The 55,443-nt window shown below is 65.7% G+C and carries 52 protein-coding genes, 2 tRNA genes and 1 riboswitch (1 of these 55 only partly in view); of the genes, 20 read left to right on the forward strand and 34 right to left on the reverse strand.

Annotation, left to right across the window (positions count from 1 at the left end):
• The 3 genes from GJ695_RS12885 to GJ695_RS12895 form a co-directional block, all read right to left on the reverse strand.
• The coding region (locus GJ695_RS12885; RefSeq protein ID WP_166455398.1) for a caspase family protein at window positions 1-1,190 on the reverse strand (1,190 nt) is incomplete at its 3' end.
• A complete protein-coding gene (locus GJ695_RS12890) occupies window positions 1,190-1,822 on the reverse strand; it encodes a hypothetical protein (protein ID WP_154365321.1) in 633 nt (210 codons plus the stop codon). The genes GJ695_RS12885 and GJ695_RS12890, both read right to left, overlap by 1 nt.
• On the reverse strand, window positions 1,815-2,438 hold the full coding sequence (locus GJ695_RS12895; RefSeq protein WP_154365323.1) for an RNA polymerase sigma factor: 624 nt from the start codon (window positions 2,436-2,438) through the stop codon (window positions 1,815-1,817). Before GJ695_RS12895 ends, GJ695_RS12890 begins: the two co-directional genes overlap by 8 nt.
• 203 nt (window positions 2,439-2,641) lie before the next feature.
• On the opposite strand from GJ695_RS12895, the gene GJ695_RS12900 reads away from it, so the two are divergent.
• The 3 genes from GJ695_RS12900 to GJ695_RS12910 are packed head-to-tail and all read left to right on the forward strand — an operon-like array spanning window position 2,642 to window position 4,558.
• Window positions 2,642-3,442 (forward strand): hypothetical protein, encoded by an 801-nt coding sequence (locus GJ695_RS12900; RefSeq protein WP_154365324.1) that lies wholly within the window; start codon window positions 2,642-2,644, stop codon window positions 3,440-3,442.
• 29 nt (window positions 3,443-3,471) lie between these two features.
• Window positions 3,472-4,236, forward strand: a complete 765-nt coding sequence (locus GJ695_RS12905; protein ID WP_154365327.1) for a DUF4852 domain-containing protein — start codon at window positions 3,472-3,474, stop codon at window positions 4,234-4,236.
• Between the two features lie 25 nt (window positions 4,237-4,261).
• A complete protein-coding gene (locus tag GJ695_RS12910) occupies window positions 4,262-4,558 on the forward strand; it encodes a hypothetical protein (protein WP_154365328.1) in 297 nt (98 codons plus the stop codon).
• Between the two features lies 1 nt (window position 4,559).
• On the opposite strand, the gene GJ695_RS12915 is transcribed toward GJ695_RS12910, so the two are convergent.
• The 4 genes from GJ695_RS12915 to GJ695_RS12930 form a co-directional block, all read right to left on the reverse strand.
• Window positions 4,560-5,063 (reverse strand): hypothetical protein, encoded by a 504-nt coding sequence (locus tag GJ695_RS12915; RefSeq protein WP_154365330.1) that lies wholly within the window; start codon window positions 5,061-5,063, stop codon window positions 4,560-4,562.
• Window positions 5,064-5,150: 87 nt separating this feature from the next.
• Window positions 5,151-5,726 (reverse strand): TetR/AcrR family transcriptional regulator, encoded by a 576-nt coding sequence (locus GJ695_RS12920; RefSeq protein WP_154365332.1) that lies wholly within the window; start codon window positions 5,724-5,726, stop codon window positions 5,151-5,153.
• 40 nt (window positions 5,727-5,766) lie between these two features.
• Complete coding sequence (locus GJ695_RS12925) at window positions 5,767-6,549, reverse strand: 3-hydroxybutyrate dehydrogenase (RefSeq protein ID WP_154365335.1); 783 nt, start codon at window positions 6,547-6,549, stop codon at window positions 5,767-5,769.
• A 25-nt stretch (window positions 6,550-6,574) separates the two neighbouring features.
• Window positions 6,575-7,141 carry a carboxymuconolactone decarboxylase family protein gene (locus tag GJ695_RS12930; RefSeq protein ID WP_154365337.1) on the reverse strand — a complete coding sequence of 189 codons (567 nt, stop codon included), beginning with the start codon at window positions 7,139-7,141 and terminating at the stop codon, window positions 6,575-6,577.
• Between the two features lie 154 nt (window positions 7,142-7,295).
• Between GJ695_RS12930 and GJ695_RS12935 the strand changes: the two genes are divergently transcribed.
• Window positions 7,296-8,525, forward strand: coding sequence for a DUF2252 domain-containing protein (locus GJ695_RS12935; RefSeq protein WP_154365339.1), 1,230 nt, complete (start codon window positions 7,296-7,298; stop codon window positions 8,523-8,525).
• 393 nt (window positions 8,526-8,918) lie between these two features.
• On the opposite strand, the gene ssb is transcribed toward GJ695_RS12935, so the two are convergent.
• The 15 genes from ssb to GJ695_RS13010 form a co-directional block, all read right to left on the reverse strand.
• Window positions 8,919-9,422 (reverse strand): single-stranded DNA-binding protein, encoded by a 504-nt coding sequence (gene ssb, locus GJ695_RS12940; protein WP_154365341.1) that lies wholly within the window; start codon window positions 9,420-9,422, stop codon window positions 8,919-8,921.
• An 87-nt stretch (window positions 9,423-9,509) separates the two neighbouring features.
• On the reverse strand, window positions 9,510-9,863 hold the full coding sequence (locus GJ695_RS12945) for a (2Fe-2S) ferredoxin domain-containing protein (protein ID WP_154365343.1): 354 nt from the start codon (window positions 9,861-9,863) through the stop codon (window positions 9,510-9,512).
• Window positions 9,860-10,837 carry a precorrin-3B C(17)-methyltransferase gene (cobJ, locus tag GJ695_RS12950; protein ID WP_154357520.1) on the reverse strand — a complete coding sequence of 326 codons (978 nt, stop codon included), beginning with the start codon at window positions 10,835-10,837 and terminating at the stop codon, window positions 9,860-9,862. The genes GJ695_RS12945 and cobJ overlap by 4 nt, the downstream gene beginning before the upstream one ends.
• Window positions 10,834-11,238, reverse strand: a complete 405-nt coding sequence (locus tag GJ695_RS12955; protein WP_154365345.1) for a cobalamin biosynthesis protein — start codon at window positions 11,236-11,238, stop codon at window positions 10,834-10,836. Before GJ695_RS12955 ends, cobJ begins: the two co-directional genes overlap by 4 nt.
• On the reverse strand, window positions 11,235-11,987 hold the full coding sequence (locus tag GJ695_RS12960) for a cobalamin biosynthesis central domain-containing protein (protein WP_154365347.1): 753 nt from the start codon (window positions 11,985-11,987) through the stop codon (window positions 11,235-11,237). The genes GJ695_RS12955 and GJ695_RS12960 overlap by 4 nt, the downstream gene beginning before the upstream one ends.
• Window positions 11,984-12,781: a precorrin-2 C(20)-methyltransferase gene (gene cobI, locus GJ695_RS12965; RefSeq protein ID WP_154365349.1), complete on the reverse strand. Its 798-nt coding sequence runs from the start codon at window positions 12,779-12,781 to the stop codon at window positions 11,984-11,986. Before cobI ends, GJ695_RS12960 begins: the two co-directional genes overlap by 4 nt.
• Entirely contained in the window at window positions 12,774-14,078 is a 1,305-nt protein-coding gene (cbiE, locus tag GJ695_RS12970) for a precorrin-6y C5,15-methyltransferase (decarboxylating) subunit CbiE (protein ID WP_154365351.1), read from the reverse strand. The genes cobI and cbiE overlap by 8 nt, the downstream gene beginning before the upstream one ends.
• Before the next feature lie 2 nt (window positions 14,079-14,080).
• On the reverse strand, window positions 14,081-15,271 hold the full coding sequence (locus GJ695_RS12975) for a cobalt-precorrin-5B (C(1))-methyltransferase (RefSeq protein ID WP_154365353.1): 1,191 nt from the start codon (window positions 15,269-15,271) through the stop codon (window positions 14,081-14,083).
• Window positions 15,268-15,945, reverse strand: coding sequence for a precorrin-8X methylmutase (locus GJ695_RS12980; RefSeq protein ID WP_154365355.1), 678 nt, complete (start codon window positions 15,943-15,945; stop codon window positions 15,268-15,270). The genes GJ695_RS12975 and GJ695_RS12980 overlap by 4 nt, the downstream gene beginning before the upstream one ends.
• A complete protein-coding gene (locus tag GJ695_RS12985; RefSeq protein ID WP_154365357.1) occupies window positions 15,942-16,928 on the reverse strand; it encodes a sirohydrochlorin chelatase in 987 nt (328 codons plus the stop codon). The genes GJ695_RS12980 and GJ695_RS12985 overlap by 4 nt, the downstream gene beginning before the upstream one ends.
• On the reverse strand, window positions 16,925-17,710 hold the full coding sequence (cobM, locus tag GJ695_RS12990) for a precorrin-4 C(11)-methyltransferase (protein WP_154365359.1): 786 nt from the start codon (window positions 17,708-17,710) through the stop codon (window positions 16,925-16,927). The genes GJ695_RS12985 and cobM overlap by 4 nt, the downstream gene beginning before the upstream one ends.
• Window positions 17,707-18,561, reverse strand: coding sequence for an energy-coupling factor ABC transporter ATP-binding protein (locus GJ695_RS12995; protein WP_166455187.1), 855 nt, complete (start codon window positions 18,559-18,561; stop codon window positions 17,707-17,709). The genes cobM and GJ695_RS12995 overlap by 4 nt, the downstream gene beginning before the upstream one ends.
• Complete coding sequence (cbiQ, locus tag GJ695_RS13000; protein WP_166455186.1) at window positions 18,558-19,292, reverse strand: cobalt ECF transporter T component CbiQ; 735 nt, start codon at window positions 19,290-19,292, stop codon at window positions 18,558-18,560. The genes GJ695_RS12995 and cbiQ overlap by 4 nt, the downstream gene beginning before the upstream one ends.
• A complete protein-coding gene (locus GJ695_RS13005; RefSeq protein WP_154365363.1) occupies window positions 19,282-19,734 on the reverse strand; it encodes an energy-coupling factor ABC transporter substrate-binding protein in 453 nt (150 codons plus the stop codon). The genes cbiQ and GJ695_RS13005 overlap by 11 nt, the downstream gene beginning before the upstream one ends.
• Window positions 19,731-20,414 carry an energy-coupling factor ABC transporter permease gene (locus tag GJ695_RS13010; RefSeq protein ID WP_154357510.1) on the reverse strand — a complete coding sequence of 228 codons (684 nt, stop codon included), beginning with the start codon at window positions 20,412-20,414 and terminating at the stop codon, window positions 19,731-19,733. Before GJ695_RS13010 ends, GJ695_RS13005 begins: the two co-directional genes overlap by 4 nt.
• 116 nt (window positions 20,415-20,530) lie before the next feature.
• Window positions 20,531-20,715, reverse strand: a riboswitch (cobalamin riboswitch).
• 84 nt (window positions 20,716-20,799) lie between these two features.
• Here GJ695_RS13010 and cobA point away from each other — a divergent pair.
• The 4 genes from cobA (at window position 20,800) to GJ695_RS13030 (ending at window position 26,287) form a co-directional block, all read left to right on the forward strand.
• Window positions 20,800-21,519 (forward strand): uroporphyrinogen-III C-methyltransferase, encoded by a 720-nt coding sequence (cobA, locus tag GJ695_RS13015; protein ID WP_154365365.1) that lies wholly within the window; start codon window positions 20,800-20,802, stop codon window positions 21,517-21,519.
• A gap of 126 nt (window positions 21,520-21,645) precedes the next feature.
• Window positions 21,646-24,492, forward strand: a complete 2,847-nt coding sequence (uvrA, locus tag GJ695_RS13020; protein WP_154365367.1) for an excinuclease ABC subunit UvrA — start codon at window positions 21,646-21,648, stop codon at window positions 24,490-24,492.
• Between the two features lie 2 nt (window positions 24,493-24,494).
• Window positions 24,495-25,397: an AraC family transcriptional regulator gene (locus tag GJ695_RS13025; RefSeq protein ID WP_154365369.1), complete on the forward strand. Its 903-nt coding sequence runs from the start codon at window positions 24,495-24,497 to the stop codon at window positions 25,395-25,397.
• Window positions 25,394-26,287, forward strand: a complete 894-nt coding sequence (locus GJ695_RS13030) for a hypothetical protein (RefSeq protein WP_154365371.1) — start codon at window positions 25,394-25,396, stop codon at window positions 26,285-26,287. The genes GJ695_RS13025 and GJ695_RS13030 overlap by 4 nt, the downstream gene beginning before the upstream one ends.
• Here GJ695_RS13030 and GJ695_RS13035 read toward each other — a convergent pair.
• The gene (locus GJ695_RS13035) at window positions 26,267-27,220 is read right to left on the reverse strand and encodes a DUF1028 domain-containing protein (protein WP_208023407.1); all 954 of its coding nucleotides are present in this window, start codon (window positions 27,218-27,220) and stop codon (window positions 26,267-26,269) included. The two genes, GJ695_RS13030 and GJ695_RS13035, sit on opposite strands and share 21 nt — an antisense overlap.
• 4 nt (window positions 27,221-27,224) lie before the next feature.
• The gene (locus GJ695_RS13040) at window positions 27,225-29,009 is read right to left on the reverse strand and encodes a DUF885 domain-containing protein (protein ID WP_154365373.1); all 1,785 of its coding nucleotides are present in this window, start codon (window positions 29,007-29,009) and stop codon (window positions 27,225-27,227) included.
• A 191-nt stretch (window positions 29,010-29,200) separates the two neighbouring features.
• On the opposite strand from GJ695_RS13040, the gene GJ695_RS13045 reads away from it, so the two are divergent.
• A complete protein-coding gene (locus tag GJ695_RS13045) occupies window positions 29,201-30,634 on the forward strand; it encodes an aldehyde dehydrogenase family protein (protein ID WP_154365375.1) in 1,434 nt (477 codons plus the stop codon).
• On the opposite strand, the gene GJ695_RS13050 is transcribed toward GJ695_RS13045, so the two are convergent.
• The 3 genes from GJ695_RS13050 to GJ695_RS13060 form a co-directional block, all read right to left on the reverse strand.
• A complete protein-coding gene (locus tag GJ695_RS13050) occupies window positions 30,631-31,248 on the reverse strand; it encodes an HAD hydrolase-like protein (protein WP_154365377.1) in 618 nt (205 codons plus the stop codon). The genes GJ695_RS13045 and GJ695_RS13050 overlap by 4 nt on opposite strands.
• Before the next feature lie 229 nt (window positions 31,249-31,477).
• Window positions 31,478-32,095, reverse strand: a complete 618-nt coding sequence (locus GJ695_RS13055) for a TetR/AcrR family transcriptional regulator (RefSeq protein ID WP_154365379.1) — start codon at window positions 32,093-32,095, stop codon at window positions 31,478-31,480.
• Window positions 32,096-32,183: 88 nt separating this feature from the next.
• Window positions 32,184-34,049 carry a phosphoenolpyruvate carboxykinase (GTP) gene (locus tag GJ695_RS13060; protein ID WP_154365381.1) on the reverse strand — a complete coding sequence of 622 codons (1,866 nt, stop codon included), beginning with the start codon at window positions 34,047-34,049 and terminating at the stop codon, window positions 32,184-32,186.
• 282 nt (window positions 34,050-34,331) lie between these two features.
• Between GJ695_RS13060 and GJ695_RS13065 the strand changes: the two genes are divergently transcribed.
• On the forward strand, window positions 34,332-35,330 hold the full coding sequence (locus GJ695_RS13065; protein WP_154365382.1) for a D-2-hydroxyacid dehydrogenase family protein: 999 nt from the start codon (window positions 34,332-34,334) through the stop codon (window positions 35,328-35,330).
• Here the strand turns inward: GJ695_RS13065 and GJ695_RS13070 are convergent.
• Entirely contained in the window at window positions 35,327-36,094 is a 768-nt protein-coding gene (locus GJ695_RS13070) for an L-asparaginase (RefSeq protein WP_154365384.1), read from the reverse strand. The genes GJ695_RS13065 and GJ695_RS13070 overlap by 4 nt on opposite strands.
• Before the next feature lie 107 nt (window positions 36,095-36,201).
• Between GJ695_RS13070 and GJ695_RS13075 the strand changes: the two genes are divergently transcribed.
• Window positions 36,202-36,687 (forward strand): asparaginase domain-containing protein, encoded by a 486-nt coding sequence (locus GJ695_RS13075; RefSeq protein WP_154365386.1) that lies wholly within the window; start codon window positions 36,202-36,204, stop codon window positions 36,685-36,687.
• Between the two features lie 10 nt (window positions 36,688-36,697).
• On the opposite strand, the gene GJ695_RS13080 is transcribed toward GJ695_RS13075, so the two are convergent.
• The 4 genes from GJ695_RS13080 to dinB all read right to left on the reverse strand — a co-directional run bounded on the left by GJ695_RS13080 (window position 36,698) and on the right by dinB (window position 48,214).
• The gene (locus GJ695_RS13080) at window positions 36,698-39,127 is read right to left on the reverse strand and encodes a hypothetical protein (RefSeq protein WP_154365388.1); all 2,430 of its coding nucleotides are present in this window, start codon (window positions 39,125-39,127) and stop codon (window positions 36,698-36,700) included.
• A gap of 96 nt (window positions 39,128-39,223) precedes the next feature.
• A complete protein-coding gene (locus GJ695_RS13085; RefSeq protein WP_154365390.1) occupies window positions 39,224-45,943 on the reverse strand; it encodes a beta strand repeat-containing protein in 6,720 nt (2,239 codons plus the stop codon).
• A gap of 154 nt (window positions 45,944-46,097) precedes the next feature.
• Window positions 46,098-46,994 (reverse strand): recombination-associated protein RdgC, encoded by an 897-nt coding sequence (locus tag GJ695_RS13090; protein WP_154365392.1) that lies wholly within the window; start codon window positions 46,992-46,994, stop codon window positions 46,098-46,100.
• Between the two features lie 71 nt (window positions 46,995-47,065).
• Window positions 47,066-48,214, reverse strand: coding sequence for a DNA polymerase IV (gene dinB, locus GJ695_RS13095; protein WP_154365394.1), 1,149 nt, complete (start codon window positions 48,212-48,214; stop codon window positions 47,066-47,068).
• Between the two features lie 90 nt (window positions 48,215-48,304).
• On the opposite strand from dinB, the gene GJ695_RS13100 reads away from it, so the two are divergent.
• From GJ695_RS13100 to GJ695_RS13140, 9 genes are all read left to right on the forward strand, one after another.
• Complete coding sequence (locus GJ695_RS13100; RefSeq protein WP_154365396.1) at window positions 48,305-49,150, forward strand: substrate-binding periplasmic protein; 846 nt, start codon at window positions 48,305-48,307, stop codon at window positions 49,148-49,150.
• A 98-nt stretch (window positions 49,151-49,248) separates the two neighbouring features.
• Window positions 49,249-49,324: transfer RNA gene (locus GJ695_RS13105), tRNA-Val, on the forward strand.
• A gap of 23 nt (window positions 49,325-49,347) precedes the next feature.
• Window positions 49,348-49,424: transfer RNA gene (locus GJ695_RS13110), tRNA-Asp, on the forward strand.
• 79 nt (window positions 49,425-49,503) lie between these two features.
• Complete coding sequence (locus tag GJ695_RS13115) at window positions 49,504-50,589, forward strand: hypothetical protein (RefSeq protein WP_154365398.1); 1,086 nt, start codon at window positions 49,504-49,506, stop codon at window positions 50,587-50,589.
• Entirely contained in the window at window positions 50,580-51,185 is a 606-nt protein-coding gene (locus tag GJ695_RS13120; protein WP_154365400.1) for an ABC transporter ATP-binding protein, read from the forward strand. Before GJ695_RS13115 ends, GJ695_RS13120 begins: the two co-directional genes overlap by 10 nt.
• An 81-nt stretch (window positions 51,186-51,266) precedes the next feature.
• Window positions 51,267-51,749 (forward strand): cyclic nucleotide-binding domain-containing protein, encoded by a 483-nt coding sequence (locus GJ695_RS13125; RefSeq protein WP_154365402.1) that lies wholly within the window; start codon window positions 51,267-51,269, stop codon window positions 51,747-51,749.
• Window positions 51,746-52,873, forward strand: coding sequence for an AI-2E family transporter (locus GJ695_RS13130; protein ID WP_154365404.1), 1,128 nt, complete (start codon window positions 51,746-51,748; stop codon window positions 52,871-52,873). The genes GJ695_RS13125 and GJ695_RS13130 overlap by 4 nt, the downstream gene beginning before the upstream one ends.
• Window positions 52,874-52,938: 65 nt before the next feature.
• Entirely contained in the window at window positions 52,939-53,133 is a 195-nt protein-coding gene (locus GJ695_RS13135) for a hypothetical protein (RefSeq protein ID WP_154365406.1), read from the forward strand.
• A gap of 9 nt (window positions 53,134-53,142) precedes the next feature.
• On the forward strand, window positions 53,143-53,628 hold the full coding sequence (locus GJ695_RS13140) for a hypothetical protein (protein ID WP_154365408.1): 486 nt from the start codon (window positions 53,143-53,145) through the stop codon (window positions 53,626-53,628).
• A 52-nt stretch (window positions 53,629-53,680) separates the two neighbouring features.
• Here GJ695_RS13140 and ahpF read toward each other — a convergent pair whose 3' ends face one another.
• Both ahpF and ahpC read right to left on the reverse strand, forming a co-directional pair.
• A complete protein-coding gene (ahpF, locus tag GJ695_RS13145) occupies window positions 53,681-55,279 on the reverse strand; it encodes an alkyl hydroperoxide reductase subunit F (protein WP_154365409.1) in 1,599 nt (532 codons plus the stop codon).
• A 96-nt stretch (window positions 55,280-55,375) separates the two neighbouring features.
• Window positions 55,376-55,443, reverse strand: partial view of an alkyl hydroperoxide reductase subunit C gene (gene ahpC, locus GJ695_RS13150; RefSeq protein ID WP_154365411.1) — the 3' end only. It continues 496 nt past the right edge of the window; only the last 68 of its 564 coding nucleotides appear in the window; the start codon falls outside the window, past its right edge; the stop codon is at window positions 55,376-55,378.

Raw genomic sequence — 55,443 nt, forward strand, 5'->3', positions numbered from 1 at the left:
TGCACGGCCAGCGTTGAGGCGCCGGCCGGCGCCGTTGTCGCTGGCAGGCGTCTGGCCCAGCCGGCAGTGGCGGCCGCATTGTCCGGCGCGGCCAGCCGCGCTTCGCCCCAGCTGACGTCGGTGACCTGCCAGGTGCTGGCGCCGCGTTGCAGCTGGTCGCCCGCTTGCAGGCCGTCGAGACGGCCATACGGCACGTACCAGCCCAGCGCATCCTGTCGCACCGGCCAGAGCAGCGGCGCGCTGGCTGCCGCCCACAGCGTCTGCTCCAGCGCGCCGGCGTACACCGGCGACGGCCGGGCGCTGGCCGGCAACTGCCGTGCATCCAGCGCCTGGCGGTAGTGCTGATTGGTGACGCTGGCCCATGCCAGATAACTGGCCGGATTGTCCTGCAGGCCGGCGATCAAGGCGCGCGTGAAGATGCCGCGTGCCTGGCCGGGATAGTCATTGTTGAGCGCTTCGGCGCTGCGCTGCTGCGGCTCGGCGGCAAAGAAGCCGATGAACAGCGGCCGCTCGCGCGGCGCCGGCGCGCCATCCGTTGGCACCGGCTCGGCGCTCTCGCTCGGCGCGGAACGGCCGCCGAGACTGGGTGGAGGCGGCGACCAGCCCAGCGCGGTGTTGGCCAGTCCGCGCCAGGCCAGACCGGCGTCGCCGCGCGTGCTGCCGGCCGCGTAGCAGCTGTCGAACAATGCCACCACCTGCACCTGATGCGCCGCCAGCGCGTCGATGGCGCGGCCGATGTCGGTGCTGCTGATGCTGCCGGAGAGTTGCCGCGTGCGGGCGTCGATGCGGGCGTCGCGCGCCAGCAGATGCACCTGCTGGCCGAACGGCGTCTGCCATACGCCCGGCTGCCCCGGCATCAGCAGGCCGTGGCCGGACCAGTAGAGGACCAGCACGTCGTCCGGCCGCAACGTCTTGCCGAAGCGCGCCAGCTGGGCCAGGATGGCGCTGCGCGTGGGTGCGGCGGCGCCATCGACACCGTCGGCCAGGCTGACGATATGGCTGGCGGCAAAGCCTTGTGCCAGCAGCGCGGTACGCATGGCCGGGACGTCGTAGCGCGGTCCGTCCAGCCAGGCATTGCGCGGCAGCGCCGGCAAGGCCGAGACGCCGACCAGCAGCGCATACCGTTCGGCCGCCAGCGCGGGAACGCCGATGCCGGCGGCGATGCACAGTGCGATCAGCCGGCGTCGCATCAGCGTGGTGGCGCGGCCGGGATCACGCTGGCGTCGAGCACTGCGGCACTGCCCCGCAGTTGCGCCAGGGCGGCGTTGGCATCGTCGGCCTGCAGCAGATAACTATGGTCGCTTTGCGGACCGGTGACGATGCGGGCATGGGCCTGGAACAGCGCCGCCTCCACCTGCGCCAGGCTGGCCTCGGCGGCGAACAGCACCCGCAGGTTGGCGGCCGGTGCGGCCACGCTCAGTGACGCGTCGCGCCAGGCGACGCCGGTGTCCGGCGCATTGCCCAGCATCCAGCCCTGCACCGCGCACACCGCCACCAGCGTGGCCATGATGGCCGGCGCGAACTGCGGCATCAGGCGCAGATCGAACAGCTTGCGCCACCACGGCGTCGCCGGCGTCGGCTTGGCGGGCGTGGCGGCTGGCGCGGCGGCGATACGGCGGCGCAGCTCATCGAGGCCGGTGTCGCTGTCCATGGCCGCCATCTGCGCGCCCACGGCGGCGCGCACATCGCCCAGCAACGCGGCCTGCGCCTGCCAGGCGGCGTCGCTTTCCAGCAGCTCGGCGATGCGGCGCGCGTCCTCGCCGTCGACGTGGCCGTTGAGGTAGTCGGGCAGGCGTTCGAGCAAGCGCTGTTGTTCATCCATGGCGGCCACCTTCCTGTACAAACCAGCGCTCCATGCACTGGCGCAAATTGAGCCGGCCGTGGAACAGCCGGCTCTTGACGGTCCCTTCGACCGCGCCCTGGATGTGGGCGATCTCGGGAATCGACAAATCCTCCAGCGCCCACAAGGTCAGGCTCTCGCGTTGCAGCGGATTGCGCAACCGCCGCAGGCAGTTCAGTACCGCCTCGTGGCGCTGCGCATCCTCCCGCAGCGACAGCGGATTGGGCGCCATCATGTCCAGATACGCCGCCGCGCCTTGTTCCAGTTCGCCCTCCTCATCCAGCACCGATTGCGCGGCCTGGCGCTTGCCGTGGCGGCGGATCTGGTCGACCGTCTTGTTGCGCGCGAGGGTGAGCAGCCAGGTGGAGAATTCCACGCGGCCGTCGTAACGCAGCGGCGCGCGCCACACGTCATGGAACACATCCACCGTGACCTCGTCGGCGATGGCGTCGGCATCCAGACCGCAGCGTATCAGTCTGGCGTGGGCAAACACCCGCACCTTGCGCGACCAGCCCCGGTACAGCGCTTCGAGCGCGCGCTGATCGCCACCGGCCATGGCCGCCAGCAGTTGGCTGGGGGCTAGCGTCTGCGTGCTCATGAGGTGGCAAAAATGGTAATCATGAGAAATATTATAACAGTCAGTTCATCATCTTTTGTCAACAAAAATCACGCAAAAACCGCCTCCGAAAATATTTTTTCAAAACCCGAAAATAATTTGAACCGCGCGCCGCGACGCGACGAACAACCCGGTGACAGGCTGCGCTGGCAGTGCCTGAACAACCGAAGAGGACACACATCATCATGAAAAAACGCGGCAAGATTTTGCGGGACACCAACGCCGGCCCCGGCCTGTTGAGCATCGACCTGGTACAGCATCCATTTACGCTGGAAGCGAACTGGAAGTCGGATCTGCCGCCCAAGGTCGGCATGGTGGTCGAAGTGGAGCTGGACGCCGGCGGCGCCATCCTGACCGTGACGCCGGTGGCGGAATCGCAGCTGGCCAAGGAGCAGGCCGAACTGGCCGTGCTGGCGGCCCGCGCCAAGGGCGGCGAACTGGCGGCCGGCCTGACCGCGCGCTTCGGCGTGCCGACGCTGGCGGCCATGGCGGCGCTGGTGGTGGGCTGGTTCTTCCTGAACACCGTCGCGATCCAGCTCTCGTCCGCCTATGGCGTGGGGCTGTCGTTCTGGAAGATCCTGGCCGTGGTCAACTCGCCCGCCGGGCTGATGAGCAGCCTCGGCGGCGTCAGCGGCGGCAGCGGCATCTACGGCTTTTTGTGCGTCGTGGCGCTGGTGGCGCCGCTGACGCCGCAGGTATGGAAAGACAAGCGCGCCCACCTCGGCGGCGTGCTGCCGCTGGCCTTCATGCTGCTGGTCGCGATCATGATCTACGTCGGCATCAGCGACGGTATGAAACAGGCGCAGGGCATCGCCAGCGCCTTCGGCGGCGCGCAGGCCGCGCGCATGGCCGACAGCGTCGGCAGCGAAATGATGCGCGAAGCGATGCGCGCGATTTCCATCGGCATCGGCGGCTACCTGTCGCTGGCGGCCAGCCTGTATCTCGCCGGCCGGGGCGTCATCAAATTCCTCGCCGCCAAAGCCTGACTCCACTCTTCATCCAACAAGGAAAAACCATGCCTCACTCCTCCTCTCCCCTGACTTCCCGCCTGTTGACGCTTGCCCTGCTGGCGAGCCTGGCCGCCTGCGGCGACAAGGCCGCGGCGCCGGCCGGCGCCGACAACAAGCCCAACCTGGCCGACGCCGCCAAGCCGTCGGTGATGGCCGAACAGGCCAAGGAAACCGCGCGCGCCGCGCTGCCGAAGGGCGATCCGCGCACGCCGGCCAGCAGCTACACCGACATCGACAGCGGCAACCAGTTGATGTTCGCCTACCTGGGCATCGCCGGCATGCCGATCGACTACAACGAAGTGGCCAACAGCTATTCGCGCGACTACGCCAGCACCTCGGACGAGTTCAAGAAAAGCGACCTGCTGAAAGCGCTGAAAGTGAAGATCGACGCCGGCGTGGCGCAGGCCGCGCAGCAGCGTTACGTGAAGCTGGAAATCCCCGGCTCGGTGGAGAAATACGACTTCGAGAAGAAAGGCTTCCAGATCGATTCGTCGATCTGGGAAAAAGGCTCGTACCGCTATTTCAGCGACAACAGCAGCTACAAGATCGGCTACAACAACGGCGCGGCCTTCCGCTACCTCAGCGTGCCGGAAGAAGACAAGGCGCGCGTGATCGAAGGCCTGCGCAGCAAATACGAATCGATGCGGCTGGTGGTGTACGGCTATGTGCAGGACGCCGACGTCAGCAAGAAGGTAGTGCAGGCGCAGATTCTCAAGCTCGAACTGGTGGACAAGAAGGGCAATGTGCTCGCCACCCAGTCGGCCGAATAAAACTTAATCACGATACGGGATCATCATGAACAAACTTCTCTGCGCAGTGGCCGGCCTTGCCGTGCTGTCCGCCTGCACCACCCTGACGCCGAACTCCATCCGCGAAGTCAACGACGGCGACGTCAAACGCTGCACGCTGGCCGGCCCGGTCTACGGTTCCGACTCGGTGTTCGTCGGCCTGAGCGCCGGCATCGGCACCAAGAACGCCAAGGCCAAGGCAATGAACGAAGCGGTGCGCCTGAAAGCAACCGACGTGGTGTGGTCGCAGCAGGGCACCAGCATGACCAGCGAATGGATCGGCAAGGCCTACGTCTGCAAGTAAATCAGGCCCGGGCCTGACGGACCGTCTGGCGGCGCAGTTGCACCAGCTGGTAGACGGTGCCGATCACGAACAGCACGAATACCCCGGCCAGCGCCATTTGTACCGGCGCGGAGTCGGGGCCGTTGCCGATCGGATGACCAGCCGGCAGGCGGCTCAGCGTTTCGTTGGTGCCGGGGACCATCAGCAGCAGGAAGCTGAACGACATCAGCACCACCTGCAGGTAGACGGCCGTGCGGCCGAGGAAGGCCACCCGGGTCACCAGCGTGGCAACCGCCATGACCACCAGCGTCAGCAGGCCCAGCGCGTGGCCTGGGTTAAAGCCGCCGGTGCTCGACAGACCAAACGCCGTCACCACCGAAGCGGCCATGCCGATCCAGTACATCTTGCCGATGCTGGTGGCGGGATCGATTTTGCCGTAGCGCTTGAAGGCGGCCAGGCCGGCGACCAGCGGGACAAGACTCAGTATCGTGTGGACAGCGCCGAAGGCGGACATAGGATGGGCCATGATAAAACTCCTTGATCTACTAGTTGGTAGGTTATTGGTTTCAATAAAAGGCCATGGAATCCATGGCCGGAAAATGTACAGCGTTGATTACTTCACAAGCAGCCTGTCGATGGCGTCGCCGACGATGCGGGCAAAGACGTCGGCGTTGCCAAACACCCGCGCCGACAGCATGGCGCCATGCGCGCTGGCCATGAACGACTCGGCCTCGAGCGCCGCACCACGGGGCACTATCACCCCCCCCTGGGCGGCGCCCTGTTCCAGCGTGTGCGTCAGCCAGGCGGCCAGGTCGCCAAAATACAATTTGACCTCGGCCGCCACTTCCGACGGCAGCGACAGCAGTTCCGACGCCAGCATCGCGCACAGGCAGAACGGCGCCGTGCCGTCGCGGATGCACTTCTCCCAGTGGCCTGCGTAAGCACGCAACTGCGCCACCGGATCAGGCACCTGCGCCGCCAGCTGCGCCAGATTCACCTGCACCGTGTCCCGGTAGCGCAGCAGCAGCTGCCGCACCAGCTCCGCCTTGGTGGCGAAGTGGAAATGAATGCTGGGCTTGCTGACACTGACCACTTCGGCGATGTCGGCATAACTGAAGGCGTTATAGCCCCGCGTCACAATCAAATGCTGGGCGGTATCGAGGATGCGGTTGGCGGTATCTGAACTCATGCCGCTAATATACCAACTAGTAGGTTGGCGCGCAAGCGATTTATTGCATGAACCAGCCGTGACTGACGACGATGGACTGGCCGGTCAGCGCATTCGATGGGAACGAGGCCAGGAACAATGCCGTTTGCGCCACATCGTCCACCGTGGTGAATTCGCCGTCGACCGTCTCCTTCAGCATCACATTCTTGATGACGTCGGCTTCCGGGATGCCCAATTCCCTGGCCTGCTCCGGAATCTGCTTTTCCACCAGCGGCGTGCGCACGAAGCCGGGGCAGATGACGTTGGCGCGCACGCCATGCGCCGCGCCTTCCTTGGCCACCGTCTTGCACAGGCCGATCAGTCCGTGCTTGGCCGTGACGTAGGGCGCCTTCAGCACCGAGGCTTCCTTGGAGTGCACCGAACCCATGTAGATCACGCTGCCGCCGCGTTTTTGGCCGTACATCAGCTTCAGGCAGGCGCGTGTGGTGAGGAAGGCGCCGTCGAGGTGAATCGCCAGCATTTTCTTCCAGTTGCCGAAGTCGAAGGAATCGACCGGCGCGACGATCTGGATGCCGGCGTTGGAGACCAGGATGTCGATGCCGCCCAGTTTGCCGGCAGCGGCGGCGATGCCGGCGTCGACCTGCTCTTCATTGGTGACGTCCATCGCCACCGCGATGGCGCGCGCGCCGGAGGGATCGAGTTCGCTGGCGGCGGCCTGCGCCGCTTCCAGGTTCAGGTCGGCGATGACGACCTTGGCGCCATTCTTGAAAAATACCGTGGCGATTTCCTTGCCGATGCCGCTGGCCGCGCCCGTGACGATGGCGACTTTGTCTTGTATGCTCATGATGATCTCTTCAATGGTTGGGTGGTTATTCACGTTCGGGAACCGGGACGTTGAAGCCGTTCAGCGTGGTCGACACCAGCGCGTACAGGCCGACCAGGTAGATCAGCTCGTTCGTGCCGTGCTGGCCGAAGGTGGCGATGGCCTGCCGGTACAACGGCTCGGGCAGCGTGCCGCCGCGGCTGAGGGCGTAGGAGAAATCGAAGGCGAGGTTTTCTTCCCTGGACAGGTCGGCCGGTTTCAGGTCCGCCACCAGCGCCGACAGCCGTTCGGCCGACATGCCCTCTTTTTCCGCGACGGCAACGTGCGCGTACAACTCATACGCCGCGTCATAGCGGGCGCCGACCATCAGGATGGCGATCTGGCGCACGTTGTCCGGCAACACGGCGTTGGCCGTCATGGCCAGCGTCAAATCCCAGATCGCCTTGCCGATGCCCGGCTCGTGCAGCCAGGGATTCCATGGTCCCATCAGGGCGCCGTCCTCGCGTTCAACCTTGAATGCGTTGAAGTTGCTGGCGATGCCTTTGCGCATGCTGTCATACAGGGTTTGTTGTTCGGCCGAGAGTTCGGCAGGGGGAATCAGGGGAAGTCGCATGGTTTCCTCGTGTGGGTGGAGAGAAGACGAGGGAACCGATAGGGCGCCGAGGCCGTGCGTGTTACCTCGGATTGATTCTGGCAGTTTACCGATCAGCGAGGCGTTCGATTGAAACGCCATGATTCGTGGCAGAATGCCATTTTCGGGAGGGGCCATGGCGAAGTTACGCAAGCGTGATGTAGTCGGACTGATCGCGGCATTCAACGCGGGCCGCGATCCCGAGCGCGTCACGCAAAAATACCGCCTGATCGCCGCCAATCCCTTCGCCTTCCTGCGCGGCACCTGTCATTTGTTTTACCAGGACTTCCCGGCCGACGCGCCGTTCAATCAGGCGCCGCCCGCCTGGAGCTGCGGTGATTTACACCTGGAAAATTTCGGCACCTACAAGGGCGACAACCGCCTGTCCTATTTCGACCTCAACGATTTTGACGAAGCCATCCTGGCCCCGGGCAGCTGGGAACTGGCGCGCTTTCTGGTCAGCGTGCTGGCGGCGGCGGACACCCTGAAAGTGCAGGCCGCCGATGCGGTCGCGCTGTGTCATTGCTTCCTCGACGCCTACGTTGCCAACCTGACCGACGGCAAGCCGCGCTGGGTCGAGCGCGCGACGGCGGACGGCATGGTGCGCGACCTGCTGCGCGACCTGCGCTCGCGCGAGCGGCCCGCCTTTCTCGACCGCCGCACCGATATCGTCAAAGGCAAGCGCAAGCTGCGCCTGGACCACATCAAGACGCTGCCGCTCAACGACGGCGAGTGCGACAAGGTAAAGCGCATCATGTCGGCCTATGCCCACACCCAGCCGACGCCGGCCTTCTTCCGCGTGCAGGACGTGGCGCGGCGCATCGCCGGCACCGGCAGCCTGGGACTGGAGCGCTACGCGGTGCTGGTGCGCGGTCGCGGCGGACTGGATGGCAACTTCCTGCTCGACCTGAAATTCGCGCCGACTTCGGCGCTGGCGCCATACGTGCCCACCACGCAGCCGGCATGGCGGACCGAGGCCGACCGCGTGGTCGCCATACAGAAACGGATGCAGGCGGTTTCGCCCGCGTTTCTGTCGGCGGTCAGCACCGGCAGCGAGTCGTATGTGCTGAGGGAGCTGTTGCCGCAGCAGGACCGCCTCTCGCTCAACCTGTGGGGAGGAAAATTGCGCCGCCTGGAAAGCGTGATGCGCGCCATGGGCGGCATCGTCGCCTGGGCCCACCTGCGCTCCGGCGGCAGGCAAGGTTCAGCCTGCGCCGACGAATGGATAGCGCATGGCCTCAACGCCGCCCAATGGCGTCCCGCGCTGATGGACTATGCGCAGGCCTATCACCGCCAGGTGGTGGCGGACTGGACGCAATACGCAGCAGCTTATCAATCAGCCTTACGCGCCGCAGGGAGTGAGTGATGAAACCACGACTAGTTAAGCCATATTACATTGTTTGCTTGAAACTGCTGCTGCGCGTTGTGGCGACCTATCAATTGTATCTTGCATTAAAGCAGTATCAAATTCATGCTGACCCAAGCGTTTTATATCACCTGGGGTGCGCCCTATTGATTGCGCTGTTATCGACGAATGAATTCCTGAAGTTGCCCCCGCTGTGGAATCGCCCCATCTCCGAGTATCGTTTACCGCTTCCCATATGGTTCGCTGCGTTATGCGCAATTTGCTGGAGCTTGTACATCGCATCTGCGATATGGTATTTCTTTGACTGAGTGATCACCATTTGATCAATAAAAAAAGCGGAGCCAAATTACTGGCTCCGCTTTTTTATTGATGCTTTTGCGCTTGTCCGGTTCGTCAGAACGGGATGTCGTCATCCATATCCGAGAAGTTCGGCGCTGGGCGCGGCGCCGGACGTGGGGCTGGTGCCGGTGGCGCCATTTGTGGACGTGGCGCCGGAGCCTGACGCTGTGGTGGGGCTTCGTAGCCGCCGCCGTCGTCCATGCCGCCGCCATCACCCATGCCTTGACGGCCACCCAGCATTTGCATCTGCTCGGCGATGATGTCGGTTGCGTATTTCTCTACGCCATCCTTGTCGGTGTACTTGCGCGTCTGCAGACGGCCTTCGACGTAGACCGACGAACCTTTTTTCAGGTACTGGCCGACGATTTCCGCCAGGCGGCCGAAGAACGAGATGCGGTGCCACTCGGTCAGCTCTTTCTGCTCACCGGTGTTGCGGTCTTTCGATTTGTACGAGGTCGCCACGGCGATGTTGGCGATCGCATCACCGCTAGGCATGTAGCGAATTTCCGGATCGCGACCCAGGTTGCCGACGATGATGACTTTGTTGACTGATGCCATTTTATTAAAACTCCAAGATATTCGGCGAAAGCAGAAGTTTAGCTCACTTTTGGGTTGGAACCCTAGAATCCGCGTACCGGGATCTTGTTATGCCTCAAAATCCGTCGCGCCAGCCTGGTGGAATACCAGCTCTTCCACCGGCTTGCCGTTGCACAGGTGGTCTTCGACGATGCGGTCCATGTTTTCGGACGTGACGTTGTAATACCAGGTGCCATCCGGCTGCACGCAGACAATGGGGCCGCCCTTGCAGGCGGCGAAGCAGCTCACGCGGCTGCGCTTGACGCGCAACTCGCCCGCATCCAACCCGGCGGCCTTGAACTTGGCGCCCAGGCTGTCGAACAGCGCCTGCGAGGCGCCGTCCTCGCTGCAACGCGGGCCGGTGCACACCAGCAGGTGACGGTAGTAATTGCCGATTTTCGGCTTGATCACGGGTTCGTTCATGCTTCGCTCTCTTCGCTGGCGGCGGCTTCGGCCACCACCGGTTCGTTCAGGGTGTCGCGGATATAGTCGGCCGGCAGGCGGTGGCGCGCCGCCAGCGTGTCGATGCTGTCGCCGGCCGCGTGTTCGGCCTGCAGCGTTTCCAGCCAGCCCAGCAGGCCGGTGGACAGCGAACGCCCGGCCTTCTCGCCTTCGCGCGTGGCGCCGCCTTCTTCCATGTCGTACTTGTTGGCGTAGCCGCGCGGCGTGACCATCAGGCCGTGGCGCACAAAGGTGTTGCTGTTGCCGATCAGGACGGTACTGAGCATGCCGATGTCGGCTTCGGCCATCGAATCGAGCGTGGTGAAGACGATGTTCTGGCGGCGGCGGTAGCCGCTCTTGACGATCGCCACCGGCGTGTCGGGACGGCGATGGCGCAGGAACAGGCGCTGCGCTTCAACGATCTGGCGCGTGCGGCGGCCGCTCTTCGGGTTGTACAGCGCGACGACAAAATCGGCCATGGCCACCGCATCCAGGCGGCGGGCGATGGTCGGCCACGGCGTCAGCAGGTCGGACAGCGAAATGGCGCAGAAGTCGTGCGTCAGCGGCGCGCCGACCAGCGCGGCGCAGCTGTTCAGCGCCGAGGCGCCGGGGATGATTTCCACCTGCACCGCATCGTCCGGCGTCCAGCCGGCCTGGAACAGCACTTCGAACGTCGGACCGGCCATGCCGTAGACACCGGCGTCACCCGACGAAATCAGCGCCACCTTCTTGCCGGCGCGCGCCGCTTCCAGCGCGCTGACGGCGCGGTCCAGCTCTTCGGTCATCGATTTGCGGATGATCTCCTTGCCTTCGATCAGATCGGCCACCAGCTTGATGTAGGTGACATAGCCGATCACCACGTCGGATTCGGCGATGGCGTCGCGCGCGCGCTTGGTCATGTGGTCGACGCTGCCGGGGCCTATCCCCACCAGCATAATTTTCCCTGCTTCACTCATGATGTTTTCCTTGCGATGGAGACGGTGGCATTGCGGCCATCAGCGCCTTTGAGTTTGTGTTTTTCGACGACCAGCGCGGTCATCGGCGTATCCGGGCCGGCGGCCAGCAGCGCGGCCGCTTCGCTCACCGATGGCGTGCCGGTGTAGCGGCGCACGGTTTCGGACGGATGCGGCACTTCCACTGCGGCCAGTTCATGCGCTTCGTAAAAGTGCAGCGGCCAGCCGTTTTCCTGCGCCAGCGCCAGCAGCGCCACCTCGTCCTTCTTCAGCGTGATGCTGGCGGCGGCAACCACCTGCCGCGGCTGCGCGCCGATGGTGGCCAGGGCGGCTTGCACGGCTGCGCGCAGCGTCTCCAGCAGCACGCCGCGGTCGCAGCCCAGGCCGATGGTGAATTCGCTCATGCTTCCTGCGGTGGGCGGTAGACCACCAGGCGTTCGGTCAGCGCGGTCCAGCGTTCGTCCGTCACGTCGGCATGGGTGACCCACAGCAGCGCCGCATAGCGGTCCAGCGGCACGTCGTCGAAACGCGTGAAGCGGTGGATGTTTTCCGGCAGCGGCGTCGGGCGCGTCCACCAATCCGGGCTGCCTGCTTCCTGCACGAAGGCGATTGGTTCGCCGTTGACCACGTGCGCGGACACGCGCGTGATGTTGATCTTCGGCGCCTCCACCTTCCAGCCGAGGTGGCGTCCCAAGATATCGACCGGAATCGTGCGGCCCACGTCCGAGGCGGTGGTCAGCACCGGCGCAGCGCCCAGCAGGTCGGCCACGCGCTCGCTCCATTCGTTGGCGCCGCCGACGTGGCCGGACAACACAGGAATCACGAACTGGCCCGCGTCATCCACGACGATAATGCCCGGATCTTCGTCCTTGCTGCGCAGGTGCGGCGCGATCAGACGCACCACGGCGCCCAGCGAGACGAAGAAGATGATCTGGTCGTAGCCGGAGAACAGCGGCCCGATTTCGTCGCGCAGCGCGCCGTCATAGGCGCGCACGGTGTTGCTGGCTTCCGCAAACACGGCGGCGAATTTGGCCGAGGTGCAGATGTCGGCTTCCGGCAGATCCGCGGCCAGGCGCGCGGCCTGTGCGGCGCCGTGCTTGGTGATGGCGACCAGGCATACGCGCGGTGCCGGCTGGTTGGTGATGGTGCTCATGCGGTCTCCAGGAGTTGAGGTTGTGGGCCATCCTTGCGCAGGCAGCCCTTGATGCGTTCACCGCGTATGCGGTGTGGGTGTTTGATGATCAGCAGCGACAGGTAGCTGACCTTGGTGCCGCGCAGCGTCAGGATGTCATTGCCGCTGAAACGGCGTTCGTCCGGTGCGCCGACGCGTTCGATGAAGTGCGCGCCGTCCAGCAGCTCGCGCCGCTGCATCCAGTCGATCAATTCGTCGAGGATGGGTTTTACCTTCATCAGGATCAGCGTGTCGAAGTCCGGCAGCAGGCGGTCCACCGCGCTGACACCGTAGGCGGCCGGCACGATGGCGACCGTGTCGTCCTGCTCGGAGAACGGCACCGGCACCTTGGCGCAGGCGGCGGTGAAGGAGTTGACGCCGGCGATGATCTGCACCGGCACTTGCGCGTCGATGGCGTTCACGGTGCGGGCCAGGTGGCCGAATGTGGCGTAGGTACTGGCGTCGCCTTCGACCAGGAACAGCACATCGCGGCCTTCGCGCAGCCATGGCAGCACCGTGTCGGCGGCGCGCAGCCATGCGCGGCCGAGCTTTTCGCCGTCATGCGTCATGGGGAACAGCAGTTGCGTGTGCTGTTCCGGCGGCGTGACACCGGCGCGTACCACGATGTCGAAGGCGTAGCTTGGCGTCTTGCCGCTGCGCGCAGGATAGACCCAGATGGTGTCGCGGCGTTGCAGCGCTTCCCACGCGGCGCGCGTGATCAGGCCAGGGTCGCCAGGGCCGAGCGAAATGCCCCACAGGGTGCCGGGCTTAGTCATGGTGGGCCTCGCGGCGCGCGCAGACGATCCACACCGGGTTTTCGGCAGCCATGCGGTGCATGTGCAGTATCGGCTTGCTGCGTGCGGCTTGCAGTTGCAGCACGTCCCAGCTCACGCCTTCCAGCGCTTGCAGCGTGGCGGTCGCGGTGGCGAGGTTTTCCAGCGTGACGAAATTCATCACCAGCGTGCCGTTTGGACGCATGCGCTCCATGATGCCGCTGATGAGCGTCGCCAGTTCGCCGCCGGAGCCTCCGATGAATACCGCGTCCGGATCAGGCCAGGCATCCAGTCCCTCCGGTGCTTTGCCGAGGTACAGGCTGTAGTTGCTGACGCCGAAGTTGGCGTGATTCTGGCCGGCGATGGCGTAGTCGGCGTCGTTCTTTTCGGTCGCGTAGACGTGGCCTTGCGGGCAAAGACGCGCCGCTTCCAGGCCTACCGAGCCGGAACCGGCGCCGATGTCCCACACCACGCTGTCCGCCCGCAGTTGCAGGCGCGCCAGGCTGACGGCGCGCACTTCCTGCTTGGTGATCAGGCCTTTCTCGGGCTGGCGCTGCGCAAACTCCGCATCGGCCAGGCCGAAACGCACCGGACGCGCAAACGGCGTTATGCGCCACAGCAGCACGACATTGAGCGCGGCGAATTTCATCTCGGCCGCTTGTTGCGGCGTCAGTTCGGCCAGCACGCGTTCCTCCGGTTGCAGCAGGTTTTCAGCCACCGCCATCAGGAAGTCGTCGCCCATGCCTTCGGCCAGCAGCAGGCGCGCGATGCGGTCGGGCGAGTTGTCGGGGCTGGTGAGGATCAGCAGGCGGGCGTGCTGGCGCGCGGCCTGCGCCAGCGCGTACAGGCCGTGGCCCGGCACGCTGCCGCGCCGCCATTCGCCGGCATCCTTGGCGTGCACGGAAACGATGCGCGCATCCTGCCATGCGAGGCCGATGCGGGCGCAGGCCAGCTGCAAGGTCGACAGGTTGGGCAGGATGTCCAGCGCTTCCACGCACAGATGCTGCGCCAGATACGGGGCGATGCCGTGGCACAGCGGGTCGCCAGTCGCCAGCACCACGCAGGACAGGTTGTCGGCGCGCGCGGCGCGTACCCATTCCGGTACTTCTTTCAGTTTGCCGGTCAGGTCGTGGCGCACGGCGCCGGCTTTGAGTTCGCGCTCGAAAAGCGCCAGCGTGCGGGCGCCGCCGATGACCACATCGGCGCTGCGCAGCAAGGCCAGCGCCGTCTGGCTCAAGCTGGCGGTGCCATCATCGAGCACGCCGATGACGCGGCAGGGGTTAGGATCTTTGATGTCCATGTTTATGCTTCCGGTAGGTGATCGATGCCGGTACGGCCGGCGCTCGCAGGACGTTGGAGCGGATCGGCTGGCGCGGACCAGACGTCGGCCACTTGCACGCCGCTGAAATCGCACACCAGCACGCGCAGCTGGAACGCGCGGCCGTAGCGGTCCGGCGCTGTCAGGGTGTCGATGGCGGCTTGTCCCAGCGCGTGGTGAAAGGCGTCGCCAAGGCCGCGCTCCACCATCAACTCGGCGCCGAAGCGCGCGGTTTCGGCGGCGGCCATGGCGGCGCAGTCTTCAGGCGTGGCGCCGATGCGGCGGGCAATTTCCGCCACCAGGTCGGTATCGACTTCGCTGCGGTTGGCGTGGGTGATGGTTTCGCCTTGCGCGATCTTGGTCAGCTTGCCGACCATGACCGCCAGCACCACCAGCTGTATGCCCTGCGCCACCACTTCATCCAGCGCATAGCGCAGGAAGTCGCCCATCTGCACGAAGCAGGCGGACGGCAGTTCCGGACGTTCGGCGCGCAGCGTGGTCATGGCGAAGGTTTCGGTGCGGCCGCCGGTGGTCAGCGCCACTAGGTTGTAGCCGGCGGTGGCGGCGACCTGCACGCCCTGCACAACGCTGGCGCGCCAGGCGGCGGTGGAATATGGTTTGACGATGCCGGTGGTGCCGAGAATGCTGATGCCGCCCAGGATGCCCAGGCGGGCGTTGGTGGTCTTCTTCGCCATCACCTGGCCGTCCGGCACGCTGATGGTGACTTCAATGCCGTGTTCCGCCAGCAGCTGCGGCGCGGCTTCGCGCAGGTTGTCGGCGATGTTCTTGCGCGGCACAGGGTTGATGGCCGGCCCGCCCACTTCCAGCCCCAGGCCTTTCATGGTGACGGTGCCGACGCCATCGCCTGCAACGTAAGAGACCACGCCGGCCTCGCCGGGCAGCAGGCGCAGGTCAACCGTCATGTGCGCGCCATCGGTGCAATCGGGATCGTCGCCAGCGAACTTGATGACCATCGCGTGCGCACGGCCATCGCCGCAGCTGCCGTCATGGATGACGAAGTTCACCCGGCTGCCGTTGGGCAGCAGGCTTTCGATTTCTGCCGGCACTTGTCCGTGGACGAGGCCCAGCACCGCCGCTCGGGCGGCGGCGGCGGAACAGGCGCCGGTGGTGAAACCGGTACGGGTGCCACGTTCGGCAGCCGTTTTTTCTTTCATGGTGCGGCCTTTTGACGGGCTTCGGCCAGCGACAGCAGCGCGTGCAGCGTCGCGACCACCAGCGTGGAGCCGCCCTTGCGGCCACGGATGACGATCCACGGCACGTCGGTCAGTTCGGCCATCAGGTCCTTGGATTCAGCGGCGGAGACGAAGCCCACCGGCATGCCGACCACCAGCGCGGGACGCACGCCTTCTTCGCGGATCAGGCGCACCAGCTCAATCAGCGCGGTCGGCGCGTTGCCGATGCCAATGATGGCTTTGTCCAGCAGGCCGAGACGGTGGGCTTTGCGCATTGCCTGCACGGCGCGCGTGGTGTCTTCGGCCTTGGCGGTTTCGATGACGTCGGCGTCGCTGATGAACTGGTGGGTTTTCATGCCGAAGTGGCCCAGGCGCGGTTGCGACAGGCCGGAGCAGATCATTTCGACGTCCGCCACCACTGGCGTGCCGCCGGCCAGCATGGCGCTGATGCCGGCTTCCACCGCGTTTGCATGGAAGTCGGTCAGGCCGTTGAAGTCGAAGTCCGCGTTGGCGTGGATCATGCGGCGCACGATCGGCCATTGGCCTTCGGTGTAGGTGTGCGGGCCGACTTCGGCATCGATGATGGCGAAGCTGTCGTGTTCAATGACCTGGCCGGCGCGCGTGAGCTGTTCGGTGACGGTGTTCACGGTGCTCATGCCGGCTGGCCCTCCGGCTTGGCGTGGCCGTGGCCGTGATCGTGATCATGCGCATGGTCATGACCGTGGTCGTGTCCATGATCGTGACCGTGCTCATGGCCGTGGTCATGCGCTGGCGGGGCGGCATGGTCGTGCGTGTGCGCATGCGAGTGGCCGTGCCCCAGATCGTGGGCGATTTCGCGGTAGCTGCAACCGTCGCATGGAAGACGGCTATCCGGCACGCCGGCGCGCAGGTCTTCCACGCGCTGGTCCATCAGTTCAAAGATCTCGTTCTCAAAGCCGAAATGCTCGCCGCAGAAGAAGCGCACTTGCGGATACTGGCCGCGCAGATGCTCCACCTGGCGATGAATGCGCTGCATCAGCGTGCCGGTGTACAGGTAGTACGGCAGCACCACCACCTGACGCATGCCCAGCAGCACCTGGCGCTGCACGACCTTCTCCAGTCGCGGCCACGTGATGCCGGTGAACGCCAGGTCCACCAGTTCATGATCGCCCTCTTCCAGCAGCCAGCGCGCCATCTTGGCCATCTCGCCGTTCGCGCCACGATCCGACGACCCGCGACCCAGCACCACCACGCCGGTGGTGGTTGGATCAGGCATGTCCAGCGCGTTCATGCCTTTGCGCAGGCGACGTTTGAGGATCGCCAGGATCGGATCGCACGCCGTCAGGTGCGGCGCCAGCAGGATCTCGGTTTGCGGGCAGGCTTCGCGTGCGTGTTCGATCGCTTCCGGGATCTCCATCTTGACGTGGCCGGCCGCGTTCAGAATCAGCGGCACCACCAGCACGCGGCGTGAGCTGCGCGCGGCTTTCAGCAAGGCGGCGTTCATCTCCGGCGGCGCGAATTCGATGAAGCACAACTCGATGCGCCAGTCCGGCCGGCGCGCGCGCCACTGCTCCGTGAAGTCACGAATTTCCTGGTTGCCGGAGTCCTCGCGGGAACCGTGGCCGACAATCAGGATCGTGTCGAGATTAAGTTGGTTCATGCGCTCGCCTTTCTGAAACGATGGGTAAATGTGGGGTCATACAGCTTGGAACGCGCCAGGGTTTCCCAGTGCAGCGCGCCCAGCGTGGGGCTGGCGACGATCATCGCCTGGCTTGCGATACCGGCCTCCCGGCATCGCTGTTTAATATCGGCCAAGGTGCCGCGGACGATTTTCTGTTCGCCCGGCCAACTGGCCTTGTGCACCACCAGCATCGGCGAATCCTCGGCCCAGCCGGCGCCGCGCAATGCGGTTTCCACCTTGTGCATCAGGGTGATGGACAGGAAGATGCAGATCGTGGTGCGGTGCGCGGCCAGACTGGCGAGGTCTTCGCCGTCCGGCATCGGCGTGCGGCCTTCGACGCGGGTGAGGATCACGGTCTGTGTCACTTCCGGCAGCGTCATGGATTCGCCGGCGGCGGCCATCGAGGCCATGGCGGACGAGACGCCCGGCACCACGGACCATTCGATGCCCTCCGCGGTCAGCGGACGCGCCAGTTCGATCAGCGCGCCATACAGGCCAGGGTCGCCGGTTTGCAGGCGCACCACGGTGGCGTTGGTGCGCGCCTGTTCGATCAGCCAGGCGGTCATCTCTTCCAGCGTCATGTCCTTGGAGTCGCGGATGGCGCAGCCGGGTGGTGCGTACAGCGTCACGGCGCGGTCGACCAGCGATCCGGCGAACAGCACCGCGCCAGCCTGCGACAGCAGTTTCTGGCCTTTGACGGTGATGAGTTCCGGGTCGCCGGGGCCGGCGCCGACGAACCAGATTTTTCCAAAGCTTGTCATGCGGTGATCTCTCTTGAATTTTTAAGTGCGCGCAGGCTGTCGAGCAGGGCGTCGATGCTGCGTGGCGCCTGGCCTTCGGGCAGCACGCCCAGCGCCACCAGTTCGGCGTGCAATGCCAGTGCGGCGGGCGGACGCTGGCCGGCGGCTTGCAGCACTTCGGTTTGTGCGGCCAGTTGCTGCGCGGGGCCGGAGGCAATGCAGCGGCCGGCGGCCATCACGTGGATGTCGTCGGCCCAGCGCAGTGCGAAGTCGATGTCGTGGGTGGACAGCAGGATGGTGACGCCGCGCGCGGCGAGGCGGTCCAACAGTGCCGTCAATTCGGTTTGCATGGGGGCGTCGAGGCCGGCCATGGGTTCGTCGAGCAGCAGCACTTCCGGTTCCATCGCCAGCACGCCGGCGATGCAGACGCGTTTTTTCTGGCCGAAGCTCAGTTGGTGCACGGCGCGGCGGGCTTGACCGAGCAGGCCGACGGCATCCAGTGCTGCGGCCACGCGGGCGCGCACTTCGTCGGCGGGCAGGCCGAGGTTGAGGGGGCCGAAGGAGACGTCTTCTTCCACCAGTGCGGAGAACAGCTGGCGGTCGGGATTCTGGAACACCAGCCCTACGCGGCTGCGCAACGAGGTAAGTCCTTTGCGGCTGTAGTCGTAGGGCTGGCCGTCGTGGCGCAGCGTGCCGGCGGTTGGTTGCAGCAGGCCGTTCAGGTGCTGCAGGACGGTGGTTTTGCCGGCGCCGTTTGGACCAAGCAGCGCGTAGCGGCGGCCGCGTTGCAGCGTCAGCGTGCAGTCGCGCAGTCCGGTGCTGCCGTCCGGGTAGGTGTGATCGACGGCTTGCAACTCCAGGAGTGGGCTCACAGGCGGTCTCCCAGGGCGATGGCGAGCATCAGCGCGCCGGCCAGTGCGGCCCAGGCTTGCTGGCGCGATGCGTGCGGGTAGGCGGTGGGCAGGAAGCGCAGCGTACCTTGGTAGGCGCGGGCGTCGGCGGCCATTTGCAGGGCGGCGGCGCGCTGCCACACTTGCACAGCCATCTGGCCAGCGAGCAGGCCGGTGGAGCGCCAGGCCTGACGGAAATTACGGTAGCCAAGGCGGGCGCTTTGGGCGGTGATGCTTTCTTCCCATGCCTGCTGCATCACGAACAGCATGCGGTAGCACAGCACCATCAGGTCCAGCAGCAGTTCCGGCGTGCGCAGGCGGCGCAGCAGGTTGAGCAGGTCGGGCATCGGCGTGGTGAGCACGAGGCCGAGCATCGCGGCCAGCATGGCGAATGAGCGCAGGGCGAGGTGCTCGATGGTCGGCAGCATGGCGGTGGTGAAGTTCCAGTGGCCGTTGGCGTCCGGGCCGAGCAGCATGGTCAGGCAGGACAGCAGCAGGAAGCCGAGTGGTGGCAGCGCGACGGCGATGTAACTGCGCAGTTGCACGCGCGCGCCGAGCAGGGCGGCCAGCACCAGCACCGCCGTCAATGCGGCGAAGGCGACAGGGCTGTGCGCCAGCCAGGCCGCGACAAAGCCCGCCAGCGCAAACAGCGCCTTGGCCGACGGCGCCACATCGCGCCAGCGGCTGGCGTATGCCGACGACTCAATCAGCACGACGGTCCTGGAGCATAGGCGATGCCGAGACGCCCAAAGGCGCGGCGGTCGCCGGGCCAGCGGCGGCGTTGATAGCAGCGGCGTAGGCGGCGGCAGCGTGCGCCGCGTTGGCATCCGGCGCGGATGCGCCAACTTCGCGGCGCGCGCGTTCGCGGGCGACGGACATGCCGAGCCAGAAGCCGATGACGCCGGCGCCGATGGCCGCTTGCAGGGCGAACAGCAGCGATGCGATTTCGTCGCTGGCCGGCTCGAACACAGGCGAGAACCACGGCTTGTAGCCAGGCGAGATATCGCCGATGGCCCGCTGTGCGCGGTCATCGGCGCCGGTGAAGATGGCGCTAACCTCGCCACCCGGCGCCGCCGGCGGTGCGCTGATCAGCCACAAAGGCAGCACCGTCAGCAGCACGATGGCCAGCCACACCAGCCAGGTGCGCGCCTTCATACGCTACCTTTCCGCGCGCCGAGCGTCATCACCGGCAGCGCGCGCAGTTCGTGGGCGTTGAAGCGCACCATGGCGTTCACCACCAGCACCGTCAGCAGACCTTCGCTGATGGCGATCGGCACCTGCGTCAACGCGAAGATGCCGGCAAACTTGAAGAAGGAAACACTAAAACCGCCCACCGCCGCCGGAAACGCCAGCGCCAGTTGCACCGACGTGGTCACATACGTCGCCAGGTCGCCGATCGACGCGGCCAGGAACACCGCCACGGAACGCGACAAGCCCAGCGCCGCCACCGCGCGCAGCACGCCATAGGACACGAACGGACCGACAATCGCCATCGAGAACACATTCGCGCCCAGCGTCGTCAGCCCGCCGTGCGCCATCAGCAGCGCCTGGAACAGCAGCACCACAAAGCCGACCGGCACCATCGCCGCCGGCCCGAACAGCGCCGCGCCGAGGCCAACGCCGGTGGGATGCGAACAACTGCCCGTCACCGACGGCAACTTGAGCGCCGACAGCAGAAACGCGAACGCCGCCGCCACGCCCAGCAGCATGCGCCGCTCGGGATGGGCCTGCAGATCGCGGCCGATAGAGCGCAAGCCCCAGGCTAAAAAAGGTAAGGAAACGGCTGCCCAGCCGAGCGCGTGCGCTGGCGGCAAAAAGCCTTCCATGATGTGCATTCGAAACCTCCCGTCGAATGGGCTATATGGACACCAAGGCGGGAGCAGGAAAGGACGGTCGACGGGGGCGGAAGGCGAAAAGCCGGTCGACAGCGGCTTCCCGTAACCCCGGGGAATGGTGCTGGACTTTTTGGGCCGGTATTCTGGCTCGCCTTCATCCTTCTCCGTGTCTTCCCGCGTGTTACGGCAGTGACGTGTTGACGGAGTCGTCTGGCTTACAGCAGCGGGGGCTGCACCGGAATTACACCGGTTTCCCGTTTAACGCCTAAAAATTCGGCGCACCCAAGGATCGCATCTTACACTAGCGGCTTGAACCATGCCAAGCGAAACCCAAACCGCCTCGCAGCCGGTATCATTCGCTCTGGAACGTCAAAAAGGAAATGCAATGGCAGCGCTGGGGAAAGTCTATTTGATCGGAGCAGGGCCGGGCGCCGCCGACCTGATCACCGTGCGCGGTGCGCGTCTGCTGGCGCAAGCCGAGGTTGTGCTGTACGACGCCTTGGTCACGCCGGAAATGCTGGCCCTGTGTTCGCAGGCAAAGCTGATTTCGGTCGGCAAACGCTCCGGCCAGCGCTCCACCGCGCAAACCGTGATCAACCAGCAACTGGTCGACTGCGCGCAGCGCTACCAGCTGGTGGTGCGCCTGAAGGGCGGCGACCCGATGCTGTTCGGCCGCGCCGACGAGGAACTGCGCGCGCTGGAAGCCGAAGGGATCGAAGTGGAAGTGGTGCCCGGCATCACCACCGCGCTGGCCGCCGCCGCCGCCACCAAGCAGCCGCTGACCCGGCGCGGCGTCGCCCGCAGCGTGGCGTTCTTCACGTCCAGCACCGCGCCCAACGAGCCGGACCATCCGTCGCTGCCGGAAACCGATACCCTGGTGCAATACATGGGCGGCCGGGAAGCCGCCGCCACCGCCGGGCGCCTGCTGGCCGAGGGCCGCCGCCCGGATCTGCCGGTGGTGGTGGTGGAAAATTGCAGCCGCGCGGACCAGCGCATCCTGCGCATGACGCTGAGCGGACTGGCCGGCGGCCTGGACGCGGCGCAAGGCCCGGTGCTGGTGATGATCGGCGAAGCGCTGCAACAACGTTCCCACCAGCCAAGTTAAACAAGCGCAATAAAATACTGGTATTATGTACAGTGTTAGCCTCCGCACGCACAAACCTGCGTGCCCCCGGCGCAAGTAATCAAACCCGGCTATAGTGACGGGTTGACTCTAAAGGCCCAAAATCCCATGGAACAGATCCGCATTCGCGGCGCACGCACGCACAACCTGAAAAACATCAATCTTGATCTGCCACGCAACAAGCTGATCGTGATCACCGGCTTGTCGGGTTCCGGCAAGTCTTCGCTGGCGTTTGACACGCTGTACGCCGAAGGCCAGCGCCGCTATGTGGAATCGCTGTCGGCCTACGCCCGCCAGTTCCTGCAACTGATGGAAAAGCCGGACGTCGACCTGATCGAAGGCCTGTCGCCGGCCATCTCGATCGAGCAGAAAGCCACCTCGCACAATCCGCGTTCGACGGTCGGCACCGTGACCGAGATCCACGACTATCTGCGCCTGCTGTACGCACGCGTCGGCACGCCGTACTGCATCAACCACCCGGACCAGGCGCTGGCCGCACAAACCGTGTCGCAGATGGTCGACGCGGTGCTGGCCCTGCCGGCCGACACCAAGCTGATGATCCTGGCGCCGGTGGTGGCCAACCGCAAGGGCGAGCACTCGGACCTGTTCGAATCGATGCAGGCGCAGGGCTTCGTGCGCTTCCGCGTACAGAGCGGCACGCATGACGCCAAGATCTATGAAGTGGACGACCTGCCGAAGCTGAAGAAAACCGAGAAGCACACCATCGACGTGGTGATCGACCGCGTCAAGGTCAGCGCCGACATCAAGCAACGCCTCGCCGAAAGCTTCGAGACCGCGCTGCGCCTGGCCGATGGCCGCGCCGTGGCGCTGGAAATGGATACCGGCACGGAGCACGTCTACTCCAACAAATTCGCCTGCAATATCTGCGGCTACTCGCTGCAGGAGCTGGAACCGCGCCTGTTCTCGTTCAATAACCCGATGGGCGCCTGCCCGGAATGCGACGGCCTCGGTCACATCGAGTTCTTCGATCCGAAGCGCATCGTCGCCTTCCCCAACCTGTCGCTGGCTTCCGGCGCGGTCAAGGGGTGGGACCGCCGCAACCAGTTCTACTTCCAGATGCTGTCCAACCTGGCGGCCTACTACGAGTTCGACCTGGACCTGCCGTTCGAGCAGTTGCCGAAGGCGTCGCAGGAAGTGATCCTGCACGGTTCGGGCAAGCAGCAGATCCCGTTCACCTACATCAATGAGCGCGGCCGCACCGTGGTCAAGGAGCACGCGTTCGAAGGCGTGGTCACCAACCTGGCGCGCCGCTACCGCGAAACCGATTCGATGGCGGTAAAAGAGGAACTGGCGAAGTTCATCAACGAGAAAAAATGTCCTTCGTGCGAAGGCGCGCGCCTGCGCATCGAGGCGCGCTACGTCAAGGTCGGCAGCGGCAAGCAGGAACGCGCGATCTACGAGATCGCCGAGAAGCCGCTGCGCGAGACGCTGTCGTTCTTCGAACAGCTGAAGCTCAAGGGCGCGAAGAAGGAAATCGCCGACCGCGTGGTGAAAGAGATCATCTCGCGCCTGCAGTTCCTGAACAACGTCGGCCTCGATTACCTGTCGCTCGACCGCAGCGCCGATACGCTGTCGGGCGGCGAAGCGCAGCGTATCCGCCTGGCGTCGCAGATCGGTTCCGGCCTGACCGGCGTGATGTACGTGCTGGATGAACCGTCGATCGGCCTGCACCAGCGCGACAACGACCGCCTGATCGACACCCTGCGCCACCTGCGCGACATCGGCAACAGCGTGCTGGTGGTGGAGCACGACGAAGACGCGATCCGCACCGCCGACTACGTGGTCGACATGGGCCCCGGCGCTGGCGTGCATGGCGGCGAAGTGATCGCCGCCGGTTCGCTGAAGGACATCCTGAAGAACAAGAAGTCGCTGACCGCGCAGTACCTGAACGGCACGCGCAAGATCGAAGTACCGGCGAAGCGCCACGTGGCCGATCCGGATCGCCAGCTGGTGATCACCGGCGCCACCGGCAACAACCTGAAAAAAGTGACGCTGAAGCTGCCGGTCGGCCTGATGACCTGCGTGACCGGCGTGTCCGGCTCCGGCAAGTCGACGCTGATCAACGACACGCTGTTCCCGGCGCTGTCGCGCCACCTGTACGGTTCGCAGACCGAACCGGCGCCGCACGACACCATCAGCGGCCTGGAACACTTCGACAAGGTGATCTCGGTCGACCAGGCGCCGATCGGCCGCACACCGCGTTCGAATCCGGCCACCTACACCGGTCTGTTCACGCCGATCCGCGATTTGTTCGCGACGGTGCCGACCGCCAAGGAACGCGGCTACAGCGCCGGCCGTTTCTCGTTCAACGTCAAGGGCGGCCGCTGCGAAGCCTGCCAGGGCGATGGCGTGATCAAGGTCGAGATGCACTTCCTGCCGGACGTCTACGTGCCGTGCGACGTTTGCCACGGCAAGCGCTATAACCGCGAAACGCTGGAAGTCCAGTACAAGGGCAAGAACATCACCGAGATCCTCGACATGACGGTCGAAGATGCGCACGAGTTCTTCAAGCCGGTGCCGCTGATCGCGCGCAAGCTGCATACGCTGCTGGACGTGGGCCTGGGCTACATCAAGCTGGGTCAGAGCGCGACCACGCTGTCGGGCGGCGAGGCGCAGCGCGTCAAGCTGTCGCTGGAACTGTCCAAGCGCGATACCGGCCGCACGCTGTACATCCTGGACGAGCCGACCACCGGTCTGCACTTCCACGATATCGACCTGCTGCTGAAGGTGATCCACCGTCTGCGCGACCAGGGCAACACGCTGGTCATCATCGAGCACAATCTCGATGTGATCAAGACCGCCGACTGGCTGGTCGACCTGGGACCGGAAGGCGGCGCGGGCGGCGGCAAGATCATCGCCAGCGGTTCGCCGGAAGACGTGGCGGCCAATCCTGCCAGCGTGACCGGCAAATACCTGGTGCCGCTGCTGAAGTAATCATGAAGCGGGATCTCGCACCCACCCGCCTCGATCACATGATCGACATCGTCCGGCACCATGCGCCGGACGAGCGGCGGGTGGCGACGGCCATCCCCTTCCTGTCGCTGCTGCGCTCTTCCCATCCCACGCCGGTGACACGCGGCGTGCTCAAACCCTCGTGCTGCGTGATCCTGCAGGGTCACAAACGTGTGCATCTCTCCGACGAAGTGCTCGACTACGGCCCCGGCGAGTACCTGGTGGTGTCGGTCGACATGCCGGCCTCCGGCCACATCGTCAGCGCCACGGCCGACAAGCCGTATCTGCTGCTGAACATCGAGCTCGATCCGCAGGAAATCGCCGCCATCGTATTGGAAGCGAAGATCGCCATCGATTCCGAGCAGCCGGTGCGCGGCGCCTTCGTCGGCAAGACCGATGACGCCTTGCAGGAGTCCTTGTACCAGCTGGTGCGCCTGCTGCAGGCGCCGCCGGCGGAAGCGGCCTTCCTGGCCGTGGGCCTGAAACGCGAAATCATCTACCGCCTGCTGACCGGCGCCTACGGCCGCCAGCTGTATCAGAATGTGGTGCTGGACCAGCAGGACCGCGGCATCAGCAAGGCCATCGCCTGGCTCAAGGACCATTACGACCAGTCGATCAAGGTGGAAGACCTGGCGCAGGCCACCAATATGAGCGTCTCCAGTCTGCACCACCGCTTCAAGGCCGTAACCACCATGGGACCGATGCAGTACCAGAAGCAGCTGCGCCTGCAACAGGCGCGCAACCTGCTGCTGAACGGCGATGTCGACGCCACCACCGCCGCCTACAAGGTCGGCTACGAAAGCGCCTCGCAATTCAGCCGCGAATACCGCCGCCTGTTCGGCGCGCCGCCGATGCAGGACATCAAAAAACTACGAGCCGCGCCATGAAGATCAACACGAAACGTTTGCTGCCATTTGGCGCGGTATTGCTGGTGCTTGCCATCGCCGGTCTGCTGGCCGACAAGGCCTGGTCGGAAAAGCAGCAGCAGCTCGACCTGATCACCGATTTCTACCGCGACCATCTGGCGCGGCCGGACAGCCGCCTGGCCAGCCAGCTGCCGCCGGGGACGTTCTACTCCAGGGAGCTGGAAGCGCTGGTCGATGCCAACAGCCAGCTGTGTTACAGCCTGTCGCGCGGCGACGATGTCTGCGGCTATGGCGCCGACGCGGACGTGTTCCTGCAAACGCAGGAAGCCTCGCCGACGCTGGACTTCGACCGCTCCAGCTTCAAGGTCAGCCGCGTTGGCGAAAACATCGTGGAAGCCACCTTCAACGTCTATCCCGACATGGGCACGGCCTACGACCGCCAGATCCGCTACGTGCTGGTGGAGGAAGACGAAGGCTGGCGCGTCGACGACATGCTGTTCTCCGACGGCCGCTCGATGCGCCAGGAGATCCAGCAGGAGAACGACGCCATCCTGTCGCGCGCCCGCGACCTGGGCGATACGGCCGGCTGGGTGTTCAACTATCTCGGCAATGAAGAAATGCTGGACCGCGCGGTGCGCTTCATCGCCTTCCCGGTGCAGGTGTGCGACCAGTACGGCGCCTGCGCCGCCATGAAGCGCGACGATCCGCGCCTGTTGCAGGCGCTGGATGCGCTGGCCGACAGCAAGCCGGATATCGGCAACCTGCCCAAGCCGGGCGATGTGCAGGCCAGCGACGGCAAGGTGGTTGCGGTCAGCGCGCTGGACTTCACGTTCCAGAACCGCGCATGGTGGGTGAACCGGATCGATCTGCGCCGCCTGCCGGCATCGCCGCTAGCGCCACGCCATGAATAAGGGATTGTCGCGCAGCGGCGCGTAGAGACTGTCCTGCATTTCGATGTGCGCCCACGCCGGATTCAGCGACAGCAGCACGCCGAGATAATCGAGCGTTGCCGCCTGGTCGTCCATGGCCATCGACAGCCGCGCGGCGCGGCGCCAGATGCGGTCCCATCCCTGACTTCTGCGCAGCGCTTCGGACAGCGACATGCGCGCCTCCGCCTTCAGTCCCTTGCGCAGTTGCCGTTCCGCGCGCAGCATGGACTGCAGCGCATAGTGCCGCTCCATCAGGCGGCGCAAATCCTTCACCGGTTCCGCCGCCGCGTCGACACGCAGGTCGATGTCCTGCCAGTCGCCATCCACCGTGCGCACCAATAACGCGGCGGACAACTTGCCGGTCCTTTGACCACCGGCGCTTTCGCCGGCTTCCAGTGCGGCCATCAGGCGCTCGCCCAGCGTGCCGGCAGCCGATGCAAATGTTTGCCGCATGTCGGCCAGCACCTGCGCACCTGCCAGGCCGTTGCCCTGTACGGAATAGCCGTCGCCGCTCAACGCGCCGGCCCATGCCGAGGCTTGCGCTTCGGCGCCGGTGAACGCGGCGGCGCGGCCATTGGCGGCGACAATACCAACCTGCCGCGCGGCGATGGTCTGGCCGTCGAAATCGCCGTCGGCGCCAAGCAGCGTGTTCAGCGCGGCCTCGGGCGCGGCGCCGGAGGCCAGCAGCGCCAGCCCCGCCGGCCCGTAAGACGGATTGGTCTCAAACTGCGACACCAACGCTCCCACGTGCGCCTGCGCATAGGGCACGCTGGCGCCGACCGCCAGGTTGTTGGTGGCGACCGCCACGCCGCAATTGCCGTCGCGGTCGCAGGCCACGATGGAAAACGTGGCCTGCGCCGGCCCTGCGCCCAACATCAGCACAGCGGCAAAGGCGGCGGCATGCGGCGACAGCATGGCATCAGGCTTTCTTCTGGCTGGCTACCCAATCCTTGATGTGGGTCTCCAGCACGTCCATCGGCAGCGCGCCGGCGCCCAGCACCTGGTCGTGGAAGGCGCGCAGGTCGAAGCGCTCGCCCAGCTCCTTGCGGGCGTAGTCGCGCAGCTCAAGAATCTTCAACTGGCCGATCTTGTAGCCCAGCGCCTGGCCCGGCCACACGATGTAGCGGTCGGTCTCGCTCTGCACTTCCACTTCCTCGATACCCGAATGGTCGTGGAAGAAGTCCACCACCTGCTGGCGGTCCCACTTCTTGTAGTGCAGTCCCGTGTCCACCACCAGGCGGATCGCGCGCAGCATCTCGTCCTGCAAATGGCCGTAGTAGCTGTATGGGTCCTTGTAGAAGCCCAGCTCCTCGCCTAGGCGTTCCGAGTACAGCGCCCAGCCCTCCGCGTAGGCGGTGTAGTTGCCCTGCTGGCGGAAGTCCGGCAAGCCCTGGATCTCCTGCGCGATGGTCAGCTGCATGTGGTGGCCAGGCACGCCTTCGTGCAGCGCGGTGGTTTCGATGTCGATGGTGGAGCGGTGCGCGAAATCGCCGGTGTTGACCATCACGCGGCCGGGACGCTTGCCATCCTGGGAGCCCGGCATATAGGCCGCGGCGGACGCGCCCTTCTCGCGGAATTCCTCCACCGGCTTGATTTCCACTTTACCCTTCGGCAGCACGGTGAACAGGTTGGGCAGCTGGATATACATCTGGTCCGTGTATTTCTGATACAGGTCGATGATCTCCTGGCGTGATTTCGGGTGCAGCGCCGGATTGTCGGCCACCGCCTTGTTGAAGGATTTCAGATCGCTGTAGCCCAGTTTCTGCGCGGTCGCCAGCATCTGCGCTTCGATGCGCGCCACTTCGGACAGGCCCAGTTGGTGGATCTGCTCCGGCGTCATCTCGGTGGTGGTGGACGATTGGGCCTTGAAGGCGTAACGCGCTGCGCCGTCCGGCAGCGACCACATGCCGACGTCCTTGCGGCCGTTCGGCAGGTATCGGGTTTTGGTGTAGACCGCCAGCTTTTTATAGGCCGGCGTGACGTCGTTTTTCACCGCCGCCAGGATCTCCCTGCTCAGGCGCGCCTTGTCGGCGGCGGTGAACTCTTTCGGGAATTTCTTCAACGGCTCGGCATACGGCGAATCGGCCGGCTTCATGGCCGCCACGTCCTCGCACTGCTTGACGATTTTCGGAATCAGGAACTGCGGCGGCATCAGGTGATCATGCACGCCTTTGTCCATCTGCACGCGGGTCTGCTCGAACAGCTTGGGCAGTGCGTGCAGACGCTTGATGTAGTCGTCGTAATCCTTCACCGTGTCGAACGACAGCGCCGAGATGATCATCGGCGTATCGATATGCACGCCGGAGTTCTGCGCCAGCGGCATTTCCCAGTCCTTGAAGCGCGCGCCGTCCACGTTCTGGCGCAGCTGGCGCACCATCAGTTCGCGGTTCAGCTGTTCCTGCAGCGGGAAGCCGGTGGTGTCCACGGCTTCGAAGCGCTTGAGGAAGTCGGCGCTGGCGCGGATGTCGGCGTCGATGCCGGCCTGCGAGAAATCGGACCATTTGTCGTTGTAGCGCTTGTCGCCAATCATCGAGGCCCACTCCGGGCTGGTGCGCATGGTGTACTGCCACTGTTCCTTGATCAGCTCATTCAGCGCCGCGCGGCGCGCTTCCAGGTCGGGTGCGCCGGTGTCGGCATGGGCAGCGCCCAGGATCAGGGAGAACAACAGGGCGCTGGCGGCGCCGATGCGGGGAATCGTGGTCATGTCGGCCTATCTTGAAAAGGATGTTGAGCCTGAACTGTAGCCGCCGGCGGGACAAGGCGCGCGGCAATTGTGACGAAATGCCAAAACCCGGGCCTGGAATGCAGAATCAGGCAACCATGCGGCAGAAACCCCACTGACGCGCCGGCGCGCCGATTTTTAGAATGACTGCATCACCTACCCAAGGAGCTGTCATGCACACCATCGATCACATCTACATCAACGGCCAGTTCATCACACCGCACGGCACCGAGCTGTTCGACCTGGTCAACCCCACCACCGGCCAGCTGGATGGCCAGGTACGCCTGGGCGACGTCGAAGACACGCGCCGCGCCATTGCCGCCGCCAAGGCGGCCTTCCCGGCCTTCTCGCGCAGTACCAAGGCGCAGCGTGGAGCCATGCTACAACGCCTGCACGACGCGGTGCTGGCGCGCGCCGACGACGCCGCCGACGCGCTGATCGAGGAATACGGTGGTCCGCGCAATAGCAGCGTGGGGCGCTCGCGCTACACCGCGAATATGTTTTTGGATGTGAAGAAGGTGATGGACGATCACGAATTCGTCAAGACCGTAAACAAGTCCAAGGTGGTGCTGGAGCCGGTGGGCGTGGTCGGCATCATCACGCCGTGGAATTCGAGCGCGTGGTTCATCGCCAACAAAGTCGCGACGGCGATCGCGGCCGGTTGCACGGTGGTGGTCAAGCCGAGCGAATTAAGCGCGCGCCAGAACCAGGTGCTGCTCGAAGCGATACATGCGGCCGAGCTGCCGCCGGGCGTGGTCAATGTGGTCAACGGCCGTGGCGACGTGGTCGGCGCGGAACTCAGCGTGCACCCGGATATCAACAAGATCTCGTTCACCGGTTCGACGCCGGTCGGCAAGCAGATCGCCCGCCTCGGCGTCGACACCATGAAGCGCGTGACACTGGAGCTGGGCGGCAAGAGCGCCAACGTGATCCTCGACGACGCCGATTTCGTCAAGGCGATTCCGAACGCGGTGGCGGCCTGCTACATGAACAACGGCCAGGCCTGCATCGCCGGTTCGCGCCTGCTGGTGCCGGCGCACCGCCTGGAGGAGGTCAAGCAGCTGGCCAGGATGGCGGCGGAAGCGATTGTGGTCGGCGATCCGCATGATGCGGCGGTGGCGCTGGGACCGATCGTCACGCAGAAGCAGTTTGAGCGCGTGCAGCACTACATCGCTGTGGGCATCGAAGAGGGCGCGGAGCTGGTCACCGGCGGCCTGGGCAAACCGGACGGGCTGGAAGCGGGCTACTTCGTCAAGCCGACCGTGTTTGCCGGCGTAACGCCGTCGATGACCATCGCCAAAGACGAAATCTTCGGTCCGGTGCTGTCGATCATGACCTATGAAACCGAAGAGGAGGCGATCGCCATCGCCAACGACACGCCATACGGTCTGCAAGCCTACGTCAGCTCCACCGACCTGGCGCGCGCCAACCGCGTGGCGGACCAGCTGCTGGCGGGCCGCGTGCACATCAACGGCATCCACGACGACCTGATCGCGCCGTTCGGCGGCTTCAAGCAATCCGGCATCGGCCGCGAGTTCGGTCCCTACGGGCTGGAAGCCTACCTGGAGCCGAAAGCCATCCTCGGCGAAGCGGCGCAATACCGTTAAGCCAGCAGGTCGGCGACCTCGCGAAACACCCGGTGCGGCTGCTCGGCGATCAGCGCGTCGACGTGGTTGAAGCCCCAGGCCACGGCGCCAAAGGCGACGCCGGCTTCGGCCGACACCTTGGCGTCGCGGATCTCGTCGCCGATCAGCATCACATGTTCGCGCGCGACGCCGGTGGCGGCCAGCACCTTGCGGATCTTCGGCAGCTTGCCGAACAGCGAGGCGCCGCATTCGACGTGACTGAACAGGGCGGCGGTTTCCGGTCCCAGGATCTTCAGCACATTGCTGCGCGAGTTGGAGCTGACGATGGTCAGTTGCACGCCCTGGGCTTTCAGCGCGCGCAGCGCCTGGTCCATGCCGGCGAACAGGCGGATGCCGTCAATGTTGCGGCCCATGCCAGCGCGCATGAAGGTGGCGATGGCTGGCACTTTCCATAGCGGTACTTCGTGGATCTTCATCAGTTGCCGCGCATCGAGGTCGCGCAGCGACTGCCTGCGGCTCTGGTCGAGGCGCTTGAAACCGTATTTGTCGGCAGCCTCGTCGAATAGCTGCAGAAACATCGACAGGGTATCGGCCAGCGTGCCGTCGAAATCAAAGATGATGAGCTTGCGGTCCAAGTCGTTCCCGGCACAATGTGAGGTATCCTATTATGCCGCGGTCTTTCAAAACAGGCTGAAATCGTCGTTACTGTCCGGAAGCGAGCGCAGCACACGCGCCAGCGGGCTTTGGTAAATCAGGTACAGCGCGACGGGGATCAGCAAGAACAAAGCAGCCATGATTGCATTCCTTTTTCGCACACGTGTGCGAAATTGATTGATGAAAAACCGCAGACGGACTGCGGCCAGGTTATTCCATATCGTTGAAACTCTTGTAGGTCGAAATCAGGCGGCTGAAGGCGCGCTGCATGTGGCGCAGGGCCTGGTCGTCGTGCAGGAAGCGGGTGTCGTGGATCAGGCCGACGATCAGCGCATAGATTTCATACACCAGCTGGCCGGGATCGGTATCGGGCCGCAGCTGGCCCAGTTCCACCGCCTGCAGGATGGTCTTGCGCAGCGAGGCGCGCCAGGCCACCGCGCCCTGCTGCAGGCGGTCGCGCAGCGGGCCTGGCTGGTCGTCGAATTCGAAGGCGCCGGCGCTGTACAGGCAGGAATTGCGCAAGCCCTCGTCGGCGGCGCGGCGCGACCAGGCATTGACCTGGGCGACCAGGCGCGGCAAGCCCTTGGGCTGCTGCAGCGCCGGCAGGAAGATCTCGGCGGCAAACTGGCGGTCGTACTCGTCCAGCACGGCGGCCTGCAAGGCTTCCAGCGAGCCGACGCGCGAAAACACGCCGCTCTTGCTGATGCCGGTGCGCTTGGCCAGCTCGCCCAGCGACAGCCGGCCGATGCCTTCGGTGGCCGCCATGTCCAGCGCCGCCTCCAGGATGGCGGCGTAGGTGGCTTCGCTTTTTGCTGTCAATGTATCCATGGACTGCACTTTAGCACAGGTGTGCGAAATAACAAGCAAAAAAAACGGCGCATATCGCTATGCGCCGTTTTGTCTGCTCGGCCCCGGCTTAGCGTGCCAGGCGCTTCTCCAGGTCGGCTTTAACCGCCTTGAGTTGCTCCGGCATGCGGTAGGCCAGCTTGGTGAACAGTTCTTCGTGCAGCTTCAGCTCTTCACGCCAGGCGTCCTTGTCGATCGAGGTGATGGTCTCGAACTCTTCCGGCGAGAACGGAATGCCGTCCCACTTCAGGTCGCCAAAGCGCGGCGTAGTGCCGAAGATGTTTTCGATACCGCCGGCTTCGCCTTCGATACGCTCCAGCATCCACTTCAGCACGCGCATATTGTCGCCGAAGCCAGGCCAGACGAAGTGGCCCTGCTCGTCGGTGCGGAACCAGTTGACGCAGAAGATCTTCGGCAGCGTGGCGCCGTCGATCTTGGCCACTTTCTCGCCCAGGTTCAGCCAGTGCTGGAAGTAGTCGCTCATGTTGTAGCCGATGAACGGCAGCATGGCGAACGGGTCGCGGCGCACCACGCCCATCTGGCCGGCGGCGGCGGCGGTGGTTTCCGAACCCATGGTCGCGGCCATGTAGACGCCTTCCACCCAGTTGCGCGCTTCGGTGACCAGCGGCACGGTGGTCGAACGGCGGCCGCCGAAGATGAAGGCCGAGATCGGCACGCCGGCCGGGTCATCCCATGCCGCGTCGATCACCGGATTCTGTGTGGCCGGCACGGTGAAGCGGGCGTTCGGATGCGCGGCCTTGGTGCCGGAGGCCGGCGTCCAGTCCTTGCCCTGCCAGTCGATCAGGTGATCCGGCGCCTGCTTGGTCAGGCCTTCCCACCAGACGTCGCCGTCGTCGGTCAGCGCGACGTTGGTGAAGATGGTGTTCTCGCGCAGCGAGGCCATGCAGTTGTAGTTGGTTTTTTCGTTGGTGCCAGGGGCCACGCCGAAGTAGCCGGCTTCCGGATTGATGGCGTACAGCTTGCCGTCGGCGCCCGGTTTGATCCAGGCGATGTCGTCACCAATGGTGGTGATTTTCCAGCCGTTGAAGGTGCCTGGCGGGATCAGCATGGCGAAGTTGGTCTTGCCGCAGGCCGATGGGAAGGCCGCCGCCACGTAGTGCTTTTTGCCTTCCGGCGATTCCACGCCGAGGATCAGCATGTGCTCGGCCAGCCAGCCGGCGCCGCCCTGCTGCGCTTCCTGGAAGCCCATGTTGGAGGCGATGCGCAGCGCGAAGCATTTCTTGCCCAGCAGCGCGTTGCCGCCGTAGCCGGAGCCGAAGGACCAGATTTCGCGGGTCTCGGGGTAGTGCACGATGTACTTGGTTGGATTGCATGGCCAGGCCACGTCCTTCTGGCCGGCTTTCAGCGGCGCGCCGACGGTGTGCACGCACGGCACGAAGTCGCCGTCGGCGCCCAGCACGTCGTAGACGGCCTTGCCCATACGCGTCATGGTGCGCATATTGACCGCCACGTAAGGCGAATCCGACAGTTCCACGCCGATGTGGGCGATCGGCGAACCCAGCGGGCCCATCGAGAACGGCACCACATACATGGTGCGGCCGGTCATGCAGCCGTCGAACAGCGGATGCAGGGTGGCGCGCATCTCGGCCGGGACCATCCAGTTGTTGGTCGGGCCGGCTTCTTCCCTGGTGGCGGAGCAGATGAAGGTGCGGTCTTCGACGCGGGCGACGTCGGTCGGGTCCGAGCAGGCCAGGTAGGAATTCGGACGTTTTTCCTGGTTCAGCTTTTTCATGGTGCCGGCGGCAACCATCTCGGCGCACAGGCGGTCGTACTCTTCCTGCGAGCCATCGCACCAGTAAATACGGTCTGGCTTGGTCAGGGCGGCGATTTCCGCCACCCAATTGATGAGCTTTTGCTGTTTGATGTAAGCTGGGGCGTTCAATGGTGCGACGCCACCCATCACGGGCTGATTCATGGTACCTCCAATGCTAATTAAGAATTCGATAGCGGCAGGATCGTCGTCAGCTTTTGGCCAGGCGCTCAGAGGTCCATTCGAAATGGGTCGGCGGTCATACGGCGGTCGTGCGGCGGCCCGGATCTGGTCGACGGGCGCTGTTTTTCGGCCGATTGTACACCCGTCAACAGGCGTTCCATACAAAAATGTAGGAGAATTAGTTGACTAAAGTAGTAGGCTATTTGGCTTATCCTGTAGCCTGTTATTTCCCTACGAAATTTCTTAAAAGATCGTTCATCTTCCATGAAAATCGCAATTCTTGATGATTACCAAAATGCAACCCAGAGCCTGAAAAGCTATGCGTTGTTGGCCGGCCACGAGGTCAAGGTGTTCAACAGCACCACCCGCGGACTTGGCCAGCTGGCCATCCGCCTGCAGCCCTACGATGCGCTGGTGCTGATCCGCGAACGCACCGCCTTCAACCGCGCGCTGCTGGAAAAATTGCCGAACCTGAAACTGATTTCGCAGACCGGCAAGCTGGCCGGCCACGTCGATGTGGCGGCCGCGACCGAGCTGGGCATCGCCATCGCCGAAGGTATCGGCTCGCCGACCGCGCCGTCCGAACTGACCTGGGCGCTGATCATGGCGGCGGCGCGCAAGATCGTGCCGTATGCAAACAATCTGAAGGACGGGCTGTGGCAGACCGCGTCCATCAATCCCGAACTGAACGGACTGGGCTTTGTGCTCAAGGGCCGCACGCTGGGCATCTGGGGCTACGGCAAGATCGGCCAGACCGTGGCCGGCTACGGCCGCGCCTTCGGCATGCGGGTGATGGTGTGGGGCAGCCAGGCCAGCCGCGACAAGGCGGTGGCCGACGGCTACACGGCGGCGGCCTCGCGCGAGGCGTTCTTCGAACAGGCCCATGTGTTGAGCGTGCACCTGCGGCTGAACGACGCCACGCGCGGCATCGTCACGGCGGCGGATCTGGCGCGCATGCGGCCCGATGCGCTGTTCGTCAACACCAGCCGTGCCGAGCTGGTGCAGACCGATGCGCTGGAGCAGGCGCTGACCAGGGGCCGTCCCGGCTATGCGGCGCTGGATGTGTTCACCTCGGAGCCGCTGGCGGCCGACGCGCCGCTGCTGCGCATCCCGACCGTGCTGGCGACGCCGCACCTGGGCTACGTCGAGCAGGACAGCTATGAGCTGTACTTCCAGCACGCGTTCCAGAACGTGGTGAACTTTGCCAGCGGCACGCCAAGCAACATCAACAATCCGGACTACCAGGCCAGGGCGCGCGGCTAGTCGGTCTGTTCCGGCACTTCCGGCCGGCCGGTCAGATTGATGCGCGGCGCCGGCATCACATGCACCTTGCTCCACAGGCCGGCCCAGCCGGGCGGCCAGGTGATGTCCGGGCCGGCGTAGGGCGGCAAGGTGGCGCGCACCGGGATCACCGGCACCGGCGGCATCTCGGTCAGCGGGCCGCCGCCGGGGCGCTGCATGTCGAGGCTGTACATATAGCCGGGCAGCAACGCATCGCAGACGCTGGCGAACCAGGCGGTGTGGTCCTCGTCGCGGCCCAGCGCCTGCGCCAGCCCCTGCGGATCGAATTTGGCCAGCGCGTGGATCAGCTCCTCGGTGCTGGCGCCGGGCGTGTCGCCCCAGCCCATCACCGGATTGCCGTTGTAGTCGGCGCCCGAGCCATACCAGCCTTCGCGCCAGGAACGCTGCATCCAGTCGCGCGGGCCGGTGAACAGGTGCCAGCGCCAGTGCAGGCCGGAGGCCTTGGGCCACGAATACAGATACAGTTTCTGATAGCCGGCCTGGTGCAGCGCGCGCACCATGGCCATCAGGCGCGCGTGCGGCATGCGGTCGGGCGGCGCGCGGCGGAACAGGATGGCTTCGCCGTCGGCAAACTGCACCTCGTCGGTGGACAGATTCAAATCGAGCGTGCGCGACTCGTTGCCGAAGCGGGCCGAAATCCAGCCGGTCAACAGATTGACCGCCGTGATGACGCCATAGCCGCGGTGGCGGTGGAAAATAACGGTGCCGGGAGCGAGCGCTTTCATAGTCTGCAGACGAACAAAGAAACCAGTGTAGACATAGTATGCCCAAGTTTCCAGTCCGGCGTTTGGGTTATGATGCAGATCATTTTTCATCAGCTTGAGCTTTTATCATGACCCTGCGCATACTCGCCACCGGCGGCACCTTCGACAAACACTACAACGAACTGAACGGCACCCTGGGCTTTGCCGACAGCCACGTGCCGGATCTGCTGAAACGTTGCCGCTTGACCATTGATGTGGCGCTGGAGCAGCTGCCGCTGATGGATTCGCTGGACATGGTGGACGCCGACCGCGCGCGCATCCTGGCCGCGTGCCAGGCGGCGCCGGAAAAAGCCATCGTCATCATCCACGGCACCGACACCATGCCGCAGACAGCGCAGGTGGTCGGCCCGGCCAACCTGGGCAAGACCATCGTGCTGACCGGCGCCATGATCCCCTACGAAATCGCCAACTCCGACGCCCTGTTCAACCTCGGCTTCGCGGCCGGCGTGGCGCAGACCCTGCCGCCAGGCGTCTACGTCGCCATGAACGGCCAGATCTTCGCCTGGGACAACGTGCAGAAAAACAAGGCGGCCGGCGTGTTCCAGCCGCTGTAACGCCGGACTGCTATTTGTTATGCGGAGCAAATAGCGGCGGCGGCGTGTCCGGCGCGTAGAGGTTCAACGGGACGTGGCTGGCGGCATGCTGGCGTAGCGCGTCCAGGCCGGCCGTTCCCGCATCACCCGGGTACGACGCCATCGCCTGCACCAGATCGCGCACGCGCATGCTCATCACCGTCGCGGTGACTTGCTGCGCCGCCTTGGCCGCCGTCAGCGCGGCCAGCTGCGCCGTGCTCAGGCCCGCCGTCTGCGCCGTGGTGAAGGCGTTGGCCTGGCTGTTGCTGAAGGCGCTGATCTGCTCCGTCGACAACACTTTCAGCTGCGCGCTGCTCAAGGCGCGCAGGTCGGCTGTTTCCATCACCGCCAGGTCTTCCGTTTCCAGCGCCGCCAATGTCGTCTTGCTGAGCGCGGCAACCTGGGTGACGGTCAGCGCCACCATCTGCTCGGTGGTCAGGGCCACCGCCTGGTCGGTGCTGAGGCTGGCGATGACTTGCGTCGCCAGGCCGCCGAACTGCGCGGCGCCGAGCGAGGCCATGTCGTGCACGGACAGCCCCTGGTACTGGCGCGAACTGAGGCCGGCCAGCTGCTGCGATCCCAGCGCGGCGAACTGTACGTCGCTCAAGGCGTCCAGCGCACTGCCGGTCAGGGCCGCCACCTGGCGCGAACCCAGCGCCGCAATCTGCGCCGTCGTCAGCGCGGCCACGGCGGCCGGCAGCAGCGTCGCGATCACGCTGCTGCCCAGCGCCGCCACGTCCTGCGTTTCCAGCACGGCGATGACGTCGGTGGCCAGCGCGCGGAACTGCGCACCCGTCAGCACCGCCGTCTGGGCCGTCGTCAGCGAGCGGATCTGGTCGCTCGACAGCGCCTGCAGCTGGTCGCTGCGCAGGCCGGCAATCGCGGCCGGTTTCAACGCGGTGAATTCCTCATCGCGCATCTGCACCAACACCTCGCTGGACAGCGCGGCGATGTGCTGGCTGCCCAGGCCGGACGCCTGCGCCGTGGTCAGGCTCAGGATCTGGTCGCTCTGCAGCACCGAGAACTGGCGCGTGCTGAGGCCGGAGATGGCGGCGCCGCTGAGGGCGGCAAAATCTTCCGGCTCCAGCGCCGCGATCACTTGCGTGGACAGCGCCCCCATCTGCGACGCGTTCAGCAGCGCGGCCTGCTCGCTGGTCAGCGCCACCGCCTGCGCCGTGGTCATGCCGGCCAGCGCGGCCGTGCGCAGCTGCATGATCTGGTTGCTGCGCAGGTAGCTGATGTCGTGTGCATCGCCGCCCAGCGCGGCAAACTGCGCCGCATTCATGGTGGCGATGAAGGACAGCGGCAGGGCGCTCAGTTTTTCCGCCTGGAGCCAGGCCAGACTGGCGGTCGCCAGGCCGCCGAGCTGGGTCACGTTCAGGCCCGCCACCTGGTCGGTGTTCAGGGCCTGCAGCTGGTCGGCGCGCAGCGCGTTCAGGCTGGCCGAGGTCAGGGCGCCGATCTGTTTCGAGGTCAGGGCGCCGATGCGGCTGGCGTCGAGCAGCGACAGCAGGCGCGGGGAGATGCCCCGCAGCGCCGTGGCGCCCAGCGCCGCCAGGTCGGCGTTGTCCAGCGCCGCAAAGGTGTCGTCGCTCAGGGCGTTGAGCTGACGGCTGGTGAGGCCGTTGAAGGCGCTGGTGTTCAGCGCGTGCAGGCGGGTGATGTCGAGCGCCTGGAACTGCGCGGTGCCCAGTCCGGCGATCTGGCTGCTGCCCAGCGCGTGCAGCTGCTGCGCGTTCAGCGCCAGCACCTGGTTCACGTTCAGCACGTTCAACTGGCGCGTGCTCAGCGCGGCGACGTCCTGGGTTTCCAGCGCGCCCAGTTCGGCGGCGCTGAATTGCGACAGCATCGCCGTGCCGAGCGCGGCAACCTGGCGCGTGCTGAAGGCGGCGATCTGGTCGGTGCGGAACATATCGATGCCGTCCGTGCGCCGCGGCGTCAGATACGGCAGCTGCGTCAGCGTCAGCGCGGCGATCTGGCTGGTGCTCAACGCGCGGATCTGGTCGGCGGTCAGCGCCAGCAGCTGCATCTGGCGCAGCGTGGTGAACTGCGCGGTTCCCATCGCGGCCAGCGCCTGCGGGTCGAGCGCGCCGAGGCCTTTGGCGTTCAGCACCATCGCCTCCGATACCGTCAGCGCCGCGACCTGGGCGCTGGTCAGCGCCGACATGAAGCGGGTGGATTGGCTGGCCACCGTCAAGGCCGCCAGGCCGAGGGCGACGATGTCGTCGACCTGCAGCACGCCGACGGCGTCGGCCGGCAGCGCCGACAACTGTTTGGCGCTGAGCGCGTGGGCCTGGGCAGTGGTCATCGCCACCAGGTAATCGGTGGACAGCGTGGCCAGGTCGGCAGTCGTGAGACTGGCGATCAGGCGCGTGCCACCGGCCGCAAACTGCGCGGTCGTCAAGTTGGAGTCAAAGCTCATCGGTTTTCCTTTATCGAACGCTGAAGTGGACCGGCGGACGAACCCAGCCCGCCGCACACGCGGCTAGCTGGGGGAAAAGGAAACAATGCCTGTTTTTTAACGCGGTGCGGCAAGCAGGCCGTGGCTGACGGACGCTTGCAGCGCTTTCAGGCGCAGCGTGTCGTGGTCGGACTGGACGGCGCCGGCGCTCGGCGGTGCGGCGCTGTATTGATGCAGCGCTTGCGCCAGGCGCGCGCTGTGCGCCGCCAGTTGTCCGCTGGCCGGCGGCGCGCCGGCCTGGTCGCTGGCGAACGCCGACAAGGCTTGCGCCATGCCGCTGACCTTGCCGCTGAGTCCCTGCGCGAACCAGACGTCGGCCGCCGCGTGCGATGCGCCGTCGTCGGTGGTGTAGCTCGAGGTCAGGCCGATCAGGTTGCCGTTGTCGGTGGCGCCGCCGTGCCGCACGTCCAGCTTGAGACTGGTGATGTGCAGTTCGGCCAGCGTCTTCAGCTCGCCCGCCTGGCTGACGCCGTCGGCGTCGGCGTCCACCCACACGCGCAGGTCGCCGTACTGCGCGTCCCTGGCGTCGACCACGCCGTCGCCGTTGCTGTCCATCGCGGCCAGCGCCACGTAGCCGTTGGCCGCCGTGCCGCCGTCCGCCAGCCTGGTGGCCGAGCCGAACAGTTCGCTGCCGTCGTTGATGACGCCGTCGTGGTTGCGGTCCAGCGCCAGCAGGCCGTCGCCGGCGCCGACCCAGCCGGTGGCGCGCTGCGCGCCGCTGGCCGCCAGGTCGAACCGCACCCCGGCCTCCAGCCCCAGCGTGCGCACGCCGTTGCCGTCGAGGTCCAGCACCAGCGGCGTGACGAAGGTCATCGCCGCCTTCTGCTCGGCGGTGAAGACCGCCTGCTGCGCCGCCGACATGGTGTTGTACTGCGCCGCCGTCATCACGTGGGCCTGCGCAATGGTCAGCTGCGTCAGCTGGCTGTTGGTCAGCGCCGCCATCTGGAACGGCGTCAGCGCGCGGATCTGGCGCGTGCCGAGGCTGGCGATGTCCGCCACTTCGATGGCGCGCAGGTTGTCGGGACTGAGGTCGGCGATCAGCGCCGTGCTCATCGCCGCCAGCTGGGCGCCGGTGAAGGCCGCCATCTGGCCGCTGGTGAACTGGTTGACGTTGTCGCGCGGCGCCAGCGCCGCCACCTGGGCCAGCGTCAGCGCCGAGATCTGGCGCGCGGTCAGCGCCAGCAGCTGGGCGTCGCTGAGGGCGCTGATGACGCCGGTGCTCAGGGCGGCGACGTCGATCGCTTCCAGCGCCGCCAGCGACGCCGGCAGCAGGCGCGCGATGGCCGACGAATTCAGCGCGCCGAACTGCGCCACCGTCATCGCCTGCAACTGCGCGGTGTTGAGCGCCGCCAGCAGGTTGCCGTCGCGCGCGGCGGCGTTCAGCAGCGCCGGGTTGATCACCGCTACGTCGTTCGGGTCCAGGTACACCACCTGCGTGGCGGCCATCGCCGCCAGCTGGGCGCTGCCCAGCGCCGCCACCTGGTCGGCGCTCAGCGCGGCGATCTGGTCGCTCTTCAGCGCCAGCAGCTGGTGCGTCTTGAGCGCGCCCACCACCGCCGGTTTCAGCACCGCGATATCGTCGGCGTCGAGCGCGCCCACCACGGTCAGCGGCATGGCGCCGACCTGCGCCGCGCTCAGCGCCGCCGCCTGCGTCACCGTCAGCGCCACCGCCTGCGCCGTGCTCAAGGCCGCGATCGCCCTGGTGCTCAGCGCCGCGATCTGCGCCGCGCTCAGGGCCGCGATGCCCTGACCCTTGCCGCCCAGCGCGTTGATCTGCTCCGGTGTCAGGCCGGCGATCGCCGCCACGCTGACCGCCGCCAGCGCCTCGTTGCTCAGGGCGGCGATGTCGTCCACCGACAGGCTGGCGAACTGCGCCGCCGTCAGCGCATGCACCTGGGCCGCGCTCAGCGCGCCGAACTGGGCCGGCTTCATGCCGCCCAGCTGCGCGGTGCTCAGGGCGCCCATCTGGGCCGTGGTCAGGCCGGCCAGCTGCGCGCCGCTCAGGCTGGCCAGGAAGGTCGGCGCGAATGCCTTGATCTGCGCCGGGTTCAGCGCCGCCACCTGCTCGCTGCTCAAGGCCTGCAACTGCGCGGCGTTGAGGAACTGCAGCGCCAGCGTGGTGATGGCGGCAATCTGCGCCGTGGTGATCAGGCCGAAATTGCCGGCGCCGCCGTTGCCGTCCATGCCCAGCGCGCCGATCTGCGACGCCGTCAGCGCCGCCACCGCCTGCGTGCTCAGCGCGCCGACGTCGCTGTCAAGCGCGATGAGGTCGGCCGGCGACAGGCCGGCGATTTGCCGCACGGTCAGCGCCGCCACCTGTTGCGCGCTCAACGCGGTGACCTGCGACGCCTGCAATGCGCTGATCTGGCGCGAGCTCAGGCTGGCGATCTGGCGCGTGGTCAGGCTGAGGATCTGGTCATTGTTCAGCTGCGACAGGCCGGTGGTGTTCAGCGCGCTGATCGCGGCGGTGCTCAGCGCCGACAGCTCCTCGCCCGACAGGCTGATGACGTTGGCGGCCGACAAGGCCCCCACCTGCGCGCTGTTGAGCACCGCCACCTGGGCGGTCGACAGCGCCGCCAGTTGCGCGGCGGTCACCGCCGTCATCTGCGCCGAGGTCAGGCCGGCGATGGTGCTGGTGCGCAGCGCCGCGATGTCCTCCGCCTCCAGCTGGCCGATGGCGCCCATCGACAGCGCCGACAACTGGCTGCTGGTCATCACGCCGGCCTGCTCGACGGTGATCGCCACCGCCTGCGCGCCGGTCAGGCCGCGCATGGCGCCGCTGCCCAGCGCGGCGAACTGGCTGGTGCTGAGCACGCCGAACTGGTCGCCGCTCAGGCCCGACAGCTGGCCCGACGACAGGCCGCGAATAGTGCTGGTTTTCAGCGCCGCGATGTCTTCCAGGTCGAAGGCGCCGACATCGGCGTTCGACAAGGCGCCCAACTGCGCGCTGTTGAGCGCGCCCACCTGGTCGGAGGTCAGCGCGGCCGCCTGCTGCACCCGCAGCCCGGCCAGCGCGGCGGTGCGCAAGGCGGCGATCTGCGCCGTGGTCAGCGCCGCGATCGCGGTCTCGCCGCTGCCATACGGATCGTTGCCCAGCACGCTCAACTGCGCCGAGTTCAGCGCGGCGATGGCGGCGGTTTTCAGCGCCACCAGCTGGTCGGTGTTGATGGCGGCGATCTCCCGCAGCGACAGGCCGCCCACCTGCGCCGAACTGAGCGCGGCGATCTGCGCCGATTGCAGGTTGAGCATCTGGTCGCTGGTCAGCGCGTTCAGCTGCGCGCTGCCCAGCGCGGCGATCTGGCGCGTCGCCAGCGCGGCGATCTGGTCGGTGCCCAGCGCGGCCAGCGCGCGCGTGCCCATGCCGGCGATGACGCCGGTGTTGAGCACGGCAATATCGGACAGCGCCAGGCCCTGCACGCCATCCGAACTGAGCGCGGAGAACTGGACGGCGGTCAGCGCGGCGATCTGGGCGCTGGTGAGCGCCGTCACCTGCTCGCTGCTGAGCGTGGCCACCTGCAGCGTGGTCAGCGTGCTCAGCACGGCGGTGCGCAGCGCGGCCAGGTCTTCCGTCTCCAGCGCCGCGATGTCGCTGGTGGTCAGCGCGCGCAGTTGCGCGCTGCCCAGTACGGCGGCCTGGGCGGTGCTCAGTGCGACGATCTGGTCGGTGGTCAGCTGGCTGATCACGCGCGTGCTCAGCGAACCGATCTGGGCGGTGCTGAGGGTGCCGAACAGGTTGCCATCGGGATTGGCGCCCAGCGCCGCCAGCTGCGCCGTGGTGAGCGCTTGCAGCATGGCGCTGCTCAATGCGCGCAGGCTGTCGCTGCCGAGGGCGGCGATGTCCTCGGCGTTGAGGCCCGCCAGGCTGCGCGTGCTGAGGCCGACGATCTGCTTGCTGCCGAGGAAGGTCACTTGTTCCGCACTCAAGGCGGCCAGCTGGGCGCTGCTGAAGACGCCGAATTGTTGCGAGCTCAACGAGCTTAGCTGCGCCGCGTTCAGGCTGGCGATGGTGGCGGCCGACATGGTGGCGAGGAAGCCCGGTCCCAGCGCGGCCAGGCTGTCGCTGGAGAAGCCGGCGATCGAGTCGGTCGGCAGGGCGTTGAGCTGGGCCGAGCTGAGCGCGGCGAACTGCGCCGGCGTCATGGCGCTCAGCTGGTCGCTGTTGAGCGCGCCGATCTGGTCGCTGCTCAGCGCGGCGATGGCGGCGGTGCGCAGGGCGGCAAAGTCGGCCGCCTGCATCGCGTGCAAGACCTCGGTCGGCAAGGCGCGCACCTGGCTGCTGCTCAGGGCCGCGGCCTGGCGCGTGCTCAGCGCCACCATTTCGTCGACGGTCAGGCCCTGCAGCGCGCTGGTGCGCAGCGCGGCGATCTGCGCGGTGCTCAGCGCCTGCACGTCCAGTTCCAGCGCGCCGAGCTGCTGCGCGCTCAGTGCGGCAATCGCGGCGGTGCTCAGCGCGGCCACGCCGGTGCTGCTGAGGGCGGCCACGGCGTCGACGCTCAGGCCGGTGATCTGGCGCGAGTTCAGCGCCGCCACCTGCGCCGAGCGCAGGCTGACGAGTTGTTCCGTGCCCAGCGCGTTGAGCTGGTTGGCGCTCAGCGCGGCGATCTGGCGCGTGACCAGGCCGTTCAACTGGGCGGTGTTCAGGGCGGCCAGCGTATCGCCGCCGAGGCCGGCGATGGCGGCGGTGGCCAGCGCGCCCAGGTCGGCGCTTTGCAGGCCGGCCAGGCTCTCGACCGTCAGCGCGGCCACCTGGCTCGAGGTCAGCGCGCCGGCTTGCGCGGTGGTCAGCGCGGTGATCTGGTCGCTGCCGAGCAGCGCCAGCTGCGCCGTGTTGAGGCTGGCGATGACGCTGGTCTTCAGGGCCGCCAGGTCGGCGGTGTCGAGCGACGCCACCAGCGCGCCCGGCATGGCGGCGACCTGGCTGCTGCTCAGAGCGGCGGCCTGGGCCGTGGTCAGCGCCATGACCTGGTCGTTGGTGATGGCGCTCAGCGCGCCGCTGCGCAGCGCGGCGATCTGCGCCGTGGTGAGCGCGGCAAACGAGGCGCCGTTGTCGAAGCCGCCAATCGCGGCCAACTGGTTCGCCCCCAACGCGGCGATGGCGCCGGTGCCGAGCGCCCGCAGCGCGCGCGTGCTCAGCGCGGCGACATCGCTGTCGCTCAGGGCGACGATCTGCTTGCTGCCCAGGCCGGCGATCTGCGCGGTGCTCAACGACGCCACCTGGCTCTCATCGAAGGCCGCCATCTGCGCCGAACTCAGCGCGGACAGCTGGCGCGAACTGAAGCCGGCGATCTGCGCCACGCTCAACGCCGCCAGCAGGGACGGGCTCAGTTGCGCAATGGCGCTGGTGCTCAGCGCCGCCAGCGCCGAACTGCTCAGGCCGGCCAGGGTGTCGCTGCTGATCGCCGCCAGCTGGCGGCTGCTCAAGGCCGAGAACTGGGCGCTGGTGAAGGCGCCCAGCTGGTCGCTGGTCAGCGCCGCCAGTTGCAGGGTCGACAGCGCGGCCACCGCATTGGTGCGCAGCGCGCCGAGGTCGGCGGCCGGCAGCGCCTGCATGGCGGCGGCCGACAGCACGCTGACCTGGGCGCTGCTCAAGGCGGCGACCTGGCGCGTGCTCAGCGCGACGGCCTGGCCGGCGCTCAGGACCGCAAAGGTGCTGGTGCGCAGCGCGGCGATCTGCGCCGTGGTGAGGCTGGCGAGGGCGCTGAAATCGGCGCCGCCCAGCACGCTGAACTGCGCCGTGGTCAGCGCACTGACCGCCGCCGTGCTCAGGTAAGGCAGGTCGCCGCCATCGAGCGCGACGATGTCGTCCAGCGACAGACCGGCCACCTGGCGCGAGCCCAGCACCGCCAGCTGCGCGGTGCGCAGATTGGCCAGCTGGTCGCTGTCGAGGCCGGCGATCTGGGCGCTGCCGAGCGCCACCATCTGCTGCGTGGTGAAGGCGCGGATCTGGTCGCTGTTCAGTTGCGCCAGCGCGGCGGTGGACAGCTGCGCCACGGCGCTGGTGCCCAGTGCGGCGAGGTCGGCGGTGACCAGGCTGGCCAGCGCCGCGTTGCTCAGCGCCGCCACCTGGCTGGTGCTCAGCGCGGCAAACTGCGCGCTGCTCATGCCGCCCAGCTGGTCGAGCGACAGCAGGCCGACCTGCTGCGTCGACAGGCCGGCGATGGCGGCGGTTTTCATGGCGCCCAGGTCTTCCGCTTCCAGCACGGCCAGATTGGCGCTGGACAGCGCCGCCAGTTGCGCCGAGCTCCAGGCCGCGGCCTGGCGGGTGGTCAGCGCCACGGTCTGGGCGCCGGTCAGGGCCGCGATCTGCTGGCTCGACAGCGCCGCCACGGCCTGCGTGGTCAGTTGTGCGAAACCGCTGTCGCGCATGGCGCGGATGTCGGCGGTGGCGAAGGCGGCCAGCTGGGCGCCTTTCAGCGCGGCGAATTGCGGGTCCAGCATCAGCGCGATGTCGGCGCTTTGCAGCGCCGCGATGTTGGCGGTGCTCAGGGCGCCGATGTCGGCGGTTTCAAACGCGGCGATCGATCCCGGCGCCAGGCTGGTGAAGGCGCGCGTGCCCAGCGCCGCCACCTGGGCGGTGCTCAGCGCGCCGATCTGGTCGGCCGACAGCGCGGCCATCAGCGCGGTGCTGGCGCTGCCGGCGGCGTTGAGCACGGCGGGCTTGAGCGCGGGCACCTGGGCCAGGGTCAGCGCACCGATGTCATCGGTGGTCCAGGCCGCCAGTTGCTGCGAGGTCAGATTGGCGATCTGCTGGGTAGTCAGTCCAATGGGCCCGCTCATAGGAAGTTCCTCTTTTGATAAGACTTTTCACTATAGCAGAATTTCTCTTACTTTCTCCGTGGCAATGCAGAAATTTTTCACCAACAGTCAAAAAAAATGCCGCGAAATCAACGACTTCGCGGCATTTTTACTTTAACGGCAAGTAATTTCAGGTTCAAGCCTTGGCTTCACCGCCCAGCGCTTCCACCACGTCGGCCATCAGCTTGGCCAGTTCGCCCGTCATCAGCATGAAATCGCCGTCGAAGCGTTCGTCGTCGTTGCGCACGCCGGCGTCTTTTTCGTCCAGCACGTCCAGCGGCTTGACGCCCTTGATCGCCAGCGATTCGGTCAGCACGAAGGAAATCTTGCTGTCCCAGGTCATGGCCAGGCGGGTGCACTGCTTGCCGGCCGCGATGTGGCGGCGCACTTCTTCCGGATCGAGCGAGTGCTTGACGTAGCGCACCGCCGCCTTGCTTTCGCCGGTGGCGCGCAGTTCGGTGTCCATGTCGACCGTGAAGCCGGCCGGCGCTTCGTCGGTCTGCAGCCATTCGGTCATCACGCCCACCGGCGAGCGCTGCACGCGCAGGCTTTCCAGCGGCATGCGGTCAACCGCCTTCAGCAGCAGCTTGATGACTTCGTCGGCCTTGGCCGGGCTGGCGGCGTCCACCACCAGCCAGCCGTTGACCGGGTCGATCCAGGTCCAGACATTGCCGCGGATCGAGAAGGCGCGCGGCAGCAGCTCGTCGGCCACGCGTTCCTTCAGTTCCTTCATGGCTTTCTTGCCCGGTGCGAAGCCCTGGGCTTCTTCCATCTCGGCCGCGCGCGCCTTGGCCACCTGGTTGATCACGGTGGCCGGCAGCAGTTTCTTCTCGGTGCCCAGCAGGATCAGCATCTGCTTGTTGACCACGTGCACCAGGCCGCCGTTCGGACGCGGCTTGTCCCAGCCCTGGCGCAGCAATTCATTGCTGCTGGCCGGCGTGAAGGCGTTCGAGGACAGCGCTGCTTCCAGTTGTTCGGGCGTGTAGGCCCAAGGGGCCGGCAGACGGTAAATCTGTAGATTCTTGAACCACATAAAGTTGACAGGCCTTGTTTCGGAGATTTGCAAAAGGAGCGCCATTTTACACGCTGACGCACCGCGCGGGCTCAGGCGAATAGATCGCCCTGCACCGGTTGTGGCGTGCGCGCCATGGCGCCGGGAGGTTCGAGCGTGCTGGCGCGCACGCCCAGCAGGCGCAGCTTGCGTTGCAGCGGCACCCGCTTTAAACATTCGCGCGCCGCCTGCAGGATGGCGGCCGGCTCGGCCACCGACTGCGGCAGCGTCACGTTGCGGCTGACGATCTGGAAATCGTCGTAGCGCAGCTTGATGCTGATGGTGCGACTGACGTAGCCCTTGCGCTTCAAGTCGTCCGCCAGCCGCTCGCACAGCGTGACCAGGATGCCCGACAGCGTGGCGCGGTCCTGGCGCGCGTGCAGGTCGCGTTCGAAGGTGGTCTCGCGCGAGATCGACTTGCTTTCGCGGCTGGTGGAAATCTCGCGCTCGTCGATGCCGTGCGCCACGCGCGCCAACCAGCCGGCGTAATGCGCGCCGAAATAATCCTGCAGCAGCCCCTGGTCGGCCAGCGCCAGCTGGCCCACGGTGTCAATGCCCAGCGAGGCCAGCTTGGCGGTGGCCTTGGGGCCGATGCCGTTGACCTTGCGCACATTCAGCGGCCAGATGCGCGCCGGAATATCCTCAAAGCCCAGCACGGTCAGGCCGTTGGGTTTTTCCAGGTCCGAACAGATCTTCGACAGCAGCTTGTTGGGCGTGACGCCCACCGAACAGGTCAGCCCGGTGGCCGCGTGCACGGCCTGCTTGATGCGCGTGGCCAATTCATGCGTTTCACCGGGCACGTCGGTCAGGTCGACGTAGATTTCATCGATGCCGCGGTCCTCGATGTCCGGCGCGATGGCGGCCACGGTTTCCTTGAACAGCCGCGAATAATGGCGGTAGGCGTCGAAGTTGGCCGGCAGCAGGATGGCGTCCGGCGCCAGCTTGGCCGCCTTCATCATGCCCATGGCCGAACCGACGCCGAAGGCGCGCGCCTCGTAGGTGGCGGTGGTGATCACGCCCCGGCCGACGTAGTCGCGCAGGCGCTTGAAGACGTAGGAACCGTCCGCGCGCTGCTCGGGATCGTAGCCGCGGCCGCCGATCACCACCGGCTGGCCGCGCAGCTGCGGATAGCGCAACAGCTCGACCGATGCGAAGAACGCATCCATGTCGATGTGGGCAATGCGGCGCGCAACGTCAGCCATTTCAGCCATAGTCGGAGATAATTACTGTGGATACATACAGTATCCCTCGAAACCGTCCATTCTGCAAGTTGTCGGTGCTACACTCTTTGCATGACCAAACGCCTGACCACCGTTTTGTTGGCTTCGTGGCTGCCGCTCGCTTCTGCGCAGGCGGCGGTTGCGCCTGCCTGCCCGCCGGCCATCGTCGGCGTCAGCGACCTCGGCTACTCCTCCTATCTCGACGGCGGCGTCGTCCGCGGCAGCAATGTCGATGTGCTGCAGGCCATCGAAAAGCGCAGCGGCTGCCCGCTGACCGTGCGCTGGTTCCCGCGCAGCCGCCTGTACGCCGAATTCTTCAACAAACGGCTGGACCTGACCGGCGCCTCGTTCCGCAGCGCCGAGCGCGACCGCTACGGCACCTGGCTGCCCTACACCTACACGCGCTTTGAACTGGTGCTGCTGAACCAGCACGCGGGAAAATTCCACAGCCTGGCTGAATTCGTCGAGCACAGCACGGCGCGCCTGAACATCACGCGCGGCATCTTCTACACGCCGGAAACGCAGGTGCAGCTGGACCGCCTGCAAAAACTGGGGCGGCTCGAATACGTCAACGACTACGGCGTAGTGTTCCGCAAGATCCTGGCCGGGCGCGCCGAGGGCACGCTGGCGCCGGCCACCATCCACCTGTTGAACCAGCGCCAGTTCGGCATGCTCGGCAAGATGCGCGCGTCGACGGTGACCGAATCGCCGCGCGCCATGGTCGGCCTGTATGTCGCCAACCAGGTAGCGCCGGAAGTGCTGCAACGCTATGCCGACGCGCTGCGGTCCATCGTGGAGGATGGCACCATGCAGCGCCTGTACGAACACTATCTGGGCGCCGACATCACGCGCCAGCTGTTCCATGACGGCACGCGCGAAATTCTCGACGCGCTGCCGCCGGCAAAATTTTCTAAATAATTTTCAAAACCCCTTGCGGAATCGAATCGGCCTCCTATAGAATACGGCCTCGTTCAGCAGTTGTCGCAGTTAAATGAAACAACGCTGATAAGTTTTCTGGGTGCTTAGCTCAGTTGGTAGAGCGGCGCCCTTACAAGGCGTAGGTCGGGAGTTCGAGCCTCTCAGCACCCACCAGCTAAACTTATAAACAACGAATTGGAGCGGTAGTTCAGTTGGTTAGAATACCGGCCTGTCACGCCGGGGGTCGCGGGTTCGAGTCCCGTCCGCTCCGCCAATATTCCGAAGAAGGCCTGATGTTCGCATCAGGCCTTTTTTCATTTCCGCCTCAGATTGTCGGTGTAAGCTGCTTGGCAATGAAAAATTCCTACCTCCGCTTCCGCCTCAGGCTGGCCCGCCACGCGCTGCTGCAATTTGCCCGCAGCCTGCAAAGCTCGCTTGAATACATCCTGCTGGCGTTTGGCCCGGTGCTGGTCGGACTGCTGGCCTGCATCGCCTTGCCCGGATTGTTTGCCGCCACCCGGCCGTGGCCGCAAGCGCTGGGATTGTTTGCCGGCCAGACCGTGCTGGCCAGCGCGCCGGTGTGGCTGCTGCGCAAGCGCCTGCATCCAGCGGCGGTGGTGACGTGGAGCCTGCCGCTGCCGATCGCCGCGCGCAGCAAGTGGATCGCCGAGGCGGCGGTGGCCGGTATGATCGTCGGGCCGCTGGCGGCAGCCTATGCCCTGTCCACCCTGATCTGGCTACAACAGTGGCCGGACTGGCTGCGTCCCGTGGCGCCGCAGGCGCTGCTGCTGACGCTGGCCTCGCTGCTGCTGGCATGGCTGCTGTCCACCTTGATGCTATTCCATCGCGCCCGCATGCCGGCGGCGCGCAAGCCGGACCGCGCGCGTCCCGCACCAAGCGCCTATGTTCCGTCGCGCGGCGGCCTGGCGCGCTTCTGGTTCCAGCTGTTCTGGCTGCCCTACTGGCGCGCCGAGAATGTGGTCGGCATTCAGCAAACCCTGCTGCTGGCTGGCGCGCTGCTCAGCGTCGGGATCTGGATGTGGCATCCGCCCGTGGTGCCGCCGGCGCTGTGGGGCGCCTGCGCCGCGCTGATGTTGATGCTGCTCACCGACCGTGGCGACAAGGCCGTGGCCGAACAGATCGCGCTGCTGCGCCCGGTCGCCGCCGGCTGGCCGCTGCGCACCGAGCGCCTGTACCGGCTGGCGATGCTGCTCACGCTGCTGCCGGCGCTGGCCGTGATGGCGTGCTTCGCCGCGCTGACGCTGGGCCGCGCTACGCCAGGCTACAGCCACCAGGTCGCCATCGTCTGGCTGTGCGCCGCCGCCGTCGCCCAGCTGGCCCTCATCGGTCTGCGCCAGCTCAGCGTGCGCGGCCGCGTCGGCCTGGTTCTCGGCGCCATCCTCATCCTGACCGCCATCGGAAGCGAATTATGGAATTAAGAATCGAGCAGCTCACCTTTGAATACGCCAGCCATCCGCTGTTCCGCCAGTTCAGCCTGCGCCTCGGCGCCGGCGTCACCTGGCTGCGCGGCGAAAACGGCGCCGGCAAGACCACGCTGCTGAAACTGGCCGGCGGCGCGCTGACGCCGCATGCCGGCACGGTCTGGATCGACGACATCGAACTGCATGCGCAGCCGCTGGCCTACCGCCTGCACTGCTACTACTGCGGCGGCGACACGCCGCAACTGCCGTGGCTGACCGTGCGCGAAGTGCTGGACCTGCACGTCTCGCTGTATCCGGGCGCCGACGCCGCGCTGCTCAATGCCGAGCTGGCCGCCTTCCACCTGCTGCCGACGCTGGACCAGCCGGTGACCACGCTGTCGCTGGGCCAGCACAAGAAGATGCAATTGTCGCTGGCCCTGGCGCTGCCGGTGCGCCTGCTGCTGATCGACGAGCCGTTCAACGGCCTCGATGTCGACGCGGTGGCCTACCTGCGCCAGCAGCTATCGGCGCCGGAACGGCTGGCGCGCCAGTGCATTCTGCTGACCAGCCATCTGGAACCGGCACTGCCGCTGAACGGCACCGTGCAGCTGTGATTTCTTAACAACAAAATCACAGGAAGCACGTAAAACCGGCGACAATACCGAGTCGCCATCCCCCTTACTTTGGAGTCCCCCTTGATTTTCGGCTTCCTGAAATCGCCCGAGCTGTCGCCACGCCTGCTGCGCCTGAAAGAATCGGCGCTGTTCGCGTCGCTGACACCGCTCGAACTGAAAATCGTCGACGGCCTGATGCACGAACGCCGCTACCTGGCCGACGAAATCATCTTCGACGAGGGCGAGGAAGGTCAGGCGCTGTACCTGGTGATGTCGGGCCGCGTGATCATCAGCCGCCAGCTGGGCGCGGGACGCGAAGTGGTGGCCGAGCTGTCGGCCGGCTCCTTCTTCGGCGACCTGGCGCTGCTGGACAACTCGCCGCGCAACGCGCAGACGCGGGCGCTGGACAACTGCGAGCTGGCGGTGTTCTTCCGCGCCGACTTCATGGGACTGATGGATACCGATCCCGTGATCGGCTACAAGATTTCGCTGGCCCTGGCGCGCCACATCGGCCGCCGCCTGCGCGACTGGATGACCGGCAAGCCGCAACTGGAAGCGCTATGAACCTGCTGCCGACCCAGAAGCGCGGCGGCCCGGTGGTGTGGAGCGGCATCATCGCCGCCACCTGCGTGCTGCTGTTCCTGTTGCAGCAGATGCTGTTCCTGGCGATTCCCTTCCTGCTCGGCATCGTGCTGTACTACATCCTGCAGCCGCCCGCGCAGCGGCTGGTGCGCATGGGCTTCAGCCAGAATGCGGCCACGCTGTGCGTCGGCGCGCTGTTCCTGCTGTTGCTGGCGCTGGCCGTGCTGGCGGCGGTGTACTGGAAATCGGCGCCGACCACCTCGTGGCAGGAAATGCTGGGCATCTACCTGGCCGGCGGCCTGGAGTTCGTGCGCCATACGATGACGGCGCTGGAGCAGCAGTTTCCCATCCTGCGCCAGGTGCAGCTGGCCGACACCGTCAACCAGCGCATGACCGAATTCACCGGCGACTTCATCCAGTCGCACCTGACCGACATTTTGGTGTCGGTGGCGGCGTGGCTGCCGTCGCTGCTGCTGGCGCCGTTCCTGACCTTCTTCTTTCTGCGCGACGGCCTGCGCTTCAAGAAGTTCCTGGCGCGCGCGGTGCCGAACGCCTTCTTCGAACGCACGCTGTGCCTGCTGCATGAAGTCGACCAGACCGCGCACCGCTATTTCCGCGGCCTGATCCGGCTCACCATCCTGGACACGGCGGTGCTGGCGCTGGGCCTGTGGGCGATCGGCGTGTCGTCGCCGCTGGTGCTGGGCCTGATTGCGGCGGTGCTGGCGTGGGTGCCTTACGTCGGCTCGATCGTCGGCTGCATGCTGGTGGTGATGGTGGCGTCGACCGACGCCCCGGCCGATCCGTCGGTGGCCTATCTGGCGATCGGCGTGTTCATCCTGGTGCGGCTGCTGGACGACTTCGTGTTCATGCCGCTGACCCTGGGCCGCAGCCTGCACATCCACCCGCTGATCACGGTGCTGATGATCTTCATCGGCGGCTCGGTGGCCGGCGTGGCGGGCCTGATGCTGGTGCTGCCGCTGCTGGGCGTGGTGATGGTGATCGGCGAAACCCTGGGCCGCCTGATCACCGACCCGCGCCTGCGCGCCCGCCACCGCAACGCCATCGCACTGCGCACCAGGCAAGCCAGCTACGACCTGAGTTCCTAGACCTGTATCAAACGTGCACTTTAAACGCAGCGTACACTGGCTGGACGTCCGCACGGGAGGTCATCGTGAAATTTAAGAATTTTACCTCAGCAGAAATTCGGCAAATTTGCAGGCAGACCGACGAAGACATGCGCAACGAGCGCGCAGGAAAACCTCAGCGCCAACGTTTTTTTGATGACTGGCCTAGCGCACAATTCACCGATAAGGAGATTACGGCAGCATTGGAATCGGCGTGGAACGAGACGTTCAAACTGAAATGAGCTGCCACCATGCCTGCCATGTATCGGTTGCTATTCCAGGAATGCGATAGCGAAGTTCTTGCAATCTTCGCTTACAGCGCTTACAAACGGCACAAGGCCGAGACTCTCGACGCCATCATCAATGAAACCGGAGAGCCTGCGACGCCTCACGACCTGGAGATGTTCTACCTAACTGCCTGCACCCCGTCCATGCGCGGTATGTACATTCACCAAGCTCAAATGCTGATGCAGCGGTTAATACACAATAGCTTGGAGCATCGCGAATACCAGCTGGAGCGCGACTTTTTGACCACGAAAATTGGGCAACAACTAGAGAACATCCAGATCAATCAGCGCAGGAAACGCAGTTGGAGAGGGTGGGCGGCGGATGTGAGCGGGAATCTGGCGGTGAACTTCGTCACCATTCTGGTGATCGCCGCGCTGTTGTTCGGCTTCCAGGGGCTGGATAATATGCTCAATCACTTCGGGCGCGATTCAGGCGTACTGCGGAAGTAAAAACACCTGTGCGCTTGCGACGATCTTGAACGTCGCAAGCGCACACAGCTTTTTACGCCGTCATGGCCTGCTTGTCTGCCGACTCTTCGACAACTTCCTCGTCGTCCGAGCGGATCAGGTGGTCAAAGGCGGACAGTGCCGCTTTCGCGCCTTCGCCGGTGGCGATGATGATCTGCTTGTACGGCACCGTGGTGACGTCGCCGGCGGCAAACACGCCTGGCAGCGAGGTCTGGCCACGGGCATCGACGTCGATCTCGCCGTGACGCGACAGGGCGACCGTGCCTTTCAGCCACTCGGTGTTCGGCACCAGGCCGATCTGCACGAACACGCCTTCCAGCTCGACCTTGTGCGACACATTGGTGTTGCGGTCGGTGTAGCTCAGGCCGTTGACGATCTTGCCGTCGCCGTGGATCTCGGTGGTTTGCGCCGAGGTGATCACGGTAACGTTGGCCAGGCTGCGCAGCTTGCGTTGCAGCACCGCGTCAGCGCGCAGTTCCGCGCCGAACTCGATCAGGGTCACGTGCTTGACCAGACCTGCCAGGTCGATCGCCGCTTCCACACCCGAGTTGCCGCCGCCGATCACCGACACGCGCTTGCCCTTGAACAGCGGACCGTCGCAGTGCGGGCAGTAGGCCACGCCGTGGTTGCGGTATTCCTTCTCGCCCGGCACGTTGATCTCGCGCCAGCGGGCGCCGGTCGCCAGGATCACCGACTTGGCTTTCAGCACGGCGCCGGAAGCGGTGTGCACCTCGGTCACCTTGCCCACCTGCACCAGCTTGCTGGCGCGCTGGGTGTTCATGATGTCGACGTCGTATTCCTTGACGTGCTGTTCCAGGGCGACGGCAAACTTCGGTCCTTCGGTCTCTTTCACCGAAATGAAGTTCTCGATCGCCAGGGTGTCCAGCACCTGGCCGCCGAAACGCTCGGCCAGTACACCGGTGCGGATGCCTTTGCGGGCGGCGTAGATCGCCGCGGCGGCGCCGGCAGGGCCACCGCCGACCACCAGCACGTCGAACACGTCTTTCTTGCTCAGCTCGGCAGCCTGGCGCACGCCGGCATTGGTGTCCAGCTTGGCGAGGATTTCCTCGACGTTGGTGCGGCCCTGGCCGAAATGCTGGCCGTTCAGGAACATCATCGGCACGGCCAGGATCTGGCGTTCTTCCACTTCCTTGGCGAACAGGCCGCCGTCGATGGTGGTGACTTTGATGCGTGGGTTAATCACCGACATGGCGTTGAGCGCCTGCACCACGTCCGGGCAGTTATGGCAGGTCAGCGACATGAAGGTTTCGAATTCGTAATCGCCATCCAGGTTGCGGATTTGCTCGATCACGGCTTCGTCAAATTTGATGGTGTGGCCGCCGACTTGCAGCAGCGCCAGCACCAGCGAGGTGAATTCGTGGCCCATCGGAATCGCGGCGAAACGCACGGCGATGTCGGTGCCGACACGGTTGATGCTGAACGACGGCGCGCGCACGCCCGCCTCATTGCGCTCCACCAGCGTGATCTTGTCGCTCAACTCGGCTATTTCGAGGAGCAGTTCTTTCATCTCGCGGGCTTTGGCGCTGTCATCGAGAGAAGCGACCAGCTCCAGTGGGTGGACCACTTTTTCCAGGTAGGCTTTCAGCTGGGTTTTGAGGGTTGCGTCTAACATGATTTTCTTCCTTTACAAATATTTAGGCGTATGCCGGGCCGGACGCCCGGTCCGGCATCGCGGTAACTACTTGTGTGCTGCAGTCTTGTTCAAGACTTAGATCTTGCCGACCAGGTCCAGCGACGGGGTCAGGGTTGCTGCGCCTTCGGTCCATTTTGCTGGGC

Origin of the sequence: Duganella alba (assembly GCF_009674495.1) — a bacterium.
GTDB classification, from domain to species: Bacteria; Pseudomonadota; Gammaproteobacteria; order Burkholderiales; family Burkholderiaceae_D; genus Rugamonas; species Rugamonas alba.

Excerpts from the sequence above, each read along its gene's own strand:
- GJ695_RS13040 (WP_154365373.1), bottom strand. The coding sequence starts at position 29,009 with ATGACCACGATTCCCCGCATCGGCGCCGCCAGCGCCCTGTTGTTCTCC.
- GJ695_RS13005 (WP_154365363.1), bottom strand. The coding sequence starts at position 19,734 with ATGAAGGCGCGCACCTGGCTGGTGTGGCTGGCCATCGTGCTGCTGACG.
- GJ695_RS12955 (WP_154365345.1), bottom strand. The coding sequence starts at position 11,238 with ATGAGCGAATTCACCATCGGCCTGGGCTGCGACCGCGGCGTGCTGCTG.
- GJ695_RS13030 (WP_154365371.1), top strand. The coding sequence starts at position 25,394 with ATGAAGATCAACACGAAACGTTTGCTGCCATTTGGCGCGGTATTGCTG.
- ahpF (WP_154365409.1), bottom strand. The coding sequence starts at position 55,279 with ATGTTAGACGCAACCCTCAAAACCCAGCTGAAAGCCTACCTGGAAAAA.
- cobA (WP_154365365.1), top strand. The coding sequence starts at position 20,800 with ATGGCAGCGCTGGGGAAAGTCTATTTGATCGGAGCAGGGCCGGGCGCC.
- cobM (WP_154365359.1), bottom strand. The coding sequence starts at position 17,710 with ATGACAAGCTTTGGAAAAATCTGGTTCGTCGGCGCCGGCCCCGGCGAC.
- GJ695_RS13065 (WP_154365382.1), top strand. The coding sequence starts at position 34,332 with ATGAAAATCGCAATTCTTGATGATTACCAAAATGCAACCCAGAGCCTG.
- GJ695_RS12905 (WP_154365327.1), top strand. The coding sequence starts at position 3,472 with ATGCCTCACTCCTCCTCTCCCCTGACTTCCCGCCTGTTGACGCTTGCC.
- uvrA (WP_154365367.1), top strand. The coding sequence starts at position 21,646 with ATGGAACAGATCCGCATTCGCGGCGCACGCACGCACAACCTGAAAAAC.
- GJ695_RS12900 (WP_154365324.1), top strand. The coding sequence starts at position 2,642 with ATGAAAAAACGCGGCAAGATTTTGCGGGACACCAACGCCGGCCCCGGC.
- cobI (WP_154365349.1), bottom strand. The coding sequence starts at position 12,781 with ATGACTAAGCCCGGCACCCTGTGGGGCATTTCGCTCGGCCCTGGCGAC.
- GJ695_RS12980 (WP_154365355.1), bottom strand. The coding sequence starts at position 15,945 with ATGAGCACCGTGAACACCGTCACCGAACAGCTCACGCGCGCCGGCCAG.
- GJ695_RS13120 (WP_154365400.1), top strand. The coding sequence starts at position 50,580 with ATGGAATTAAGAATCGAGCAGCTCACCTTTGAATACGCCAGCCATCCG.
- GJ695_RS13070 (WP_154365384.1), bottom strand. The coding sequence starts at position 36,094 with ATGAAAGCGCTCGCTCCCGGCACCGTTATTTTCCACCGCCACCGCGGC.
- GJ695_RS13035 (WP_208023407.1), bottom strand. The coding sequence starts at position 27,220 with ATGCTGTCGCCGCATGCCGCCGCCTTTGCCGCTGTGCTGATGTTGGGC.
- GJ695_RS13115 (WP_154365398.1), top strand. The coding sequence starts at position 49,504 with ATGAAAAATTCCTACCTCCGCTTCCGCCTCAGGCTGGCCCGCCACGCG.
- GJ695_RS12945 (WP_154365343.1), bottom strand. The coding sequence starts at position 9,863 with ATGAACGAACCCGTGATCAAGCCGAAAATCGGCAATTACTACCGTCAC.
- GJ695_RS12910 (WP_154365328.1), top strand. The coding sequence starts at position 4,262 with ATGAACAAACTTCTCTGCGCAGTGGCCGGCCTTGCCGTGCTGTCCGCC.
- GJ695_RS13100 (WP_154365396.1), top strand. The coding sequence starts at position 48,305 with ATGACCAAACGCCTGACCACCGTTTTGTTGGCTTCGTGGCTGCCGCTC.
- GJ695_RS12890 (WP_154365321.1), bottom strand. The coding sequence starts at position 1,822 with ATGGATGAACAACAGCGCTTGCTCGAACGCCTGCCCGACTACCTCAAC.
- cbiE (WP_154365351.1), bottom strand. The coding sequence starts at position 14,078 with ATGGACATCAAAGATCCTAACCCCTGCCGCGTCATCGGCGTGCTCGAT.
- GJ695_RS13045 (WP_154365375.1), top strand. The coding sequence starts at position 29,201 with ATGCACACCATCGATCACATCTACATCAACGGCCAGTTCATCACACCG.
- GJ695_RS13130 (WP_154365404.1), top strand. The coding sequence starts at position 51,746 with ATGAACCTGCTGCCGACCCAGAAGCGCGGCGGCCCGGTGGTGTGGAGC.
- GJ695_RS13075 (WP_154365386.1), top strand. The coding sequence starts at position 36,202 with ATGACCCTGCGCATACTCGCCACCGGCGGCACCTTCGACAAACACTAC.
- GJ695_RS12960 (WP_154365347.1), bottom strand. The coding sequence starts at position 11,987 with ATGAGCACCATCACCAACCAGCCGGCACCGCGCGTATGCCTGGTCGCC.
- GJ695_RS12915 (WP_154365330.1), bottom strand. The coding sequence starts at position 5,063 with ATGGCCCATCCTATGTCCGCCTTCGGCGCTGTCCACACGATACTGAGT.
- GJ695_RS12925 (WP_154365335.1), bottom strand. The coding sequence starts at position 6,549 with ATGAGCATACAAGACAAAGTCGCCATCGTCACGGGCGCGGCCAGCGGC.
- GJ695_RS13010 (WP_154357510.1), bottom strand. The coding sequence starts at position 20,414 with ATGCACATCATGGAAGGCTTTTTGCCGCCAGCGCACGCGCTCGGCTGG.
- GJ695_RS12930 (WP_154365337.1), bottom strand. The coding sequence starts at position 7,141 with ATGCGACTTCCCCTGATTCCCCCTGCCGAACTCTCGGCCGAACAACAA.
- dinB (WP_154365394.1), bottom strand. The coding sequence starts at position 48,214 with ATGGCTGACGTTGCGCGCCGCATTGCCCACATCGACATGGATGCGTTC.
- GJ695_RS12895 (WP_154365323.1), bottom strand. The coding sequence starts at position 2,438 with ATGAGCACGCAGACGCTAGCCCCCAGCCAACTGCTGGCGGCCATGGCC.
- GJ695_RS12975 (WP_154365353.1), bottom strand. The coding sequence starts at position 15,271 with ATGAAAGAAAAAACGGCTGCCGAACGTGGCACCCGTACCGGTTTCACC.
- GJ695_RS13055 (WP_154365379.1), bottom strand. The coding sequence starts at position 32,095 with ATGGATACATTGACAGCAAAAAGCGAAGCCACCTACGCCGCCATCCTG.
- GJ695_RS12920 (WP_154365332.1), bottom strand. The coding sequence starts at position 5,726 with ATGAGTTCAGATACCGCCAACCGCATCCTCGATACCGCCCAGCATTTG.
- GJ695_RS13080 (WP_154365388.1), bottom strand. The coding sequence starts at position 39,127 with ATGAGCTTTGACTCCAACTTGACGACCGCGCAGTTTGCGGCCGGTGGC.
- GJ695_RS12985 (WP_154365357.1), bottom strand. The coding sequence starts at position 16,928 with ATGAACCAACTTAATCTCGACACGATCCTGATTGTCGGCCACGGTTCC.
- cobJ (WP_154357520.1), bottom strand. The coding sequence starts at position 10,837 with ATGAGTGAAGCAGGGAAAATTATGCTGGTGGGGATAGGCCCCGGCAGC.
- GJ695_RS13025 (WP_154365369.1), top strand. The coding sequence starts at position 24,495 with ATGAAGCGGGATCTCGCACCCACCCGCCTCGATCACATGATCGACATC.
- ssb (WP_154365341.1), bottom strand. The coding sequence starts at position 9,422 with ATGGCATCAGTCAACAAAGTCATCATCGTCGGCAACCTGGGTCGCGAT.
- GJ695_RS12935 (WP_154365339.1), top strand. The coding sequence starts at position 7,296 with ATGGCGAAGTTACGCAAGCGTGATGTAGTCGGACTGATCGCGGCATTC.
- GJ695_RS13140 (WP_154365408.1), top strand. The coding sequence starts at position 53,143 with ATGCCTGCCATGTATCGGTTGCTATTCCAGGAATGCGATAGCGAAGTT.
- GJ695_RS13060 (WP_154365381.1), bottom strand. The coding sequence starts at position 34,049 with ATGAATCAGCCCGTGATGGGTGGCGTCGCACCATTGAACGCCCCAGCT.
- GJ695_RS13090 (WP_154365392.1), bottom strand. The coding sequence starts at position 46,994 with ATGTGGTTCAAGAATCTACAGATTTACCGTCTGCCGGCCCCTTGGGCC.
- GJ695_RS13085 (WP_154365390.1), bottom strand. The coding sequence starts at position 45,943 with ATGAGCGGGCCCATTGGACTGACTACCCAGCAGATCGCCAATCTGACC.